Source organism: Enterococcus cecorum, from assembly GCF_052119425.1.
GTDB lineage: Bacteria > Bacillota > Bacilli > Lactobacillales > Enterococcaceae > Enterococcus_E > Enterococcus_E cecorum_C.
The window spans coordinates 1-52,274 of the sequence record NZ_JBQKFH010000014.1 but is presented as its reverse complement, the minus strand read 5'-3'; the positions used below and the strand labels follow the sequence as shown (position 1 = coordinate 52,274).

The following is a 52,274-nucleotide window of genomic DNA, read 5'->3' as shown; positions in this document are numbered from 1 at the left end:
TTAGATGAATACGGCGGGGCGATGGTGTTCTTGAATGGCTTTAGAGAAATTTTATCGAAATACAACCTAACGCCCGAATTAATTGCCAATATTTTAGAAAGGGGTGCAGATTATGAACATATTCAGCCAAGAAGCAACGCAGGAATTGCAAACAATGATAACTGAAATAATTAGAAAAGAATTGCCTCTAGTGGTTGCTGAGGTAGTCAGGGAGCAAATACAGCCACAAGGATATATCAAGGCGGAAACGGTACGAAAAAAGATTCTAGACAATATAGCACCGCAGACGCTGGAAGAATTTAAAGCGCTGGGTTTAAAGTCTTACAAGATGACTAGCCCACGCATGACATTTTACAAGAAGGCAGACATAGACAAGTTTATGATGCAATTTGAACAAAAATAATAGACATATCGAGCGTACACAAGAAAAGAGAGGAAGGCTAAACATGAATAAATCAGATTTAGAATACTATCACAAACAACTAACACAAGCCATTGATAAACTGGCCACGCTTGCAGACTTTGACGAGTCTACAAAGTGCATTGAATGGAAAGACGGCAAAGAAATTCATTTGAATAAGTATGAAGTGATCAGGGAAATAGTAAAAGAAGTAATTAACGAATTGGAAGTAATCGAAATAGCTTGCTTTACAGAATTAGAAAGATAGGAGCATCGAGTAAATGAGTTTCAGGGCAATAAAAAAAGGCAACCACCCGACCAAAGGAAGAAGCCTTACAAGCTATAAAATGCTTTTATTGCCCTAATTTTACCAAATACAAGGGGGCATTTCAATGTATAAACGAAATATTTTACTAGGGCTATTAATAGGGCTAGGCATCGCGACCATCGCAACACCTAAAATTATTCTATTCATCGCTATTGTTGCGATGCTTTTATTGATACTAGATTTTGATGAATATCAATTGAACGATATTTTGAAGGGAGCTGATCAGCATGGAAAAAACCATTCAAACATTAAAGCTAGATAATAGAGAATTGATTGAGGAGTTAAACGAAATTAATTGCAGAAATGCAAATATTCTCAGAGAACTTCTTGAAAAAGCAAGAGATAGAGAAACAGGGCAAGTGCTAAAAGCACTATGTGACAACAACAGGAAATTAATCAAAGTAATTACAATTTTAGAATACTTAGAGGAGTTAGAGAAATGAATATTAAAGAACTTAGAAAAATCACTAGTACAGATAAATTCACAGAAATGCCACTATCAACACAAGCGTATTATTTTCATTTATTCATCAACGCCGACAAAGATAATTTTGTGCAAAATCCTAAAGCAATTCAAAGATTTTTAGATGCTGATGATGACGAGATAGAAATATTAGAACATGAAAATTATATTGTAAAGTATAAAAGTTATGGCGTAAGTTTGAATGATTTGAGGGAGATTTATAATGGCTAGTGTTAAAAGATTTTTTTGGTTGAAATTAAAAGAGGATTTTTTTAAACAAAAAGAAATTAAGCTATTGAGAAAAATAGCTGGAGGAGATACGCATACAATAATATATTTAAAGATTTTATTGTTGAGTTTAAAAAACAATGGAAAGGTATATTTTGAAGGTGTTACAGATAACTTTTTTGAAGAAATCGCCCTTGAAATTGATGAAGATATTGAAAATGTTGCTATTTGCATGAAGTTTCTAGAACAAAAAGGCTTGTTGATTTACGACACAGAAGACAGTGCAAGCCTTACAGCAATTCCAGAAATGATTGGTAGTGAATCCGAGTCAGCGAGACGAGTTAGAAAACACCGTCAGAATAAGGTTTTGCAAGAAAAAACGTCACAATGTAACGCTGGACCGTTACAAAGTAACAAAAATGTAACGACAGAGAAAGAACTAGAGAAAGAACTAGAGATAGAGAAAGAGAAAGAACTACAACAAGAGACAGATAAAAATCAAAAAGGGTTGTCGTTGTCGTTGTCGTTGTCGTTGTTGTTTGAATTTTGGGAGAGCAACGGTTTCGGAATGCTTGCACCAAAGACAAGGCAAGACCTTGCTTACTGGGTTAAAGATTTTCAAGAGATAGGAGCAACCGAACAAGAAGCGCTGGAACTCATTCAAGAAGCTTTGAACCTTGCTATTAACGCAAATGCACGACGCTATAACTATGTGAATGGCATTCTTAAAAATTGGGAGGCAAAACGCTATACAAACGTTAAGCAAGTCAATGCAGATCGTAAAGCAAGTGCAGGAATGCGAAAAGATATGACAGACAGACAGCGCGAAGATTATGAAAAAGTCGAGCGTGAAGCGATGGAGAACCCGAACAGTATATACAACGCGTTTTAGCGTTTAAAATCGTTTCTAAGGTGTTTTGAGTTTAACGAGTGTAATTATACTAGTTTAGATTTAAAACGCCTTAGAGAAGAAACTAGATAGCAAAATGCGCTAATTTCTCTAGAACATAATCACGGAATAAAGAAAAACGAGTTGAAATATCTTCCTAAGGGTATTACACCCCCTAAGCTAACAAATTGATTTTAAAACCTAACTACAGGGAAAAGACGATCAAAAAGGAGCGTGGGTATTTTGGAAATAGCAGAACCATTCAAGAATATGTACGGGGGCATTGTTGAAGCAGGTATTTGCCCCGTATGTGGTAACACTATGTACAAGTGGGCGAAACCTACCAAGACAGCGAAAAGAGATGGCGCGGTTTGTCCGAGATGCAAATATATTCAGCAAGCAACCGAACAGCAGAAGCGCGATGAAGAAATTTATATTCAAAAGCAAAAAGAAAAACAATTAAATTACATGAAACGCAATTCTATTGTGAATGATAATATAACATTGAACTATACTTTAGAAACTTACAAAAATGACAACAGAGAGAGCGAACAAGCGAAAATCAATGCTAAGTTTTGGCTAGAGGCATTAGAGAAAAGCCCCGTGCATATTGTGCTTACTGGGGGCACAGGAGTAGGTAAAACACATTTAGCGGTAGCCATCGCCAACGAGTACCTCAAACGGTCAGACTATACAAAGAAAGTTATAGTAATCAACTATAGGGAGCTTCTAGAACAATTGAAGATAGGTTTTAACGATCCTAAAGTATACAAGGAATTACAAGGCTATCTCATGCAGGAAGTGAAGAAAGCTGATTTTGTGGTTATAGATGATTTAGGCGCAGAACTTGGAGCAATAGAAAACCGAGCAACACCTACACAATACAATTTAGACACATTACAAAGCATTGTAGAAGCACGTTTGAACAAGGCAACACTATTCACAAGCAACTTTAATTCTAAGGAGTTGCGTTTAGCATACGGCGAGCGCATCTTTTCAAGAATTGTGAATAACTCAAGCTATAAAGGGCAACTACTAGCATTTAGATTTGTTAGAACACAAGATAGACGGGTTAAGAGTGATTTTTAAACAAGGAGGTAACGCGATGAAGCAATTAAACGATATTGAAACAAAAGTACTTGAATTAATTTCATATAGCGCAGACCGTCCGACATCATGCGAGCATATAGCAAATACAGCAGGCATTACAGAAAGGATAACAAAGAAAGTTATCAATAGCCTAATTTTGAAGGGCGTTCCTATTCTAGGCGGCAGGGGCGTAGATGGTAGAAAGTCAGGCTATTATATCCCACGAACAGAGGAAGAGCGACAAGACGGCTTGCGTTCATTTACTAACCAAATTAAAGAGATGATCAAGCGACAAAAGGCACTTGAAGCCATCGACCTTACAACATGGAGGAATGCAGAAGATGAATGATGAAAAACTAATTGAAAAGCTAAAAGAAAAACTTGAAGTATATGAATTTGAGGAAGCAGGAAGCAAAAAGCGATGCCGATTTGTGCAGACATAAAGTTACAACTACAAGAAATATGCTTAGATTGCTAGGAGTGAAAATATGAGTAAGAAAAAGTTTAGTTGTAGTGAAAGGGGTGTGTTGAATTTAATTCAGAATTTTAACATGCCTATTAATGATATGGCCCGAAAAGTAGGCACACACGAAAAGCTAGATAAGATAATAGGGCAACTGATTAGAAAAAAGGTTCGAGTGACTGTTAAAGGTAATAAGTATTTCATTAACGAAAATAGCAATGAATTAGCAACCAACAAACTCACAAAGGCGCTTGAGTTTGCAGAACAATTGAAGCGAGCCACATTATACGATGAACAAAGAGCGAACAAAGAAGAATTGCTATATATTGCAGATAATCAAATAACGTTACTCATGCAGGTTTTGCAATTGATAGAAGAGTAACCTAATAAAACCTAATATTTGAAAGGGGTGTTGCCTATGATTGTTTGTTAAAGTCCCAAAATAGGACATCAGGCAAAGAATACTACAAAATACTACTTTTAAAAATTAATAGCATTAAGGAGATAAGATAATTATGAAAAAAACAATTCTTGATCAATTTAAAAATATTAGAACATTGAACGAATATTATAGACAAGAAACAAAGAAAATCAATGATAATGTCAACTTGTCACAAGTAGGGAAAGATAATAAGATTGCTGAGTTGAAACAAGCTTACAATGAACAACTATTCAAATTTAAAAATGAAGTCAATAATATTTTAGGGCAATCATTGGAAAAATTGAACGCCCCTTCAGCGTCGGTTGCATCAAGTGACATCGCCTATCAAGTGAAATTGAACAACGCTTTACTAATGTTTAAAGATAATTTACTAACTGAAGAAATGGCGATGAATTACATTGAAGCGTTCAAAGATGACAAAGTAGCATTAAATGCTTTTAGCGCTTATACATCAAAAAGAAATGACGAATTAAGTATGAAATTATCTAATGCAATTTTTAGTATTGATGATAAGGCAGGAGCTATTCAGAAAGTGAAAAACTTAATGAATAGCATTGAAAAACTTGATGCAGACTATTTATTTAATTTAGATGCAGAGAATAACATTGTTGATAGTGATTTATATTTAAGTGGTTATGAAGATACAATAAACGCATTCAGCGATGATATGCAGACGGTTATAGACTAGGGGGCGATGCTACCCCCTACCCCTATTCTTTTGACCTTCACGCCGTCACTGCACATTTTTTCTCACGCGACTTTTTGAGCATAAAAATAGCCCTAGAAAACTAGGACTAAAGAAAAAAACTTGATTTCTAAGCTAAACAGCACTTGAATAAATTATATCATAAGGGGCGGTAATATGGCAAAGTTTGATTTGAACAAATACAAGAAAGACAATGAAAATGAAGTTGATTATCATAAAACTAAAGATAATTTAAAAGTATTTTTGAGCGCTTATTTAAAAGCAAGGGAGCGCGTAGGAATGCCAAGAGAGCCGAAAATAACCGCTACATTGTCAGAGATACCCGTTTCAAGCGGTAGAGTATCAAAAGAAGCAGAGGACATTCTTATTTACAACGAGCAGGCAAAAGAAGAATTTTTAGAATTACATGACTTATACATCAAAGGCTATTCAGCTATTCAAGTACCAAATTCAGAGGAACGGACGAAACGCAGGAAGAAGATTTTTTGTGATAATATGATAAGAGGATATGCTCAATTTGTAGTTGCGCAAAAGTATTATATTTCTGAATATACAGCGAACAGAGAACTAAGAGAGTCTGTTATTCAATTTTGCCAAGAACTGGACATAGTGGAATATAAAAAGGGTTAGCCAATTGACAGGCTAGCCCTTTAGTTGTAAATGTGTTTATTTGCTCCAAATTCCTTTGTATATATTTATCTGAGAGCATTCAAATAGCTAGGAAATATATTTATACCCCTAAGCACTCAACAGCCTAGAAACGTGTTTATTTAGGTTATCTGAGAGCATAAAAAAAGAGGTGACCGTCAGCACAGGGAGTACAAGCCCCCGGGGTGCCAGGATTACCTCTTTTCACTTATTATATCAGAATATGCATCTATTTCAAGCGATGGAGCTTCTTTTTGATTAGTTAGGGCAATTATACCATCGCCAAACAGAACGCTTTTAAGATGGCAACAAATAAAAAATACGGTCAACCGCTGAACAGTTGACCGCAACACACGAAGTACAATACACTTGATTGACAAATCTATTGTATCATTCAACTTCTTTCTTGTATACGCCCGACAGTTATTTTTTTGAACCACTTTTTGAACATCATTTTGAACCAAAAGACTATTATATTATATTTGTGTTTATTTATTTAAAAACCATAGAAATGCGCTTGTATCATGGGTTTGCTTGTGTTTGTTTATTTATGCTGAATAGAATGTTTAATACTTAGAATTATAATACTTTCAAAATTTTCTGCACGCTAAAAAGCCCGGTATGTAAAGTTTATCCTTTACATACTGGGCAAAAAAATAAACGATTGAAAACCAACCGTCTCATACAAATATCTTATGATGAGTGCTTACCCTCTGATGACAACTCACCAGAGGGTAGCGACGAGCTAGACTCGGAAAGTAGTAGCACTTCCAACATCATAACACTCAAAATTACAATAGTGTCAACTTATTAAACAAGTTCTAAGATAACCATTGGTGCAGCATCTCCACGTCTTGGCTCTGTCTTCAAGATGCGAGTATATCCACCATTACGGTCAGCATAACGAGGAGCGATATCGTTGAATAATTTTTGTAATGCAGATTCAACTACGATTTCTTCGCCTTCTTCACGCACGCTAGCGATTTCGTTACGTACGAATGCAGCAGCTTGACGACGAGCATGTAAATCTCCGCGTTTTCCTAAAGTAATCATTTTTTCAGCAGTAGAACGTACTTCTTTCGCACGAGCTTCAGTAGTAACAATACGTTCGTTAATGAATAAATCAGTTGTTAAGTCACGTAACATCGCTTTACGTTGAGAAGATGTACGTCCTAATTTACGGTAACTCATTTAGTTTTCCCTCCCTCAATGAAAGATTAATCGTCTTTACGTAAACCTAAACCTAAATCATGTAATTTATTCTTCACTTCTTCTAAAGATTTGCGTCCTAAATTACGTACTTTAATCATTTCAGGTTCAGACTTGTTAGTTAATTCTTGTACAGTATTGATACCTGCACGTTTCAAACAGTTATAAGAACGAACAGATAAATCTAATTCTTCAATCGTCATTTCTAACATTTTTTCTTTTTGTGTTTCTTCTTTTTCAACCATGATTTCAGCATGACGCGCTTCATCAGTAAGGTTCACAAAAATATCTAAATGTTCAGTTAAGATTTTAGCTGCTAAACTCATTGCGTCTAGCGGTTCGATTGATCCATCAGTCCAAATTTCCATTGTTAACTTGTCGAAATCATCACGACGACCTACACGTGTGTTTTCAACTTGATAGTTTACACGACGAACAGGTGTGTAGATTGAATCAACAGGAAGAACACCGATTGGCATATCTTCAGTTTTGTTTTCGTCAGCTTGAACGTAACCACGACCTGCTTTCACTTTTAGGCGAGCACGGAATGTAGCACCTTCACTGACTGTACAAATGTACATATCTTTGTTTAAGATTTCAACATCAGAATCAACGATAATGTCACCTGCAGTCACAACTGCTGGACCAGTAATATCGATTTCTAAAGTTTTTTCTTCAGATCCGTACAATTTTAAGGCTAAACCTTTAATATTCAAGATAATTTGAGACACATCTTCACGAACACCTACAATTGTAGAAAATTCATGTTGAACTGTATCAATTTGAATACTAGTAATAGCAGCCCCTGGTAATGAAGATAAAAGGATACGACGTAGAGAGTTCCCTAAAGTAGTACCATAACCTCTTTCTAAAGGTTCGACAATAAACTTGCCATAATCTCTTTCTTCATCAATTTTTGAAATTCTTGGTTTTTCGAATTCAATCATTCTTATCACTTACCCCTTTCAAAACGAAAAGTGTCTTGTTCAATGACTAATAGTTAACTCAAAATGAGCAGCACTCATTAAACACGACGGCGTTTTGGAGGGCGGCATCCATTATGAGGAACTGGAGTTACATCACGAATTGCAGTTACTTCTAAACCTGCAGCTTGTAATGAACGGATAGCAGCTTCACGTCCTGAACCTGGGCCTTTAACAGTAACCTCTACAGTTCTTAATCCGTGTTCCATTGCTGATTTAGCTGCTGTTTCAGCTGCCATTTGCGCTGCGAATGGAGTTGATTTTCTGCTTCCTTTAAATCCTAATGCACCCGCTGAAGACCAAGCTAATGCATTACCATGAACGTCAGTAATCATGACGATAGTATTGTTAAATGTTGAATGAATATGAGCAACACCAGATTCAATATTCTTTTTGACACGGCGTTTACGACTCACTTTTTTTCCTGCCATGAAGTGTTAACCTCCTTCACTAATTATTAATTATTTTTTCTTACCTGCAACTGTCTTAGTAGGACCTTTACGAGTACGTGCATTGTTCTTAGTGTTTTGACCACGAACTGGTAAACCACGACGATGACGCATTCCACGGTATGAACCGATTTCCATTAGACGTTTGATGTTAAGGTTAACTTCACGACGAAGATCACCTTCAACTTTTAATTTATCCACTTCAGCACGGATAGCATCTGTTTGTTCGTTAGTTAAGTCACGTACGCGAACATCTTCAGATACACCAGCGTTAGCTAAAATTTGTTTAGCAGTTGTTGTACCAATACCGTAAATGTATGTTAATGAAACAACAACACGTTTTTCACGAGGAATGTCTACTCCTGCAATACGAGCCATATTATGTTACACCTCCAATTATCCTTGACGTTGTTTGTGTTTTGGATTTGCTGGGCAAATCACCATAACGCGTCCTTTACGACGAATTACTTTACAATGTTCACACATTGGTTTTACTGATGGTCTTACTTTCATTGATAATACCTCCTAATGATTTACGGAGTACAATTACTTAAAGCGGTAAGTAATACGACCGCGAGTTAAGTCATATGGTGATAACTCAACTGTTACCTTGTCACCAGGTAAAATACGAATGTAGTGCATTCTAATCTTACCAGAAACGGTAGCAAGCACTTGATGGCCGTTTTCTAACTCGACTTTAAACATTGCATTCGGCAAAGTTTCGACGACTGTACCTTCAACTTCAATCATATCTTCTTTTGCCACGCACAGTACCTCCTTGTACATTTTCGTACCTTACATACGATAAAATGGCGGAATTAGCTTCCACCTGAGATTCTCAAAACAATGCTTCTAGTAAAAAATAATACTAGAAGTCGGACTCAAATATTATACCACATATCCTACCAATATATCAAGAGAAAGTTCTAATTCAAGTTGGCATGTACGCGACTTTGATTAATCGATAATTGCTTGTACATCTTTAAATACAGCATCAATATCGCGATTACCATCAATTGATTTTAATAAACCTTGCTCTTTATAATAAGCAAGAATTGGTTCGCTGTTTTTAATGTTTACAGCCAAACGATTTTTCACAGTTTCTGGCTTGTCATCATCACGTTGATAAAATTCATGACCACCGCAACGATCACATGTACCTTCAACCTTTGTTGGCTTAAATACTTTGTGGAAACTTGCACCACAACTACGACACATATAACGACCAGTCAAACGTTCAACTAAAACTTCTTCAGGAACGTTGATATCAATTACTGCATCAATTTTCTTACCTAGATCAGCTAACATTTCATCTAATGCTTTTGCTTGATCAAGTGTACGTGGGAAGCCATCTAATAAGAAACCATTTTTAGTATCATCTTGGGCTAATCGCTCTTTGACAATACCATTGGTTACTTCGTCAGGTACTAAATCCCCACGATCCATATATTCTTTTGCTTTCAAACCAAGTGCTGTTTGATTGGCAATTGCTGCTCTAAACATATCACCTGTTGAAATTTGTGGAATTTGGTACTCAGCAATGATTTTCTCAGCTTGGGTTCCTTTTCCAGCTCCTGGTAATCCCATTAAAATGAGGTTCATGCCTAATTCCTCCTATAAGTTTATGAATAGTGTTGAGGAAAAACCCCAACACTTCATGAACTTTAATTGATAAAACCAGTATATTTACGTTTCAGCATTAAGCCTTCAAGTTGTTTTGCAGACTCTAAAGCAACACCGATAACGATTAATAGACTTGTTCCTCCCAAGCCAATTGAACCTGGTAATTGCCAAACCATTTGCGCGATAATTGGTAGTAAAGCAACAACCCCTAAGAATAGTGAGCCGACTGTACTTAAACGCATTAATAATCCAGAAACATATTCTTCAGTACCACGACCTGGACGGATACTTGGAATATAGCTTCCTTGCTTTTGAAGATTCTCGGCAAGTTTTTCTGGATTCACTTGCACAAAGGCATAGAAGAATGTGAAACCAACGATTAATACTGTATATAAAGCTGCACCTGGCACAGTATTATAACTGAATAATGTTGTCACCACTTGATACCATTGTTCATCACTATGAGAGCTTGCCAAGGCCTGGATAATTGCACTTGGCGTTGTTAAAAACGAACTTGCGAAAATTACTGGGATAACCCCTGCGGCATTCACTTTTAATGGTAGATAACTACTTGTTGGTGCCCCAGTCATCCGTTTAGTATATTGAATCGGAATTTTTCGTTCAGCTTGTTGTACATAGGTTACAAAAGTCACAACGATTAATACAATCAAGATTAATGCCAAGGCAAATAATGCTGATTTCCATAATTGGCTTGATTCAATATTGATGAAATAATCTTCTACAATTTCTTTAATACTACCTGGCATTTGAGCAATGATACCTGCGAAGATAATCATTGAAACCCCATTACCAATCCCTTTTTCAGTAATTTGTTCCCCTAACCAAGTCACAAACATTGTTCCAGTAGTTAAGATAAAACCAATTAAAATGAAAGTAGTTACTGTTGGATTTTTAACGAAACCTAATTGTGTAAAGTAGTTAAAACCAGCAGTAATCGTTACTGATTGGGCAAAGGCTAATACCAAAGTAATATAGCGAGTAGCTTGGTTCAATTTTCGTCGACCAACTTCCCCTTGTTTAGACCATTCTACAAATTTAGGCACAATGTCCATTTGTAGTAATTGCACAATGATGGAAGCTGTGATATAAGGAGATACCCCCATGGCAAAAATTGAAAAGCGTTGGATTGAACTACCACTTACTAAATTAAGCATATTTAGAAATGGTAGATCAGCAATGCTCTGTAAAGATGCCGCATTTACTCCCGGAATAGTAATATGAGTACCTACACGGAAAATAAATAAGATAAACACTGTAAACAGAATTCTGGATCGGATGTCTTTTACTTTAAAAGCGTCCTTCAGCAATTTAAGCATGCGTTAAATCACCTCGATTGATCCACCAGCAGCAACAATTGCTTCTTCTGCGGCTTTTGAGAACTTAGCAGCTTTAACTGTTAATTTCTTAGATAATGTTCCGTTTCCTAAAACTTTGATTCCAGCTTTTGCATCTTTAACGATTCCAGCTTCCACTAAAGCTACAGGAGTTACTTCAGCACCATCTTCAAAACGGTTTAAAACGTCTAAGTTAACAACAGCGTATTCTTTGCGGTTGATATTAGTAAATCCACGTTTTGGTAAACGACGGAACAATGGCGTTTGTCCCCCTTCAAAACCTAAACGTACACCACCACCTGAACGAGCTTTTTGCCCTTTTTGTCCACGTCCTGCTGTTTTACCGTTACCTGATGAAGTTCCACGACCAACACGATTACGTACTTGACGAGAACCTTCTGCAGGTTTTAATTCATGAAGTTTCATGTATTTGGCACCTCCTTAATGAATAAGTATAAATTTGTTTATAATTAAATTTCTTTAACGTCCACTAAGTGAGAAACAGCTTTGATCATACCTTTAACTGCATCGTTAGCAGGTTTTACTACTGAGCTGTTTACTTTTGTTAGACCTAACGCTTGAACAGTTTTGCGTTGGCTTTGAGGACGTCCGATAACACTGCGTTTTAAAGTAATTTTTAATTCAGCCATTATTTAGTCCTCCTTAACCGATTAATTCTTCAACTGATTTACCACGTAATGCAGCAACTTCTTCAGCGCGTTTTAATTGTTTCAAACCTTCAATTGTTGCACGTACAACATTGATTGGTGTGTTTGAACGTAAAGATTTAGATGCGATATCAGCGATACCAGCTAATTCTAAGACAGCACGAGTTGGACCCCCGGCTACAACCCCAGAACCTTCTACAGCTGGTTTCATTAAGATGCGTCCACCACCAAAAGTTCCGATAACTTCATGAGGGATAGTAGTCCCAACCATTGGTACTTCGATAAGGTTTTTCTTAGCATCTTCAACAGCTTTACGGATTGCTTCTGGAACTTCTTGAGCTTTACCAGTACCAAAACCTACATGTCCGTTTTTGTCACCGACAACAACTAAAGCTGCAAAACGTAAACGACGTCCACCTTTAACAACTTTTGTTACACGGTTAATCGCTACAACGCGGTCTTCTAATTCCAAATGTTTTGGATCAATATAAACCATGAATGGTGTTCCTCCTTCTATTAAAATTCAAGTCCATTTTCGCGAGCTGCTTGAGCTAAAGCTGCTACACGGCCATGGTAAAGGTATCCACCACGGTCAAAGACTACATTTTTAATACCTTTTGCTGCAGCACGTTCTGCTACTAATTTACCAACAGCTTGTGCTTGTTCAGTTTTTGTTCCACCTGAAATTTCTTTATCTAAGGCAGAGGCACTTGCTAGCGTCACACCCGCTACGTCATCAATAATTTGAGCGTAGATGTTTTTATTAGAACGAAAAACGTTCAAGCGTGGGCACTCAGCAGTACCAGAGATTTTGTTACGTACACGACGATGTCTCTTTTGACGTGTTTTATTTTTGTCTGGTTTTGTAATCACAATTGTCACCTCTTTTATTATGCTGGCCTAAGCCGCGAATCGTAAACAATGTTGTTTACGATTATTTACCAGTTTTACCTTCTTTACGGCGTACATATTCACCAACATAGCGAATACCTTTACCTTTATAAGGTTCTGGCGGACGAACACCACGAATGTTCGCTGCAATTTCACCTACAGCTTCTTTGCTGATTCCTTTAACAACAACTTGTGTGTTAGATGGAACTTCAAATGTTACACCTGCAGGAGCAGTAATTTCAACAGGATGAGAGTAACCTACGTTTAATACAAGTTTTGAACCTTGTAATTGTGCACGGTACCCAACCCCGATTAATTCTAATGCTTTTTGGAAACCTTCGCTTACACCAACAACCATGTTATGGAAGATTGCGCGAGTAGTTCCGTGAATTGTTTTCATTTCTTTTGAGTCATTTGGACGAGTGAAAGTCACTTCGTTACCTTCGATATTCATTTTGATATCTTCTGAGAAAGTACGAGTTAATTCACCTTTAGGACCTTTGACTGTAATTTCGTTTCCGTTTTGTTTGACTTCCACACCTTGAGGAAGAACAACAACTTTATTACCGATACGGCTCACTATCAGACACCTCCTCGTTGATTAATTCTTACCATACGTAAGCGACAACTTCGCCACCGATGTTTTTAGCTCTAGCTTCTTTATCAGTGATTACACCTTCAGAAGTTGAGATAATTGCGATCCCTAAACCATTTAATACTTTAGGTACTTCGTCAGCTTTTACGTAAGCACGTAAACCTGGTTTTGAGATACGTTTTAAGTTAGTGATAACACGTTCGCCGTTTTTACCGTATTTTAAGAACACACGGATTACGCCTTGTTTGTCATCTTCGATATATTCTACATCACGTACGAAACCTTCACGTTTTAAGATTTCAGCGATGTCACGTTTGATTTTTGATGCAGGTACTTCTAAAACTTCATGTTTAACCATGTTTGCATTACGAATGCGAGTTAGAAAATCTGCAATTGGATCTGTCATGACCATTAGATGATTTACCTCCTTTATGCGAATTTAACTTTTTTACCAGCTAGCTTTCTTCACGCCGGGAATTTGACCTTTATAGGCAAGTTCGCGGAAGCAAATACGGCAAAGTTTAAATTTACGATAAACTGAATGTGGACGTCCGCAACGTTCGCAACGAGTATATTCTTGAGTTGAGAATTTTGCGGGGCGTTTGTTTTTAGCAATCATTGATTTTTTAGCCACGTAGTTCGCCTCCTTTTATTATTTTGCAAATGGCATGCCTAATTGTGTTAACAACTCACGAGATTCTTCATCTGTTTGAGCTGTAGTTACAATTACGATATCCATACCACGTACTTTATCTACTAAATCGTAGTCCACTTCAGGGAAGATTAATTGTTCTTTCACACCTAAAGTGTAGTTTCCACGTCCGTCAAAGGCTTTTTTGCTTACACCGTGGAAGTCACGCACACGTGGAAGTGAAACAGTAACTAATTTATCTAAAAATTCGTACATTCTTTCACCACGTAAAGTAACTTTCGCACCGATTGGCATTCCTTCACGTAAACGGAAACCAGCGATTGATTTCTTAGCTTTAGTAATTAAAGGTTTTTGACCTGAAATTAATTGTAATTCTTCAACAGCTTTATCTAAGTTTTTAGCGTTTGATACAGCATCACCAACACCCATGTTGATAACAATCTTTTCAACTTTAGGCACTTGCATCACTGAGCTATATTCAAATTTTTCCATTAAAGATGGAACAACTTCTTTTGTATATTTTTCTTTAAGGCGGTTCATTCAGTAAGCCCCTCCTTCCTTATTTTTCTTATTTATCTAAAACTTCACCGGTTTTCTTAGAAACGCGGACTTTTTTGCCATCAACTTCTTTGTAAGCAACTTTTGTAGGTTGTCCGTTTGAAGGATCGATTACCATTACGTTAGATACGTGAATTGGCGCTTCAACTTCAACGATTCCACCTTGAGGAGCAGCTTGAGAAGGTTTTTGGTGTTTTTTCACAATGTTTACACCTTCAACGATGACTTTATCTTTTTTAGGTAGGGCAGCTAAAACTACGCCTTCCTTATTTTTGTCTTTTCCAGTGATAACTTTAACTTTATCGCCTTTTTTAACAAACATCTATCTTAGCACCTCCTTATGTTTTATTGACCTATTATAATACTTCTGGTGCTAGTGAAACAATCTTCATGAAGTTGTTTTCGCGTAATTCACGAGCAACTGGTCCGAAGATACGAGTTCCACGTGGGCTCTTATCATCACGGATAATTACCGCAGCATTTTCATCAAATTTAATATATGAACCGTCTGCACGACGAGCTCCTGATTTTGTACGAACGATAACGGCTTTAACAACGTCACCTTTTTTGACAACACCACCTGGCGTTGCTTGTTTAACCGTAGCAACAATCACGTCACCGATATTGGCAGTTTTACGGCCAGATCCGCCTAAAACTTTAATCGTTAGGATTTCACGAGCGCCTGAGTTATCAGCAACTTTTAAACGACTTTCTGCTTGGATCACGATGTGTATCCTCCTTTCAGATTTGACAATATTTGAAATCTATATAGGAAAATCTCGTTGATTAAATAATCACTGCTTTTTCAACAATCTCTACTAGACGGAAACGTTTTGTAGCTGATAATGGACGAGTTTCCATAATTTTCACGATATCTCCAACTTTTGCTTCATTGTTTTCATCGTGAGCTTTGTATTTCTTAGAATAGTTCATACGTTTACCATAGATTGGGTGGTTACGTTTTGTTTCAACGACAACAGTAATGGTTTTATCCATTTTGTCAGAAACCACACGTCCTTGATAAACTTTGCGTTGATTTCTTTCTTCAGTCATACGATGAATGGCCTCCTTCCACGATTACTTAGCTTGTTCACGCAACACAGTTTTGATGCGTGCAATCGATTTACGTACTTCTTTGATTCGTGCAGTGTTTTCTAATTGGCCTGTAGCTAATTGGAATCTAAGATTGAACAATTCTTCTTTTAATTGTTTTTCTTGATCTAGCATTTCGGCAGTGGTTAATTCTCTGATTTCTTTAACCTTCATTCGATTCACCACCCATTTCCTCACGTTTTACGATTTTAGTTTTTACTGGTAATTTGTGAGAAGCAAGACGTAAAGCTTCACGAGCTACTTCTTCAGGAACGCCAGCTACTTCAAACATGATTTTGCCGCGTTTAACTGGTGCAACCCAACCTTCAGGTGCCCCTTTACCAGATCCCATACGTACCCCAATCGCTTTGGCAGTATAAGATTTGTGAGGGAAGATTTTAATCCATACTTTCCCACCACGTTTCATGTAACGAGTCATAGCAATACGGGCTGCTTCGATTTGGCGGTTGGTAATCCAATGTGATTCAACTGCTTGCAAACCGTATTCACCAAAAGTAACTTCTTTACCGCCTTTAGCTTCACCACGCATTTTACCGCGGAATTCACGACGGTGTTTTACACGTTTTGGTACTAACATGTCTTATTTCCCTCCTTTTTCAGTATTCTTTTTAGTTGGAAGAACTTCTCCGCGATAGATCCATACTTTAACACCAAGTTTACCGTATGTTGTATCTGCTTCTTCCCATGCGTAGTCAATATCTGCACGCAATGTATGAAGTGGAACTGTTCCTTCTGAGTATCCTTCGCTACGAGCAATATCTGCACCGTTTAAACGACCTGATACTTGTGTTTTAATTCCTTTAGCTCCTGAACGCATTGTACGTTGGATAGCTTGTTTTTGTGCACGACGGAAAGCAACACGGTTTTCTAATTGACGTGCAATACCTTCGCCGACTAATTTAGCATCTAAATCTGGTTTTTTGATTTCAACAATGTTAATGTGAACTCGTTTACCAGTTAATTTATTTAATTCTTTACGTAGGTTTTCGACTTCAGCACCGCCTTTACCGATAACCATACCTGGTTTAGCTGTGTGGATTGAAACGTTCACGCGATTTGCAGCACGTTCGATTTCTACTGTTGACACAGCGGCATCAGCAAGTTTAGATGCGATAAATTTACGAATTCTTAAATCTTCGTGTAGATATTCAGCATACTCTTTTTCAGCATACCATTTTGCATCCCAGTCACGGATGACGCCTACACGCATTCCAATTGGATGTACTTTTTGACCCACTGATTGTCCCTCCTTATTTTTCTGATACGACTACCGTAATATGACTTGTACGTTTGTTAATTGGTGAAGCTGATCCTTTCGCACGTGGACGGAAACGTTTCATAGTTGGTCCTTCGTTAACAAAAGCTTCAGATACATATAAGTTTTCAACATCTAAGTCAAAATTATTTTCAGCATTCGCAATAGCTGACATTAAAACTTTTTCAATGATTGATGCAGCTTTATTTGGTGTGAATTTTAGAATTGCAATTGCTTCAGCAACGCTTTTTCCTCGGATTAAATCGATAACTAAACGCGCTTTACGAGGAGATGTACGTACTGTTTTAGCAGTTGCTTTAGCTGATGTAATTTGTTCTGCCATTTTTATATCCTCCCCTCAGACTAGCGTTTTGTCTTCTTATCGTCTGCAGCGTGGCCACGATAAGTTCTAGTTGGTGCAAATTCACCTAATTTATGTCCTACCATGTCTTCTTGAATGTAAACTGGCACGTGTTTACGTCCATCATACACAGCGATTGTGAATCCAACAAAACTTGGGAAGATTGTAGAACGACGAGACCAAGTTTTGATTACTTTTTTCTTTTCAACACCTTGTTGTGCTTCGACCTTTTTCATCAAATGGTCATCGACAAAAGGTCCTTTCTTTAAGCTACGACCCATGGTGAACCTCCTCTCAAAATGTGCGACACATGGTCATAAAAATTATTTAGTCTTACGACGACGAACAATAAGTTTGTTTGATTTAGCTTTCTTGTTACGTGTTTTGAAGCCAAGAGCTGGTTGACCCCAAGGTGAAACTGGTGCTTTACGTCCGATTGGTGCACGACCTTCACCACCACCGTGTGGGTGATCATTAGGGTTCATTACGCTACCACGAACAGTTGGACGTTTACGTAACCAACGAGAGCGACCTGCTTTACCAATGTTAATTAATTCGTGTTGTTCGTTACCAACAGCACCGATTGTTGCACGGCATGTTGCTAAAATCATACGAACTTCACCTGAGTTTAGGCGGATAAGAACGTATTTACCTTCTTTACCTAAAACTTGAGCACTTGTACCAGCAGAGCGGATTAATTGTCCACCTTTACCTGGTTTTAATTCGATATTGTGGATAACAGTACCAACTGGGATATTTTCTAATGGTAATGCGTTACCCACTTTGATATCAGCTTCAGGACCAGATACAACTGTCATGCCTACTTCTAATCCTTTAGGTGCTAAGATATAAGTTTTTACTCCATCTTCGTAGTGCAATAAAGCAATGTTTGCAGAACGGTTTGGATCGTATTCGATTGTCGCAACTTTAGCTACAACATTATCTTTGTTACGTTTGAAATCAATCAAACGGTATTGACGTTTATGACCGCCACCTTGGTGACGTACAGTGATGCGTCCGTTGTTGTTACGGCCGGCATTGTTTTTCAATGGTGCCAATAATGATTTTTCTGGTTTTGATGTAGTAATTTCAGCAAAGTCAGAAGAAGTCATATTACGACGACCATTTGAGGTAGGTTTGTACTTTTTAATCGCCACGTCTTTTTCCCTCCTATTAATAATCTATCTAGTTTTATTATTCAGCTGAGAATAATTCGATTGCTTTTGAATCGCTTGTTAATGTCACAATAGCTTTGCGACGTTTCTTTGTATAACCTGCATATTTACCCATACGTTTGAATTTAGGACGTACGTTTACGATGTTCACGTCTTTAACTTTCACATCGAAAGCAGCTTCTACAGCTTGTTTTACTAATGTTTTGTTTGCACGAGTATCCACTTCAAAAGTGTATTTGTTTTCTTCCATTGCGTTCATAGACTTTTCAGTGATTACTGGGCGTTTAATGACATCTAGTAAGTTCATTATGCAAGCACCTCCTCAATTTGAGTAAGAGCAGTTTGAGTTACTAATAATTTGTCATTTGATACAACATCTAACACACTTACGTTGTCTGAAGCAACAACACTTACGTTTGGTAAGTTACGTGCTGATAAAGCAGCAAAGTCATTACCTGGTTCTAATACTACTAATACTTTTGTATCAATTGATAAGTTAGCAAGAACTTGTTTGAATTCTTTAGTTTTTGGTGCTTCGAAGCTTAATGCATCAACTGCAACCAAGTTATTTGCAGCAACTTTTTCTGATAATACAGATTTCATTGCTAAACGACGAACTTTTCTAGGAAGTTTGTAGCTATATGAACGTGGTGTTGGTCCGAATACAACGCCACCTCCACGCCATTGTGGTGAACGGATTGAACCTTGACGAGCACGACCTGTTCCTTTTTGACGCCATGGTTTGCGTCCACCGCCACGTACTGCGCTACGGTTTCTAACAGCGTGTGTTCCTTGTCTTAATGAAGCACGTTGCATGATAACTGCATCGAAAACAACACTTTCATTAGGTTCAATTCCAAAAATTTCTTCATTTAAAGTAATTTCGCCAATTTGGCTTCCATCTTGTTTAAATAATGCTACGTTTGGCATTCCTTAGTTCCTCCTTTCTTCCTATCGATTATTTAGCCTTCACAGCTGATTTGATTGTAATCAATGATTTTTTAGCGCCTGGAACGTTACCTTTGATTAAGATTACGTTACGTTCAGCGTCTACACGTACGATTTCAAGGTTTTGAATTGTTACGCGGTTGCCACCCATACGGCCAGCAAGATGTTTATTTTTAAATACACGGTTAGGTGCAACTGGACCCATTGATCCAGGACGACGATGGTAACGAGAACCGTGAGCCATTGGTCCGCGGCTTTGTCCATGACGTTTGATTACGCCTTGGAATCCTTTACCTTTAGTTGTTCCTGTAACATCAACGATGTCTCCTGCTTGGAAGACGTCCACTTTAATTTCTGATCCTACTTCTAAGCCCTCAAGCTCAACATCCTTGAATTCACGAATGAAGCGCTTAGGAGCCGTGTTTGCTTTTGCAACATGACCTTTCGCAGGTTTGTTAGACAAAACTTCACGCATATCTTGGAAACCAACTTGAATTGCTTCATAGCCGTCAGTTTCAACAGTTTTCACTTGTAATACTACGTTTGGAGTAGCTTCAACAACTGTAACTGGGATTAATTCTCCTGATTCAGTGAAGATTTGAGTCATTCCCACTTTTTTCCCTAAGATTCCTTTGGTCATGATTACACCTCCATCTCAATTATAATTATAGTTTGATTTCAATATTAACACCTGATGGTAAGTCAAGCTTCATTAAAGCATCAACAGTTTTTGGTGTTGGGTTCACAATGTCGATTAGACGTTTGTGTGTACGCATTTCGAATTGTTCGCGTGAATCTTTGTATTTGTGAGTCGCACGAATGATTGTGTAAAGACTACGTTCTGTTGGTAATGGAATTGGACCAGATACGTCAGCTCCAGTTCTCTTTGCAGTTTCTACAATCTTATCCGCAGACTGATCTAAAATACGATGTTCATACGCTTTTAAACGGATACGAATTTTTTGTTTTGCCATTTTGTTCCCTCCTTCGCCTATTTTGACAAGTAGACATAGCTCCACGAAAATTATCCGTCACGCTCGACCATGGCAAAGCGTCCGGGCGTGTCGCAACCTCTCGTTTCTTAGCCGCAGAATTTTATCTGCAGTGCATACCCTTAATGAGCAGCACCTTTTTGATTATAGTATATGTCCTGGCAATTAGCAAGCTTTTTTCTTGAAAAACTGAAAATTTTTTTGCCTTTTCACTCAATTTTCATTTTACTATATTTTTACTTCACTACATTATAGTAGAAAAATGATTCAACTTGACTTTTTTACTTGAATCTTCTAACTTTAGGCTAAGAAAACTTACGGAGGGATGTTGATGTATCAATTAAATTCTGAATCAGACCTACCCTATTATCAACAAATTATCCACGAATTAATCGAAGCTATTCAATCTGGTGAGTTACTACCAGAAGAACGTTTACCTGCCGAACGCAAACTTGCACAGCTTTATGGTGTCAATCGTTCTACTGTTGGACGTGCGCTCGATGAATTAGTTAGTTTAGGTTGGCTTGAACGACAACAAGGAAGTGGTACCTATATCAGTGCAACTCGTATCGCCAATCGTAAGTCACCCCAACTGCCTTGGAAAAATTTGCTAGCTCGCCCAATTTTTGTAGAAGATCCTTATCTTGCTGAATTGAAAACAAAACGCAATGAGAAAGATTGTATTGATTTATCTAGCGGTGATTTACCCCTATCTTTCATTCAAAACTTTAATATTCCAAGTCTTTCGTGGGAACAGGTGCTTAAAATGCAAGCTGATTTACCTGAGTCAGGAGAAATTCATTTACGCCACGCTTTGGTCAATCATTTAAAAAATCAGTATCAGTTATCCCTTAGTGCTGAAGAACTACTAATTACATCTGGTTCTACGCAAGGAATGTCACTGATTTTCGATACCTTACTCAAACCAGGTGATGTGGTTGCTACAGAAAACCCCTCTTTTCTTTTTTCGTTGCCTTGGATTGCTTCTAACCAAATTGAATTATTAGGTATTGATATGGATAACGAAGGAATCATAGCTGAAAAATTAGAACAACAGATTTTGCAACGTCGTATTAAACTTGTTTATCTTAATCCTGACTTTCAAAACCCGACCGGAAGATTAATGTCGCTTGAACGTCGCCAGCAAATTCTCGCTATTTGTAAAAAATATCAGATTCCAATTGTAGAAGATGATGCTTATGGTGAACTGAACTTCAATCGCCCCTTTCCTCGACTAAAAAGTTTAGCCGACGAACAAGTCATCTATCTTGGTTCTTTGTCAAAAATATTCAGCCCGCATATCAAAATTGGTTGGGTAGCGGCTCCTAAATCACTATTATCTTCTATTATAGATACAAAAATCCAAAGCGAGCGTACGACTGATTTATTTTCGCAAATCATTGCTCAAAATGCTTTAAGTGCCAGTGATTATCTTGTCAAGCAGACACATTTATTACATTTTTTAGCGCAGAGACAAGCTGAGATTTTACATGTTTTTTCTGAATTTAGTGAAGATTGGCAAGTACAACAAACTTCAGGGGGACTATATTTATATTGTACGTGGAAACATCAAAAACTCCACCGCAAAGACTGGCAAATTTTCCTGAAACAAAATTTATTAGTGGCGCCTAGCTTTTTATATTGTAATCAATGTCAATCTATGCGCTTAAATTATGCCCATCTAGCCACTTATCCTTTAGAAGAATTTAAACAGCGACTCGCACATTGTACATCAATATTATCAGCTAAACGTTAAAAGATCTATCTCATGCAGATAGGTCTTTTTAAATTGGTTGGGTATATTTTGAGCCAATTGGTTGTTTTACGATACCATCTGTTGCGTTATACTATCAAAAAAGGAGGGAAACTATGGTTAAACAAGTACTTACTATTGCAGGCTCTGATTCTACTGGAGGTGCAGGGTTAGAGGCTGATTTAAAAACCTTTCAAGAATTTGGATTATATGGATATGCGGTCATTACCTCAATCGTAACAATGGATGCTTCAAAAGGCTGGCAACATGAAGTCCATGAGTTAGATAGCGAGTTGATTCAAAAACAATTTGCGAGTGCCACATGTGGGGGCCAAATCTCAGCCTTGAAAACTGGCATGTTAGGCAACGAAGAAAACGCAGCAACGATAAGCAAGTTACTCAAAACAAGTAATATTGAAAAAATCGTCATCGATCCAGTTATCGCTTGCAAAGGAACGGCTAATATTTTACAACCTCAAGTCGTTGAAATGCTAAAAAACAAACTTGTTCCACAAGCTTTTATCACAACACCTAATTTAGTAGAAGCCGGTATACTTTCTGGAATGGGCGATTTACACACCATTGAGCAGATGAAACAAGCAGCTAAAATCATTCATGAAATGGGTGCAAAAAATGTTGTCATCAAAGGTGGTGCCCGTTTAAATCATGAGCTGGCCATTGATATCTTCTATGATGGTCAAGATTTTCAAACTTTGGCATTACCAATCATTTCAACTGCAACCAACCACGGTGCAGGCTGTACTTTTGCCGCTACGATTACCAGCTTATTAGCCCATGATTATCCGGTTCTTCAAGCTGTCCAATTAGCCAAAACTTTTGTCAATCAAGCCATCCAGAAAGGTTTCTTTGTTAATCCTTATGTTGGACATGTTTGGCACGGCGCCTATTTCCATGCCGAAACACGATTGGAGGAATCAAAATGAAACAAACAAAATCCATTCAAGCTATCACACTGACTGCACTATTTGCAGCCTTAACATTTATCGGAACAACAATTAAAATTCCTTTACCTACCGGAGCCTTTGTCCATCTCGGTAATGCGATGTTACTTTTAGCCATTTTATTACTTGGTTACTTTAAAGGTGCTCTTGCTGGAGGTTTAGGTTTTGCTATTTTCGATTTATTAAATGGGTATGCTACCGAAGCACCTTACTTCATTTTAGAAAGTTTTATTGTTGGTCTGTTTGCTATTTTTGCTATTCGTTTATTCAAGAATAATCCAACAAAAATTTGGCAAATTATTGTCATTGGCCTATTTACTGGTATTGGAAAAATTATTATGACGCAAGCAAAAAATACTGTGGTCTTACTTATTGCCGGTAGTAATTTGAGTAATGCTTTTACTGCTGCGAGCATTAAATTACCAGCTACACTGATTAATGTTGTTTCAACTATCATCATTGTCAGCATTTTATATTTCCCAATCAAGCAATTACTAGATAAACAAAATTTCGTTACATTTTCACACAAATAAGATCAAAAGAGATAGCCAAAGCCCTTGACTATCTCTTCTTTATTATTAGTTATCTAAATTTTACGCATTGACGATATTAAACTGTTGTTCGTTAATTAATGGATAGCAAGCTAACTTTTGACCATCTAAATCTTCTTTATGCATATCCACGCCAGTAATTTGACTATTGTGATAGCTTCGATAGTAAAAAATCCCTTTATCCATATTGCAACAAGACGAATAAATGGTATGTTCGTACTTTTCATCCCCTACATCACATAAGCCCATTTGTTGTTCAACAGACCCTAAAATATGGAAAAATTGACCAACACTTTCTGCCTCTGACTCACCAGAAACAGAATTCCATTTTGTAAAAGTTGCTTTGATGAAACGTGAACTAGAAGATAAATCACCAGGCAAGCCTAAGCCACCCATCCCACGACTATATACATCGAGATTCAATCCCTTAGCAAAGGTATCTTCAGGGGTTTTGGTAGATAACGTACGATAATTATTCAACTGAAAAACCTGTTGTTTAAACTCTGGATTATTTGTCAGTACACCAATTGGATTATCATATATTTTCAGTCCTTCTTTCACACATTCAATAACAATCGATTCATTTTGATCAGATAACATCCAATGCAAATCAGCTAAAGGTAATTCTGGACTAAAGTTGATCTTTACTAAATTCATCCGATCAAGCAATTCACGCGCTTGACTCACGTTGGCACAACGACCTAGTAGCCACGGAATCAATTCAAAAGGAGTGATATTATCTTTTCCTTCAACATAAGGTTTATAATCAGCTAAGCCTGCAAAGTTTAAACCAGCAATACTTAACCCTTTCTCGTTTGTTGCATCGTAATAAAGAGGATAGTCATTGACCACTGTTGCGATACCAATTATTGCATAATGATTCTTTAATGGTGCTTCTTTGCGAAATTCAAAGACATAATTTCTAGGTGTCACCACTACCTGTTCACCATAGGAAAGCTCGTAATCAAAATTACGGCCAAAATAATGATCTTTTGTAGTATAAGTAATTGATGTACACATATAAATTCCTCCAATTTAGCTTTATTTATTACTACACCTCTATAGTAGTAGGATAGGTCAATTTTTGCAAAAATTTATCGGTTGAATTTAATAAAATCTTTTTATCTTTACTTTTTTTCATTCTAATTATTTATAAAATGAAATGCTGCCAAAAAATCAGGTAAAGCACCTTTACCCGATTTTGCGTATTTTATGAAAGGGTAAATTTGCTTGCTGAGCGTTGTAATTGAGCAGCAATCTGACGTAAATCACTCACATGTTGCGTAAATTCCTCAGAAGTAGCCAAGACCTCCTCAGCATTTGCTGAAACTCCTTGTGTTCCGGCAGCATTTTCTTCTGTTGAAGCTGAGATATTTTCTAAATTCTCCAATACAGTAGCTTGAACATTGGTAATACTATTAGCTACTGCTTCCAAGCTCTCAATACTGTTCAATAAAGTCTGATTCTTATCAAAAACTTCTTGTACAGTCTGAATCGCTTGATGAATTAAAGTGGTTTGTTTTTCCCCACCAGCTAATGAGCGCGAGGTTTGTTCGACCATTTCTGTCGAACGATGCTGAACTTTCTCAATAATTGCGGCAATTTCTTTGGTAGATTCCTTGCTTTGTTCAGCTAGATTGCGAATTTCAGAAGCGACCACCGCAAACCCTTTGCCTGATTCACCAGCGCGAGCAGCTTCAATAGAAGCATTTAAAGCTAGTAAATTGGTTTGATAAGAAATGTCATTGATTACCTGAATGATCTGCGTAATATTTTGAATCATATCATTCATTTCATCCATACTACGCATCAATTCTTCCATTTGTTGCATTTCATCTTGCCAGCTACCATTGACTTTCCCCATCAACTGCATACTTGATTGATTAATACTTGAAGATTCAGCTGATTGCAAACTCATCACTTCAACACTATTCATCAACTCATTCACATGCGTTGATAATTCATTCATTTGACTGACACTGCGCTCAGTTTCGTTGGCTTGTGAGCCAGTGACTTGTGCAATACCAGTGATGGTCTCAGCCACTTCTTCAGTCGCCATATTGGTTTGCTTGGGAAAGCTCTAATAGAGAAGCTGAACGTTGAGAAACTTCATTACTTTCAGCTTGAACCTCTTGAATTAATTGGGCCACCGAATCAATCATTAGGTTGTATTGTGCACTCATTTGTTGCAGTTCATTGCCTTTTTCATCAGGATGGACTGCCCGATACAATAAGCGTGGCATTGATTGATCGGTTTTCGTTGTCTGCTCAGATTTCGGTTCAATCTTACTAAGATGTCCAGAGCCTACTCGTTTGAAATAGGTCGTAAATAAAGCGACTACCCCTTTAATCAACCGGGTAATGAACAGTGCGTTAATCAAAATAATAACTAGCATGATTAAGATTAAAACCACTGTAATTAGCACTTGGAACCATAGCGTTTTTTGCATCACCACTTTATCCATCGTAGCAAGGACAATTAGTGGATGTGCCGCAGTGCCACGATTGAAATAAACAGAAGCAAATTCCTTTTGTTTAAGCTTTAAAATATCGGCCTCTTTATTGGCTTGTACAACCGACTTAAATAATGCCGCAAAAGGATAGTTTTTATTCACTAGCGCTTTATCAGAAGAGGCTACCACAATCCCTGATTTAGCAATCAACGAAACTTGCGCACCTTCACTAGTATTTAACGCCTTGATTAAATCACTAACCGATTTAAATGACACATCTGCGGTCAATACCCCAAGCTGTCCTTGCGTATTTTTAAAGGCATAAGAAACTGTCGAAACAAAATCACCACTATCAATATCTTGATAAGGCTCAGACCAAACCAAAGTATTCATTTTGGCTACAGCATCTTTAAACCACGGACGGGTAGTTGCATCATAATCTGCCGGTAGCGGTAAAGCTGACACACATTCCGCCGCATTTTCGGTCGCAAAGGTCATACTTAAAATATTATGATCCCCTTTACTAGCAGTAATCAACGCCTGCTCAATTTGACTTAAATCAAAAGTATTTTGCAAAACATCAAATTGGGCAATTTCTTGCATTTGATTATTGGTATTGGCAAATAATTCTTGCTGTGCTACCACCACTGCCGACACTGTACCTTTTTGCGTATTGGCAACATTTGTTTTTAATGAATTGATTGTGCTAAAAAAATTAATGATAGATAATAGCAAAACAGGTAATAACGCCATACTAATCAAAACTAGCACAATAAACCAGCCGATACTCTTTTGTTTTTCCTTCATTACTCCACCCCATTTAATCAATATGTATTGATTATCGACTTTTTCCATTTTTATTTAATGAAAATGAGCGGAAACTTTCAGAAAACACGTTTTTTAATAACGCTAACAATATATATTTATTGATAAACATTGAAAAATCAACTTGCAAACATTAAAAAATAATGTATTTTTTGATGTGTAATTTCTTATTTGTTTTTATATAAAAAAAGACAAGAAGCAAAATGCTTCTTGTCTTTGAAATCAAATATTAAGCTTAAAATTAAGCTAAGATACCAGTAACAACGCCTGAACCAACAGTACGTCCGCCTTCACGAATTGAGAAACGAGTTCCGTCTTCGATAGCGATTGGGTGGATTAATTCAACTTCCATAGTTACGTTATCACCAGGCATAACCATTTCAGTACCTTCTGGTAAGTTAACTACACCTGTAACGTCAGTTGTACGGAAGTAGAATTGTGGACGGTAGTTAGTGAAGAATGGAGTATGACGTCCACCTTCTTCTTTAGTTAAAACGTACACTTCAGCAGTGAATTTTGTATGTGGAGTGATTGAACCTGGTTTAGCTAATACTTGACCACGTTGGATGTCTTCACGAGCCACACCACGTAATAATGCACCGATGTTGTCTCCAGCTTCAGCGTAATCTAATAATTTACGGAACATTTCAACACCAGTAACTGTTGTTTTAGAAATTTCATCATGGATACCAACGATTTCAACTTCATCACCAACACGAACTTGTCCACGTTCAACACGACCTGTAGCAACAGTACCACGACCAGTGATTGAGAATACGTCTTCGACTGGCATCATGAATGGTTTGTCGTTGTCACGTTCTGGAGTTGGGATATATTCGTCAACTGCAGCCATTAATTCTAAGATTTTTTCTTCGTAAGCTGGGTCGCCTTCTAAAGCTTTTAATGCAGAACCAGCGATTACAGGAACATCGTCTCCTGGGAAGTCGTATTCAGTTAATAAGTCACGTACTTCCATTTCAACTAATTCTAATAATTCTTCGTCGTCAACCATATCAACTTTGTTTAAGAATACAACGATGTATGGAACACCAACGTTACGTGATAATAGAATGTGTTCACGAGTTTGTGGCATAGGACCATCAGCAGCAGATACTACTAAGATAGCACCGTCCATTTGAGCAGCACCAGTAATCATGTTTTTAACGTAGTCAGCGTGTCCTGGGCAGTCAACGTGTGCATAGTGACGAGTAGCTGTTTCGTACTCAACGTGAGCAGTTGAGATTGTGATACCACGTTCACGTTCTTCTGGAGCACCATCGATTTGGTCATAAGCCATAGCTTGTGCCCCACCTTGTTTAGCTAATACAGTTGTAATAGCAGCTGTTAATGTAGTTTTACCATGGTCAACGTGTCCGATTGTACCAACGTTAACGTGGGATTTAGAACGGTCAAATTTTTCTTTTGCCATTTTAAAATGTGCCTCCTAAAAGTAAATTTTTTATATATCTGATAGGTAGGAAGGAAGGCTCCTTCCTGCCCATATCATCGCTTCTATTTTACCCAAAATTCTTCAAAAAAGATAGTTTTTTGCAGAAATTCCTAAAAAATATCAAATATTATTCAGCTTTTCCGCCATTTTTCTTAATAATTTCTTCTTGAACAGATTTTGGAACATCTTCGTAGTGGTCAAATGTCATTGTGAACACACCACGACCTTGAGTTGCTGAACGTAATGTAGTTGCATAACCAAACATTTCAGCAAGAGGAACCATCGCACGAACTACTTGAGAGTTATTACGAGCTTCCATACCTTCAACACGACCACGACGTGCAGTAACGTGTCCCATAACATCTCCTAGATATTCTTCAGGAACAACGACTTCAACGGCCATGATTGGTTCAAGGATAACTGGGTTAGCTTTCTTAGCAGCAGCACGTAATGCCATAGATGCAGCTACACGGAAGGCTGTTTCACTTGAGTCGACATCATGGTAAGAACCATCATATAGTTTAGCCTTGATATCAACCATTGGGTAACCAGCTAATACCCCATTTTCCATAGCGTCTTTCAAACCAACTTCAACTGCTGGGATGTATTCACGAGGAACCACACCACCGACAATTGCGTTTTCGAATTCGAAACCAGCGCCTTCTTCGTTTGGTGTAAATTCAATCCATACGTGACCGTATTGACCTTTACCACCAGACTGACGTACAAACTTACCTTCAGCTTGAGTAGCTGAGCGGAATGTTTCACGATATGATACTTGAGGCGCACCAACGTTAGCTTCTACTTTAAATTCACGACGCATACGGTCAACGATAATATCTAAGTGAAGCTCACCCATACCAGCGATGATTGTTTCACCAGTTTCTTGGTTTGTTTCAGCGCGGAAGGTTGGATCTTCTTCAGATAATTTTTGTAAAGCGATAGACATTTTGTCTTGGTCAGCTTTTGATTTAGGTTCGATAGCAACTTGGATAACTGGTTCTGGGAATTCCATAGATTCTAAGATAACTAGGTTCTTTTCATCACATAGTGTGTCCCCAGTAGTTGTGTCTTTCAAACCAACAGCTGCAGCGATATCCCCTGCGTATACTTCAGAAATTTCTGAACGAGAGTTCGCGTGCATTTGTAGGATACGTCCAACACGTTCACGTTTACCTTTAGTTGCGTTTTGTACGTATGAACCTGATTCTAAGACACCAGAGTACACACGGAAGAAAGTTAAACGACCTACGAATGGGTCAGTCATAACTTTGAAGGCTAAAGCTGAGAATGGAGCTGAATCGTCAGCTGGACGAGTCACTTCTTCGTCAGTCTTAGGATCGATACCCTTGATTGCAGGGATATCTAATGGAGAAGGTAAGTAGTCAATAACGGCATCCAATAATAATTGAACCCCTTTATTCTTGAACGCAGAACCACAAAGAACTGGGTAGAATTCTACAGCAGTAGTTGCACGACGAATTCCTTCTTTAAGTTCTTGTTCAGTGATTTCTTCACCTTCTAAGTATTTCATTGTTAATTCTTCATCAGTTTCAGCAACAGCTTCAACTAATTTTTCACGCCATTCTTCAGCTAACTCACGGTATTCTTCTGGAATATCAGTTTCTTCAATTTCAGTACCTAAGTCGTTAGTATAGATTTCGGCTTTCATTTTCACTAGGTCAATGATACCTGTGAAGCTATCTTCAGCACCGATTGGTAATTGAATTGGATGTGCATTTGCTTGTAAGCGATCATGCAATGTTCTTACAGAATATAAGAAGTCCGCACCAATTTTATCCATCTTGTTAGCAAATACGATACGAGGAACTCCGTAAGTAGTTGCTTGGCGCCATACAGTTTCAGTTTGAGGTTCTACCCCAGATTGTGCATCTAGGACGGTAACCGCACCATCTAATACACGTAATGAACGTTCAACTTCCACAGTGAAGTCTACGTGCCCTGGTGTGTCGATGATGTTGATACGATGACCTTTCCATTGAGCAGTTGTAGCGGCAGATGTGATAGTAATCCCACGTTCTTGTTCTTGTTCCATCCAGTCCATTTGAGAAGCACCTTCGTGAGTTTCTCCAATTTTGTGGATTTTACCAGTGTAGTACAAGATACGTTCTGTCGCAGTTGTTTTACCGGCATCGATGTGGGCCATGATACCGATGTTACGAGTGTTTTCTAAAGAAAATGCTCTTGCCATTGTAGGTTTTTCTCCTCTCTTATTAAATCGGTTGTTTCATGCTATACCTTCTGTCAACAAATAAATGTTGCAAGAGGATCTTACCAACGATAGTGCGCAAATGCACGGTTGGCTTCGGCCATTTTGTGAGTGTCTTCGCGTTTTTTCACAGAAGCACCAGTGTTGTTAGCTGCATCCATGATTTCTTTTGCAAGACGTTCTTCCATTGTATGTTCACCACGTAGGCGTGCATAGCTAACAATCCAACGTAAACCTAAAGTTGTACGACGTTCTGGACGAACTTCAACTGGTACTTGGTAGTTAGAACCACCCACACGACGAGCTTTAACTTCTAATACAGGCATGATATTTTTCATAGCTTGTTCGAAAACTTCTAATGGATCATTCCCTGTAGATTCTTTAATAATATCAAATGCATTATAGATGATGCTTGCAGCAATCCCGCGTTTACCGTCGATCATGACACGGTTGATTAAGCGAGTTACTAATTTTGAGTTATAAATAGGATCTGGTAAAACATCACGTTTTGCAACAGGACCTTTACGAGGCATCCGTAACTCCTCCTTTTCGTAATATGATTATTTTATATTTTTTCGTTTCAAATCTAAAAATTAAGCTTTAGGACGTTTAGTACCGTATTTAGAACGACTTTGTTTACGATCGTTCACACCAGCTGTATCTAACGCACCACGAACGATATGGTAACGTACCCCTGGTAAGTCTTTTACACGTCCACCACGTAGTAACACAACGCTGTGTTCTTGTAAGTTATGTCCGATACCTGGGATATAAGCTGTAACTTCGATTAAGTTTGACAAACGAACACGGGCATATTTACGTAAAGCTGAGTTCGGTTTTTTAGGTGTCATAGTACCCACACGAGTTGCTACCCCACGTTTTTGAGGTGAGCTCACATTCGTTTGAGTCTTTTTGAAACTGTTATATCCTTTGTTTAATGCAGGTGAATTTGATTTTTCAACCTTTGATTTACGAGGCTTACGTACTAATTGGTTAATTGTAGGCATTCCTTGTTTTCCTCCTTCCTTGATTCGCTGTATAGTCCCACACATCCAGGTGGTTCTTTTTTTGCGATAAAAAATAATGCAGATTTTCTGCACCTTTATCAAAGCTTTTCACAGTCAGCACGTCTACTAGAGACCTGTTTAAAGCACCTTTGTAATAATAGCATGATATTTCATGACTGTCAACTACTTGGGATACAATTTTTTGATTTTTTTCTAAGTTTTCATAGGTTTTTTGAAAGCGAAATAGTATAATGTTAGTTGTAAATTATCGTTGGAGAGTGATTGTTGATGAACTTGAAACAAATGGTTGGGATTAAAGCTAGTGAATATGTCAAAGATGGCATGATTGTCGGTTTAGGTACTGGTTCGACTGCTTACTATATGATAGAAGAATTAGGTCGTCGTGTCAAAGAGGAAAACTTGCAAATTGTTGGCGTACCTACTTCTATCGCATCAAAAAAACAAGCAGAAGGTTTAGGGATTACGGTTAAAACCATTGATGAAGTCGATCATGTTGATTTAACCATTGATGGTGCAGATGAAATCGATGAAAACTTTGGTGGTATTAAAGGTGGCGGGGCAGCCCTTTTATTCGAAAAAATTGTCGCTACTTATTCTAAAAAAATTATTTGGATTGTTGATGAATCAAAAATGGTTAAAAATCTAGGCGCCTTTCCTTTACCTGTTGAAGTGATTCCTTATGGCTGCATGCAAGTATTCAAAAAATTTGAAGCGCTAGGATATCAACCAACACTACGTAAAAAAGAAGATGGAAGTACTTTAATTACCGACTGTGGACACCATATCATTGATCTCCACCTTGAAAAAATTGAGCAACCTGAACAGTTAGCTCGCCAGTTAGACCACACAGTTGGCGTTGTTGAACATGGACTTTTCCTTAATATGGTAGATACTGTCATTATCGGGCATGAAAATGGTGTGGAAGTGCTAGAAAGTCAAAAATAGCCGTATCCCTATCATTGCGCATTTGTATTAAATTTTTTATGGAAATTATTTGTAAAAAAGTGTACAATATGGAAGGAATGAAAAAATTTCAGAAAACCAATTTAAAGGAGAGTTTTTTATGCCAAAATTAGTTTTTTCACGTCACGGATTAAGTGAATGGAACAAATTAAACCAATTTACAGGTTGGGCTGATGTTGATTTAGCTCCAGAAGGTGTTGAAGAAGCCAAAGAAGGCGGACGTAAAATTAAAGAAGCAGGCATCGAATTTGATATTGCCTTCACTTCAGTTTTAACTCGCGCAATCAAAACATGTAACTTAATCTTAGAATACTCAGATCAATTATGGGTACCTCAAGTGAAATCATGGCGCTTAAACGAACGTCATTATGGTAAATTACAAGGCTTAAACAAAAAAGAAACAGCTGAAAAATATGGTGACGAACAAGTTCATATCTGGCGTCGTTCATATGATGTATTACCTCCATTACAAGATGCAAACGATGAAGGTTCAATCGCTGGCGACCGTCGCTATGCAATGTTAGACCCTCGTGACGTACCAGGAGGAGAAAACTTAAAAGTAACGCTAGAACGTGCTTTACCTTTCTGGCAAGATCAAATCGCACCAGCTTTATTAGATGGTAAAACTGTTTTAGTAGCTGCCCACGGTAACTCATTACGTGCTTTAGCTAAACACATCGAAGGTATTTCTGATGAAGATATCATGGACCTTGAAATCCCAACAGGTCAACCATTAGTTTATGAATTAAACGACGACTTATCAGTAGCTAAAAAATACTACTTATAATCTAAAAAAAGACAAACGCGTGAAGGCCGAAACTTTCACGCGTTTTTTTGTTAGATAAATTTTGATTTAGTTAAGCAAGCTTGATAAATCGCTACAACATCTTTGACTCCAAGTACTTCAAAAGCATCCGTCAACAAACTGCTATGATCAATTGCTTGTTGGGCCATCGCTGCAAAATCACGGTCATCTGGAATTCCGACTTCTGGCAAGGTCATTGGCACACCATTTTCTTCAAAGAAATCATACAAGGCTTGAATCCCCATCTTCGCCGCTTTCATGCTATCTGGTTCTTGAATTTGCCAAACATTGCGAGCAAAACGTTCAATCTTCGGCAAAGTTCGTTCGTTTAAGATATAGTCTAACCAACGAGGCGTCAAGATTGCTAAGCCGATACCATGCGTAATATCATAAAAAGCACTTAATTCGTGTTCCATCGCATGACAAGACCAGGCACCTTTGCGACCACTGCCTACCAAACCGTTTAAAGCTAAAGTCGAAGCCCACATTAAATTCGCCCGTGCATCATAATGCGTAGGTTCATGTAGAGCAACTGGCATGCATTGAATGACGGTTTTCATCAAGCCTTCTGCAATCGAATCTTGTACTTCGGTTCCTGGTGTTAAATTGAAGTATTGCTCCATCAAGTGACTCAAGATATCCGCCGAACCAGCTAATGTTTGATACTTACTTACTGAAAAAGTCAAACTAGGATCTAGGAATGAAACTTTCGGTAAGAAGTTTGTACCGTGAATGCCAAGTTTTTGTTTCGCATTTAAATCTGAAATGACAGCCCCTCGATTCATTTCCGTACCAGTCGCTGCTAAAGTCAAAATCGTCACCAAAGGAATTGTAGGGCCTTCATAACGACGGGATAACACCATTTCCCATGGATCTCCTTCATAAAAGACGGCACCACTAATCACCTTGGAACAATCAATAACCGATCCGCCACCTACTGCTAAAATGACATCGATTTTATGGTGTTTACAGAGCATCACACCTTCACGGACACTTTCAATTTTCGGATTTGGATCAACCCCACCTAATTCAAACATCTTTAAACCATTCTCTTTTAGCAAGGTCTTGATTTTTTCGTATAAGCCACTGCGCTTGATACTACCGCCACCGTACACCAATAAAACATTTTTGCCAAATTGATTCAATACACTAGGCAATTCGGCTAGGCGGTCTTTCCCAAAGCGAATATCGGTAGAGACATTAAAATTAAAATTTTCCATCAAGCTTCCCTCCTCCACTTATTACCTTTATTTTACCAAAACCCATGAAAAAAAGCTCTAGAAATCAATCTAGAACTTTTTTTACATTTATGCACGAATCGCTGTTTCCAAGCCGACTTTAATCATATCGTTGAAAGTTAATTGACGTTCTTCAGCCGTTGTTTCTTCGCCGGTAATAATGTGATCACTGACCGTACAAATCGCCAATGTTTTCACGTTGAATTTGGCACCTAAGTAATAAAGGGCCGCAGCTTCCATTTCTACCCCCATAACCCCTAAATCGGCAAGGGCTAAGGTTTCAGTCATATCATCTTTATAAAAACTATCTTCTGACAAGAGATTGCCGACATGGGTAGTAGTTCCCATTTCTTGCGCCACTTCATAAGCTGTTTTTAGCAAATCAAAGTTCGCGATTGGCGCAAAGTGGAAAGATTGGAAATTTTTAGCAATCATTGAAGAACTTGTCACTGCACCTTGACCTAAAACTAAGTCACGCACATGCACATCTTTAGAAATCGCACCACAAGTCCCCACACGAATCAAGGTTTTCACACCATAGGAATTGATTAACTCATGGGCATAAATCGTCGCAGAAGGCATCCCCATTCCAGTACCTTGAACTGAGATTCTTTCGCCTTTATAAGTACCCGTAAAACCTAACATTCCACGAACATTGTTATAACAAACCGGGTTCTCTAAAAAAGTTTCAGCGATATATTTGGCACGTAATGGATCGCCTGGTAATAAAATTTTATCAGCAATTTCGCCTGCTTTGGCTTCAATATGAACACTCATGAAAATTCTCCTTTAATTTTTCTAAGGTTTATCAATCAAATTGGGCTGGTCACCGTACAATTATAGTTTGGCTAATGTTTCTTTGACTAAAGATTTAAATTCTGCTTTGACACGTTCAGTGGTTTCAACGACTTCTTCATGGTTTAAATTCGCTTGCATTCCCGCAGCAAGATTCGTAATACACGAAATACCTAAAACACGTAAACCACTATGAACAGCAACAATGACTTCTGGAACTGTAGACATCCCTACTGCATCAGCGCCAGCAATTCGAGCAAAGCGCACTTCTGCAGGTGTTTCATAGGTTGGACCTGAAAATCCCATATAAACGCCTTCTTTAAGATGTAATCCCTTGCTTGCAGCCACTTCTTTAGCGACATTGCGGTAAGATTCATCATAAGCTTTAGACATATCTGGGAAGCGTGGACCCATTTCATCTTCATTTTTACCAATTAATGGATTCGCACCCATAAAATTGATATGGTCCGTAATCAACATTAAATCGCCTGGTGTAAAGCTTTCATTCACTCCACCACAGGCATTGGTCACTACTAAGGAATGAGCCTTCAAACCAGCCATCACACGTACTGGATAAGTCACAACTTGCATATTGTGTCCTTCATAATAATGGAATCGACCTTGCATCGCCAATACTTTTTTCCCTGCTAAAGTACCATAAACCAATTGTCCAGCATGTCCCACAACGGTAGAAACTGGAAAATGGGGAATATTTGCATAAGGAATGACCACTTTATCTTCAATTTCTTCGGCTAATTCGCCTAAACCAGAACCTAGAATCAAGCCAAATTCGACTTCTTGCACCCCTTGATTATGGATATATTGAATCGTTTCTGTTAATTTTTCTTGTAAAGTCATTTTTTCACCTCGAATAAGCGTTAATTATTTTAATAAACTTAAGAAGCTCTTGCCGTTTTCAGTAGCAGGTACGCCAAAGTTTTCGGCAATTGTTGCAGCAATATCTGAATAGAAACCTTGAGGAAGGGCGCCTTGTTCTTTCATGCTCTTACTAAATGCAAGTAATGGCACATATTCACGGGTATGGTCTGTTCCGCTAAAGGTTGGATCATTTCCGTGGTCAGCAGTAATTAATAATAAATCATCTTCACGCATCGCATCAACTAATTCTGGAATACGCGCATCAAATTCTTCAATGGCATTGGCATAACCTTGTACATCACGACGATGACCGAATAATGCATCAAAATCAACTAAGTTTGTAAAGCTTAAACCGTCGAAATCTTTGGCCATCACTTTCAATAATTGATCGACACCATCCATATTGCTCTTAGTACGAATCGCTTCAGTAATCCCTTGACCATTGAAAATATCATTAATCTTACCAACAGCAATCACATCTTTACCGGCATCTTTTAATGAATTTAAGACCGTATGACCAAAAGGATTTAACGCATAATCATGACGATTGCTAGTACGTGTGAAGTTACCAGGTGTACCCACATATGGACGCGCAATAATACGACCAATCATATAAGGTTCGTCACGTGTAATTTCACGAACGTACTCACAAATACGATATAATTCTTCTAATGGAATGACTTCTTCGTGAGCGGCAATTTGTAAAACTGGATCAGCTGAAGTATAAACGATTAAATCACCCGTTTCCATTTGATGTTTGCCATAATCATCAATGACTTTGGTACCTGAATATGGTAAATTGCAGACTACTTTACGTCCAGAAAAGGCTTCAATTTTATCTAATAATTCTTGTGGAAAACCATTTGGGAAGACACGGAAAGGCTTTTTGATGTTTAAGCCCATAATTTCCCAGTGACCAGTCATTGTATCTTTACCCACTGAAATTTCTTCAAGTTTTGTGGCATAACCTTGATGATTTTCAACCGCTTTGACTCCTTTTAATGGCGCGATGGTACCTAGTCCTAGATTTTCTAGATGAGGAATCGTAAGGCCAGCTACTTCAGCAATATGCCCTAAAGTATCCGCACCGACATCATTAAATTTGTCCGCATCTGGTGCTTGACCTATCCCTACAGAATCTAAAACAATTAAGTGTACACGTTTAAACATGTTATCCCTGCTTTCTATTCATTTTAAAGCCGCTTTTCGACTCTATTTACTTAATAAAATAAGGAGAACCATCAGCACATATCCGATTGTCCTCCTTAAGTTTATTCAATCTTGGTTGTGCTTACATTGTGATTATAGCAAGCTTTGAACCTCGACAAAAGGACAAATGTCTTCTTGTCATCAGATTATTTAGATTTAATATAGTTGGTACCATTGGCTTTCGGACCAGCCGCTTGACCAAAGAACGCAACCAATACGATAATCGTCAATACATAAGGCGCGATTAATAAGTAAACATCTGGAATTGAAGCAATAAACGGAATCGCCTTACCAGCAATACTTAAGTTTTGTGAGAAGCCAAAGAATAGAGCCGCTCCCATCGCACCGATTGGATTCCATTTACCGAAAATCATGGCTGCCATCGAAATGAAACCTTGACCGGCAATGGTTGTTACCGCAAAACGTCCAGCAATTGATTGGGCGAATAAAGCACCACCCATACCGCCTAAGAAACCAGAGATTAATACTCCAGCATAACGCATCGCATAAACATTAATCCCTAAAGTATCCGCTGCTTGTGGATGTTCCCCTACAGAACGTAGACGCAAACCAAATTTTGTTTTAAATACAACAAACCAAGCAACAAAAGAAATTAAAATCGCAATATAAGCAGTTAATGAGGTTTTGGCAAAGAATAATTTACCAAGTACTGGAATATCCCCTAAAACTGGAAAATGGAAATAACCAAAGAATTCTTGGATACTATCTGTTTGACCTTTATCATATAAATCTTTTACTAAAAAGACTGCTAAAGCTGGAGCCATTAAATTCATTACCGTACCACTAATGATATGATCGGCACGGAAGTTAATCGTTGCCACCGCATGTAGTAGTGAAAATAGACAACCTACTAACCCACCGACTAACAAACCAAGCCAAGGGGTTAAGTTACCAAATTTAGAAGCATAAGTTAAGTTAAAGACCACTGAACTAAAGGCCCCCATAACCATGATACCTTCCAAACCAACGTTAACAATCCCACTTCGTTCAGAGAAAACGCCACCTAGCGCAGTCAAAATTAACGGAGCTGCATAAATCAATGTTTGCGTGATAATTGTAGCAATTGCATCTAGATTCATTAGATGGTCCCTCCTTCTTGACTTTCTTCATTTGGTTTTGAATCTTTTTCAACTTTAACGGTTGCGGCCTTTTTACCAGTAAATTTAGCCAAAATATAACGAATGACAAAGCTAATACCAACAAAGAAGATGATAATTGCAATATCAATATTCACTAACTCAGATGGAATACCGACAACTTGCATCCCTTGACCACCTAGTTGTAAGACACTAAATAGTAAAGCAGCAGCAAAGATACCAATAGAGCTACCATTGCCAAGAAGTGAGACCGCCATCCCATCAAAACCAATGGCTAGTGAAGCACTTTGAGAAGTAAAGTTTTCAAAGGTACCTAAACCTAAGACAACACCACCCATACCTGCTAAAGCACCGGAAATGACCATTGAAACGATGATTGTACGTTTACTTGACATACCAGCATATTCAGAAGCATATGGGTTCAAACCAACGGCGCGGATTTCATAACCTAGAGTGGTTTTCTTCATGACAAACCAAACTACAATCAAAGCAATGATACCGAAGAAAATACCTAAGTTTAATCGAGAATTATTCGTTAAATCAGCTAACCAAGGTGTTTGTAAAGAAGCACTCTTGCTAATGGATACCGTCATCCCTTTACTTTGAATAATCTTTGGACTCATCACATTATTGACAATATGATTTCCGATATGAAGTAAAATATAATTCATCATAATAGTTACAATAACTTCACTCGTACCAAAGAAAGCTCGTAAAAATCCAGGAATCGCCCCGGCAATCGCACCCGCCAATACCCCAGCGATAATTGCAATAGATAACACCACCAAACGCGGCGCATCAGGCATGGATAAAGCAATCCAAATACTGGTCACCCAACCACATAAGGCTTGTCCAGACAAACCGATATTGAAGAAACCAGCTGTATTAGCAATCGCAAAACCTAGAGCTGTAAAAATTAGCGGTGCTGCCGATACAAAGATTTCACCGATATTACGCGGATTAATTTCGCCCGTTAATGGATTTAAGAAGGCTGTTTTAAACATTTGTCCGTAACCTTCAATCGGATTAAACCCAAATCCTACCATAATCAAACCACCTAGAATAAAACCTAGGATAACAGCGATAATCGGCACAATGATATTTTGAATTCTTTCTGATTTATTATGCATTTGCCTCACCTACCCCGCTATTTGCTAATTCTTTTCTGGCCTCTTCTAATGAATAACCTGCCATCAATAGACCTAATTCTTGTTCATTGGTTTCTTTTGGATCCACTATTCCAACAATTTTACCACCATGAATAACAGCGATTCGGTCAGATACATTTAAGATTTCATCTAATTCAAAACTGATTAATAAGACAGCTTTCATCTTATCGCGTTGATCAATCAAACGTTTGTGGATAAACTCAATTGCCCCAACGTCCAAACCACGCGTAGGATTTGCAACAATCAACAAATCAGGATCACGGCTAACTTCACGGGCGATAATCGCTTTTTGTTGGTTCCCACCTGATAAAGCTTTAGCCGGAACGATTTCACTTGCAGCTCGCACGTCAAATTCTTGCATTAAATCACGCGCATGCTCATTGATTTCATTGTAATTTAAAATACCGTTTTTACTTAATGGATCCGTAAAGTAAGTTTGTAGGGCGATATTTTCTGCCAAAGTCATATCCAATACTAAACCATATTTATGACGGTCTTCAGGGACATGTCCTACACCTTCTAAAGTAATTTTACGTGGGCGTTGGTTGGTAATATCATCCCCATTTAATGTCACTTTACCACTTTCGACTTTACGCAAACCAGTTAAAGCCTGAACTAATTCGGATTGTCCATTCCCATCAATTCCGGCAATCCCTAACACTTCACCGGCACGAACTTCAAGCGATAGACCTTTCACTGCTTCTAAGCCACGGTTTTCTTTAACCACCAAATCTTGCACAGACAAGACCACTTCTTGTGGATTTGCATCCTTTTTAGGGGTTTTGAAAGATACCGCACGTCCTACCATCATGTCCGCTAATTGTTGACTGGTTACATCTTTGACATCCACTGTACCGATATATTTACCGCGACGAATAACGGTACAACGATCGGCAACTGCTTTAATTTCATCTAATTTATGGGTAATTAAGATGATTGACTTTCCTTCTTTAATTAATTCTTTCATAATCATAATAAGTTCTTCAATTTCTTGAGGAGTCAATACTGCAGTTGGTTCGTCAAAAATTAAGACATCGGCACCACGATAAAGTGTTTTTAAAATTTCAACACGTTGTTGCATCCCAACTGAAATATCACGAACATAAGCATCTGGATCGACTTGTAACCCATATTGTTCAGAGATTTTGACAATTTCTTCTTTCGCTTTTTTACGATCTAAGACACCCAAATGACTAATTTCGCTACCTAACATAATATTTTCAGTTACGGTAAACGCATCTACTAACATGAAATGCTGGTGAACCATTCCAATTCCTAATTTATTAGCAGTTGTAGGGCTTGTAATCTGTACCACTTCTCCATTTAAGAGAATATCTCCAGAAGTTGGTTGCAAAAGTCCGGCCAACATATTCATCATAGTTGACTTACCCGCACCATTTTCTCCAAGCAAGGCATGAATTTCTCCACGACGTACTTGTAGATTTACTTGATCATTTGCTACAAAGCTACCAAAAATTTTGGTTACATTTCGCATCTCAACGACATTTTCAAATCCTTGAGTCAACTTCCTTCACTTCCTTACTTATAAACATGATGCATCAACATTTTTTGTGAAAAATCAATTCCCACAATTAAAGAGATTAACTTAGTCTCCTTAATTGTAACCTTGATAGAAACTGTGACCTTATCGCAATGGATAAGATCACAGAATACTTACTTTTGATTATTTGCTAGGTTTTTCTGGTACTTCTACTTTATTGTCTAAGATATCTTTCTTCGCTGATTCAACTTGTTTCTTAGCTTCATCACTTAAGAAACCATCTGTTAAATCAACACCACCATCTTTAAGACCGTATACTAAGTGTTTACCACCAGGGAATTTACCATCAGCAGCTTTTTGAGAAATATCGGCAACCGCAGCACCTACACCTTTAAGTGTTGAGCAAAGAGTTAAGTTAGCATCTTTACCATCTTTAGTCTTGAAGGCACCTTCTGCTTGTTGGTCGCTATCTACACCAATAACCCAAACTTGTTTGTCTTTTAATTCTGCTTCAGTTAATTGTTCATCAATTGCTTTAGCTTCTTGGAATACCCCTTGACCAGTACCACCTGAAGCATGGAAGATGATGTCTGCGCCACCTTCAAAGATTTGAGCAGCAACAGCTCTACCTTTTGCAGGATCACCAAATGAACCAGCATATTGTACATCAACTGTAATTGTCTTACCTAATTTCTTAGCAGTTTCTTCTACACCCTTCACGAAACCAGCTTCAAAGCGGTCAATAACAACCCCTTCTTCACCACCGATGAAACCTACTTTATTTGTCTTAGTCGTAGCAGCCGCAGCAGCACCAGCTAAGTAAGAAGCTTCATTATCTTTGAATGTAGCAGATACTACATTCTTTTTACCTTCGATGACTGAGTCAATGATACCAAAGTTGTAATCTTTGTTTTGATCTGCAGCTTTTTCTATTTCAGGTTGTAGTTTGAAACCAATACCGAAGATTGTCTTGAAGCCATTTTGTACAGCAGAGTTAAGGTTAGTAGCATAAGCTGATTCTTTGTCAGATTGGAAATAGTTATAGCCACCTACACCTTTTTTCATGCCGTTTTCTTTACCCCAAGCTTGTAATCCTTCCCAAGCTGATTGGTTAAATGAACGGTCATCAACCCCACCGACGTCAGTAACAATTGCTACACTCTTGTTGTCTTTGGCAGCGTCTTTTTTCGCGCCGTCATTTGATTTGTTTGAGCCACATGCAGCTAACACTAATGTACTAGTTAAAGCAACTGTAGCTAAACTGAATAATTTTGCTTTTTTCATTTCTGTAAAGCCCCCTAAATTAGATAAGTCTTATATGTTATCAGCCATATGCTGGATAACCGTAATCAATGTACATGTAAATCTTGGTTGGAAAAAGAGTAAGGTAATAATTCTTCCACCGTTGTTTCTTTGATGACACCTTCATCGCCTATTAATGTGACCGGCATATCCGGTGTACAAAATTCTGCCATCACTTGACGACAAGCCCCACAAGGAGAGATTGGTTCAGGTGTATGGCCAGCAATCACCAAATGGCTAAAGTTGCGTTTTCCTTCTGAGACTGCCTTAAAGAATGCAGTTCTTTCGGCACAGTTTGTTAAGCCGTAAGAAGCATTTTCGATATTAATTCCTTGATAAAGTGTGCCATCTTCACAGACAAGACACGCCCCTACTGGAAAGTGAGAATAAGGGACATAGGCTTTATCAAGGGCTTGCGTTGCTAAATCAATCCATTCTTGTTTAGCTTTCATAGATACACCTTCTTAATAGCCAGTTCCTTTTTCACCAGCAATAATTGCCATACTTGCACTTACACCAAGACGTGTTGCCCCAGCATCAAGCATACTTTGTGCTTCTTGTGCTGTATGGATACCGCCAGAAGCTTTGACACCCATATCTGAACCAACTGTTTGGCGCATTAATGCAACGTCTTTTGCTTTTGCTCCGCTTGTTGAAAAACCTGTTGAAGTTTTTACGAAATCAGCCCCAGCTTTTTGGGCTAATTGACAAGCTTTGACGATTTCTTCATCGGTAAGTAAAGCTGTTTCGATAATCACTTTGACTAAAGCTTTATCTTTGGCTGCATCCACGACTGCTTGAATATCGTTTAAGACAAGTTCTTCATTGCCATCGCGCAAAGCCCCAATATTAATAACCATATCCACTTCATCTGCCCCATTATTGATGGCATCTGTTGTTTCAAAGGCTTTCACTGCCGTAGTATTGGCACCTAAAGGGAAACCAATGACTGTGCAGACTTTTACATCACTATCAGCTAGTTCTTTAGCTGCTAAACTCACCCAAGTTGGGTTAATACATACAGAGCAAAAATGATTTTCTTTTGCTTCTTTAATGATGCGTAATACATCTTCTTTTTTTGTTTCTGCTTTTAAAATTGTATGATCGATATATTGATTAAATGACATGATAGACTCCTATTCTGTAATAATTCCATGGATTAATGGTGGTTCTTGCCCTGATGGACCAATTTCAATGTTTTGATACAACAACGCCACCACATCTTGAATTTCTTCTGCTGGTTGATTTGCATAAATCGTTAGGACACTTTCACCTTCTTGAATGGTCTCACCGACTTTTTTACGTAATTTCAATCCAACCGCAAAGTCGATTGTATCTTCTTTCGTTTTGCGACCAGCACCTAACATCATGGCTGCAATGCCTAACTCGTTGGCTACTAATTTCGTAATCACACCACTTTGTTTGGCTGGCAGTTCAATTTCATATTTAGCTGTTAATAGTTTTTCTGGGTGATCAATGACACTCACATCGCCACCTTGATTGGCAACCATTTCTTTAAACTTAGCAAAAGCTTTACCTGAATGTAGCGCTTCTTCCAACATTTCCCGTGCTTGTTCCAAAGTATCAGCTTTTTTCGCTAATACAACCATTTGGCTTCCTAAAACATAGCACATTTCTTCTAAGTCTTTCGGTCCTTTACCCTGGAGCGTTTCAATTGCTTCGACTACTTCTAAGCTATTACCGATTGCTTCTCCCAGAGGTTGTGACATATCAGAAATCACCGCCATCGTTTGACGATTTGCTAGTTTACCGATTTGAACCATGGTAGAAGCTAGGCGTTTGGCATCTTCTATATTTTTCATAAAAGCGCCGTCTCCAGTCGTGACATCTAAAACAATCGCATCGGCTCCAGCAGCAATCTTCTTACTCATAATCGAGCTAGCAATCAATGGAATAGAATCAACTGTTGCTGTCACATCACGTAAAGCATATAACTTTTTATCGGCTGGGGCTAAATTCCCAGACTGACCGATAACTGCTACTTTACTCTCATTGACTAGTTCCACAAACTTATCTTCACTTAATTCGATTTGAAAACCTGGAATGGCCTCTAATTTATCAAGCGTGCCTCCAGTATAGCCCAAACCACGACCAGACATCTTAGCGACAGGCACACCGACACTGGCTACTAAAGGCGCCAATACTAAAGTTGTGGTATCACCCACCCCTCCTGTAGAATGCTTGTCCACTTTTATTCCTTCGATATTTTCTAGATTCACGACATCTCCAGAATTTGCCATCGCCAGGGTTAAATCTGTAATCTCTTGGTCCGTCATATCCTGGTAAAAAATTGCCATCGTCAACGCACTCATTTGATAATCCGGAATTTCACCGTTCGTATAACCAGTGACAATCCACTCAATCTCTTCTTTTGATAAAGACTGGCCATCACGCTTTTTGGCAATTAAATCAACCATTCGCATAAATTCTCCGCCCTTTCACAATACTTTATTATACATCAAAAAGAACAAGGCTTCATCCACCTGAGTAAAACAGTTTACGTATTTTAACAAAAACATGAAAGCCTTTGCAAACTTAATATAGCTCACTTTTATTCTTTTGTCAACGGACGGACGCTCTCACGAATTATTAATTTAGTATTAAAAACTTTATTAGGGATTTCTCGCTCAGGATATTCAATCGCATCGACTAAAAATTTCGCAGCAGTATATCCAATTTCAAAAATAGGTTGGGCGATTGTTGTTAACGGCGGTACCATCGATTCAGTCAGGCTCATACCATCAAATCCAACCACGGAAATATCTTCTGGAACTTTCTTGCCCAACTCGTACAAAGCTTGGTAACAGCCCATCGCCATTGCATCATTCGCACAAAAGATTGCAGTTAATTCATTATCTTGAGCCATCAATTGTTTTGTTGCTAAATAGCCCCCACGAACTGTTAACTCACCAGCAACGGTACGATTTTTATGAAACGGAATATTCAAATCTTTCAAAGCATCCTTATAACCATTCAAACGTTCTTCTAATTGATAATACCCCGTTTGTTCTTGTAACATGCCGATTTTTTGATGCCCTTGTTGTGATAAATATACAATCGTCTGATAACAAGCCTCATATTCTTTAATAATTATACGACCATGGTCACGTTGATTAATCCCTCTATCAATCAAAATCAGCGGCATTTGATCACGATAACGATTATTTTTTCGAAGTTCTTCAGGAATTAAATTTGGCGTTGCTAATAACACACCATCTACTGAACGATGCGCTAACTCATCTAAAAATTTAATTTCTTTGTCCGGATCTTGCTGACTGTGACACAACACCAACATATATCCTAAAGGGTCTAAATAACTTTCCGCTCCTTCAACAATCTTGGTAAAAAAGAGGTCAGTCACTTCAGGAACAATCATCCCAATTGTTTTTGAATGACGATTGATTAAATTGGAAGCAAAAAAATCTGGCTTGTATTGATATTCATTAACAATATCTAAAACGCGCTTCCTTGTTTCCTCACTAAAACGACTACCTTTATTATTTAATATTTGCGAAACAGTTGTAATTGATACTCCTGCCATTTCAGCAATTTGTCGAATGGTCAGCTTCATCCCCATTCCTCCTATCAATAAAATTGTAGCAAAAAGAACAAAAATTTCCCATAAATCTTTTATAGTATTTTTAACTAAAATGAGAAATATTCGGTTTTTCTCTGAGAATGTTCGTGTTTTTATGTGCTTTTTATGAGAAAACGTTCTATTTCTCACTAAAATTTTAAACGCTTACAATTGTAACTGCTAACAATGACCCTTTTTGTATCATTATTAGCTCGAAAAAAAAAACATTTATCTTATTTCATGCTTTGGATAATGTAATAACCCTTATCCTTCTTTAAAATTTCTGCATTTCCAAAAACTTCTTGCATTTTCTTTTGGGCACTCGGCGCTCCTTGCTTTTTCTGAATAACGACGGTCAAAGTTCCTCCAGGCAATAGCAAGTCATAACTATCCGTCAAAATTGCATGTACCACTTTTTTTCCTGCTCGAATAGGTGGATTACTAATGATTGCTGCATACTGCTTTTGATGGATATCTTCATAGATATTTGACAAATGAATATCTACATTATCAATTTGGTTTTGAATTGCATTTTTTCGTGCTAATTCTAAAGCTCGTTCATTAACATCAACCATTTCTACTTCTCGATTTGATGCGTATGCTAAAGATAAACCAATTGGACCATAACCACAGCCCACATCTAATAACGGTCCTGATGGTAAATTTTCGGCACTAAATGTATCGATTAATACCCGTGAACCATAGTCAATCGTGGCTTTTGAAAAAACACCACTATCCGTCGTAAACTTAAATTGCTTTCCTTTTAATGTAAAAGTAAAGTTTTGAAATTCGTGTCCTAAATTTGTATTGTTACTATAATAATGATTCATTCATCTATTCCTATCTGTTTGATTTATTCGTAAGCTGTGAATCTTCCCATCATCCGCTCGTCGCTACCCGAGCCGCTTCACAACCTTTTCCTCGGTGTTCGAAGGGTAGCTACATCGCATCTAAGCCGGCCTGCCTAGGAAAATCTTAATACGCGATGGATTTTCCTGTCATTCCGGACAACCTTAGCTGCTTGTAGCTAATCAACCCTTCTCACAACCTTTTCCTCTTTTATCATACTAGACTTTTGTGTAAAATACAAAATTTTCAAAAGACCATGTAAAGTTATTTTCTTTCATATATTGGTAAGTAATTTTCATATCATCTTGGCTTATTTTATGGTAAACTGAAGTCTGTAATCTTATTTGAATCGAGGGTGTTCAATGGAAAATTTATCCAACTATTATCAAGTTCCTCGTGAACAATGGCAAGGATTTTACACAAATGGCAAAATGTCCTTGACCCAAAGCGAATTAGATAATATCAAAAGTTTAAACGATCGAATTTCAATGCAGGATGTAGAAGATGTCTATATCCCACTTTGTCATTTAATTCAATTATATATGCAAGCTGCTGAGTCCATTGCGTTAACCAAGGGCTTATTTTTACATCGCTATGTGAAAACGCCACCTTTTATTATCGGAATTGCCGGAAGTGTGGCTGTCGGTAAAAGCACCACCGCAAGATTACTTCAGCATTTATTAAGCAAACTATTTCCGAGAAAAAGCGTCCAATTGATTACGACTGATGGCTTCTTACATCCAAATAAAGTCTTAATCGAAAAAGGGATTCTTAATCGTAAAGGCTTCCCTGAAAGCTATGATATGGTCCGTTTACTTGACTTTTTAAATCGCGTAAAATCCGGTGAGAAAAATATCAAAATTCCAACCTATTCCCATGAAGTATATGATGTATTGGAAAATGAATATCAAACCATTCACCAACCAGATATCCTAATTGTTGAAGGTATTAACACACTACAATTGCCAGCTAATCAACAAATTTATGTGAGCGATTTCTTTGATTTTTCGATTTATGTCGATGCGCATCCAAAATTAATCGAAAAATGGTATCTCGAACGCTTTGAGTCCTTATTAGATTCAGCTTTCCAAAAACCAAATAACTACTATTATAAGTTTGCTATCGGGGATCGTAAGGAAGCTTTAGATACCGCCCATCATATTTGGGAAACGATTAATTTAAAAAACCTCAAAGAATATATTCTACCAACCAAAAATCGTGCTGATATCATTTTGCACAAAACAGATAATCACGAAATCGATCAACTCTATTTGAAGAAATACTAACAGACCGACATTTCTTACTATTTGAAGTAAATTTTTGATGAGAATTCTAGGAAATTTTCAGAAATACTTGTAAAATCTAGTCAAAGCGATTAATATTAGTACTTAATAGAAAGCTTTTGAACAAAAAGGCCGGATATTAAATCAATAGAATAAGGGGTATATGATTTTGAAGAATGTTGACAATTTGCCAAACGTTGAAAAAATTATTGTACTAGACTATGGTAGCCAGTACAATCAATTAATTACACGTCGTATTCGTGAATTTGGCGTCTTTTCTGAATTGCTAAGCCACAAAATCACTGCTGAAGAAGTCAAAGCCATCAATCCTAAAGGTATTATTCTTTCAGGTGGACCAAACAGTGTGTACGATGACTCTGCTTTTGGTATCGATGAAGAGATTTTCAACTTAGGAATTCCAGTCTTAGGGATTTGCTACGGGATGCAACTAATCACACATAAATTAGGTGGTAAAGTTGAACCCGCTGTAAACAAAGAGTACGGAAAAGCTGAATTAGAAGTCACTACAAAAGAAGCACAACTATTTGCTAGCACACCAGAAAAACAAGTTGTCTGGATGAGTCATGGAGATTTAGTGACCCAAGCACCTGAGGGATTTGAAGTCGTCGCTACAAGTAAAGATTGCCCAATTGCATCTATTCAAAATGCACAACGTAAAATGTATGGTGTACAATTCCACCCAGAAGTTCGTCACTCAGAATACGGTAATGATTTACTAAAACACTTTGCTTTAGAAATCTGTGGATGTAAAGGCGATTGGAGCATGGAAAACTTCATTGATATGCAAATTGCCAATATTAGAAAACAAGTCGGCGATAAAAAAGTCCTACTAGGTTTATCTGGTGGTGTGGACTCAAGTGTCGTTGGGGTGTTACTACAAAAAGCAATTGGCGATCAGTTAACCTGTATCTTTGTTGATCATGGCCTATTACGTAAAAATGAAGCGGACCAAGTCATGGAAAGTCTTGGCGGCAAATTTGGCTTGAACATCATTAAAGTAGATGCCAAAGACCGCTTCTTAGATAAATTAGCTGGCGTGAGTGATCCTGAGCAAAAACGTAAAATTATCGGGAATGAATTTGTTTATGTGTTTGATGATGAAGCCGCAAAACTTGCTGGTGAACAAGGAATTTCTTTCTTAGCACAAGGCACACTTTATACCGACGTCATCGAATCAGGAACCGAAACTGCCCAAACAATCAAGTCACACCACAATGTAGGTGGACTACCTGAAGATATGCAATTTGAATTAATCGAACCATTAAACACTTTGTTCAAAGATGAAGTGCGCGCATTAGGTACACAGCTTGGTATGCCAGATAGTATCGTTTGGCGTCAACCATTCCCAGGCCCTGGTCTAGGAATCCGTGTCCTTGGCGAAATCACAGAAGAAAAATTAGAAATCGTCCGCGAATCTGATGCTATCTTACGTGAAGAAATTGCTGCAGCTGGTCTTGACCGCGATATTTGGCAATACTTCACAGTTTTACCGGGCATCCGTTCAGTCGGTGTGATGGGTGATGGCCGTACTTACGATTACACAGTGGGTATCCGCGCGGTGACTTCAATCGATGGCATGACTGCTGACTTTGCCCGTATTCCATGGGATGTTTTACAAAAAATCTCTGTACGAATCGTTAATGAAGTCGCTCATGTCAACCGCATCGTGTATGATATCACTTCTAAACCACCTGCAACTGTTGAGTGGGAATAAGAGAAAAGAGTCTAGAATCCTTTATTTATAAGGAGTCTAGGCTCTTTTTGTATTATGCAACCAATATGAATTAACTTAATACCATCTATTATCTCTGTATTCAGGAGTAATAAACGAATCTTGCTAAAATGCATATCATTCGTTATTCTCATTTCTTATTTCTACTACATTAGGGTACTTCTCTATTTGATTAATTACGCCTGTATGTGTATTGCGTACAAATATGACGTCACTAACAATGGGTATTAAATCAATTCTCAATCGTCCCATATATTTTCCAAACAATTTGGACACTGATAATGAATGTCTGATTTTATTACATAATTTTCCACTTGAAATAATTTGATAATTTTTTTCAAAACTTTCTCATCTGAAAGATAGCACTTATCTATATAGATAATACTTTGATTGTTTCGTTCATCAAAAATAACTCTTCCTCGGGGTACATTAATATAATCATCTGTATCAAACTTAAAAATAAGCGAGTCGAACAGCTCCCAATGATCGCTATTACTATCATATAGCCCATTTAAAAACCTTCCTTTTTTATACGGTATATGATTTGCGATAATTTCACCATTACTACAAATAAAAAAAATTCCTATTCTATTCATTGCGCCATGTCCTCCTGTATGACTAATTATATCACTCATTTTTATTTGCAACCAATACTAGCAAATTTTATTATTGTTTATACTAGTCAAAACCGCTTAATTACATCAAATCAAGCCTTATGAATTGTTAATTACATAGAGTGGAAATAATACAAAAGAGCTTAGAATTCTTTATTTATAAGGGGGCTAGGCTCTTTTTTAGTTTCTCCTATTTTTCTACTCTTTAAGATCGTACTTTGAAAGAAAGAAAATACATTCACGCAATTAGTCTGTTGATGAATCTAAGAATATCGGGAAGGATGAATGTTGATGAGAAGAGTAATTGCCCTAGCCGCGAACTATGGCTATTTAGACAAGGTTGAGACGACTTTGAAATCCATTTTTTAACATACACCAAATGCTGAAGTCTACCTCGCTAATATGGATATCCCACAAGAATGGTTTATCGCTATTAATGAAAAGTTGGCAACCATCGACAGTAAACTTTATGATTTGAAATAGACTTAAACGAACTTGAAATTGGTAAGGTGAACTTTGACCATATCAATGATTACTCCTATGTTCGACTTTACTTACCGCGCTTGATTGAAGCAGATCGAATTTTATACCTAGATAGCGATATTATCGTCAATGGTAATTTAACTCCTTTTTTAGATTTAGCACTTGAAGACGGTGCGACTTTAGATATCAAACATATGAAGGCCTACAATTCTGAGGTGATATTAATCGATTGCGCGCAGTGGCAACAATATCATTTAGAGGAAGCTTGCTACCAAATTATACGCCAAGAAAGCCAAATTACCAACGGCGACCAAAACGTGATTAACTTAGCTTGTCGCGATTATGTCCAAGAATTACCGACTTACTATAATTATCAAGTCGGCTATGATATGACTGCTAGTTACGGCCGAATGAAACCGCTATTTGAAGAATTATTAGACGACCAAGCTCTTATCATCCACTTTTTAACACCAGATAAGTCCTGGAATCATTTGGCCGACAGCGAGAATTATGGTGGACCTATCGCAACTTAGAATGGAGCGAAGTCGTTAGCAAATCCGAAGTTAATATCAAACAAAGTACCCTTGATTTTCACTCGGTCCGATCAACTTGACCCACTCGAACAACTGATTACCACTCTGCCAGAAGCTCAGTTTATCATCGCTGCCTTTACTGAAGTTAGCAGTAAAATCAAACAGCTGCCGCAATACCCTAATGTTTGGGTGCAATATGCCACAACGATGGATCGCCTGTTAGCCACGGCACAGAACGCACAACTCTTTTTAGACCTGAGTGATCCGATTGACGAAGATGTCCAATCTCAACTACAAGCGTTAGGTAAACCTTTTTTAGCCATCAGACGTCCTGACGTAAGCGTCCAATAACAAGGTGTATCGCATCTATCTAGTCCTCCAGTTATACTGTATTCAAACAGAAGATTGGAGGTTTTTTATGATGAAACAACCCATTGTCCCTCTAGC

At 37.9% G+C, this 52,274-nt stretch carries 70 protein-coding genes; 20 read left to right on the top strand and 50 right to left on the bottom strand.

Features of this window, described 5'->3' with window-relative positions:
• The first annotated feature begins 154 nt into the window (after positions 1-154).
• The 11 genes from ACTQZM_RS05315 to ACTQZM_RS05265 all read left to right on the top strand — a co-directional run bounded on the left by ACTQZM_RS05315 (position 155) and on the right by ACTQZM_RS05265 (position 5,638).
• Positions 155-403, top strand: a complete 249-nt coding sequence (locus ACTQZM_RS05315) for a hypothetical protein (protein ID WP_441653111.1) — start codon at positions 155-157, stop codon at positions 401-403.
• 43 nt (positions 404-446) lie between these two features.
• Positions 447-668 carry a hypothetical protein gene (locus ACTQZM_RS05310; RefSeq protein WP_441653110.1) on the top strand — a complete coding sequence of 74 codons (222 nt, stop codon included), beginning with the start codon at positions 447-449 and terminating at the stop codon, positions 666-668.
• A gap of 124 nt (positions 669-792) precedes the next feature.
• On the top strand, positions 793-990 hold the full coding sequence (locus ACTQZM_RS05305) for a hypothetical protein (protein WP_248626428.1): 198 nt from the start codon (positions 793-795) through the stop codon (positions 988-990).
• Complete coding sequence (locus tag ACTQZM_RS05300; RefSeq protein ID WP_441653109.1) at positions 956-1,171, top strand: hypothetical protein; 216 nt, start codon at positions 956-958, stop codon at positions 1,169-1,171. The genes ACTQZM_RS05305 and ACTQZM_RS05300 overlap by 35 nt, the downstream gene beginning before the upstream one ends.
• Positions 1,168-1,422, top strand: coding sequence for a hypothetical protein (locus tag ACTQZM_RS05295; RefSeq protein WP_441653108.1), 255 nt, complete (start codon positions 1,168-1,170; stop codon positions 1,420-1,422). Before ACTQZM_RS05300 ends, ACTQZM_RS05295 begins: the two co-directional genes overlap by 4 nt.
• Positions 1,415-2,311, top strand: a complete 897-nt coding sequence (locus ACTQZM_RS05290) for a phage replisome organizer N-terminal domain-containing protein (protein WP_441653107.1) — start codon at positions 1,415-1,417, stop codon at positions 2,309-2,311. Before ACTQZM_RS05295 ends, ACTQZM_RS05290 begins: the two co-directional genes overlap by 8 nt.
• Before the next feature lie 240 nt (positions 2,312-2,551).
• Positions 2,552-3,397, top strand: a complete 846-nt coding sequence (locus tag ACTQZM_RS05285) for an ATP-binding protein (protein ID WP_441653106.1) — start codon at positions 2,552-2,554, stop codon at positions 3,395-3,397.
• A 16-nt stretch (positions 3,398-3,413) separates the two neighbouring features.
• The gene (locus ACTQZM_RS05280; RefSeq protein WP_441653105.1) at positions 3,414-3,746 is read left to right on the top strand and encodes a hypothetical protein; all 333 of its coding nucleotides are present in this window, start codon (positions 3,414-3,416) and stop codon (positions 3,744-3,746) included.
• A 139-nt stretch (positions 3,747-3,885) separates the two neighbouring features.
• Positions 3,886-4,242: a hypothetical protein gene (locus ACTQZM_RS05275; RefSeq protein ID WP_441653104.1), complete on the top strand. Its 357-nt coding sequence runs from the start codon at positions 3,886-3,888 to the stop codon at positions 4,240-4,242.
• A 133-nt stretch (positions 4,243-4,375) separates the two neighbouring features.
• Positions 4,376-4,990 carry a hypothetical protein gene (locus ACTQZM_RS05270; protein ID WP_441653103.1) on the top strand — a complete coding sequence of 205 codons (615 nt, stop codon included), beginning with the start codon at positions 4,376-4,378 and terminating at the stop codon, positions 4,988-4,990.
• A 174-nt stretch (positions 4,991-5,164) separates the two neighbouring features.
• Positions 5,165-5,638, top strand: coding sequence for an ArpU family transcriptional regulator (locus ACTQZM_RS05265; RefSeq protein WP_441653102.1), 474 nt, complete (start codon positions 5,165-5,167; stop codon positions 5,636-5,638).
• 828 nt (positions 5,639-6,466) lie between these two features.
• Here ACTQZM_RS05265 and rplQ read toward each other — a convergent pair.
• The 29 genes from rplQ to rpsJ form a co-directional block, all read right to left on the bottom strand.
• Positions 6,467-6,847: a 50S ribosomal protein L17 gene (gene rplQ, locus ACTQZM_RS05260; RefSeq protein WP_047242119.1), complete on the bottom strand. Its 381-nt coding sequence runs from the start codon at positions 6,845-6,847 to the stop codon at positions 6,467-6,469.
• A gap of 26 nt (positions 6,848-6,873) precedes the next feature.
• Positions 6,874-7,812, bottom strand: a complete 939-nt coding sequence (locus tag ACTQZM_RS05255; RefSeq protein WP_016250309.1) for a DNA-directed RNA polymerase subunit alpha — start codon at positions 7,810-7,812, stop codon at positions 6,874-6,876.
• Positions 7,813-7,889: 77 nt separating this feature from the next.
• The gene (gene rpsK, locus ACTQZM_RS05250) at positions 7,890-8,279 is read right to left on the bottom strand and encodes a 30S ribosomal protein S11 (RefSeq protein WP_016250308.1); all 390 of its coding nucleotides are present in this window, start codon (positions 8,277-8,279) and stop codon (positions 7,890-7,892) included.
• A 30-nt stretch (positions 8,280-8,309) separates the two neighbouring features.
• Complete coding sequence (gene rpsM / locus ACTQZM_RS05245) at positions 8,310-8,675, bottom strand: 30S ribosomal protein S13 (RefSeq protein WP_016250307.1); 366 nt, start codon at positions 8,673-8,675, stop codon at positions 8,310-8,312.
• An 18-nt stretch (positions 8,676-8,693) separates the two neighbouring features.
• A complete protein-coding gene (gene rpmJ / locus ACTQZM_RS05240; protein WP_002288710.1) occupies positions 8,694-8,810 on the bottom strand; it encodes a 50S ribosomal protein L36 in 117 nt (38 codons plus the stop codon).
• Between the two features lie 33 nt (positions 8,811-8,843).
• On the bottom strand, positions 8,844-9,062 hold the full coding sequence (gene infA / locus ACTQZM_RS05235) for a translation initiation factor IF-1 (protein ID WP_002356224.1): 219 nt from the start codon (positions 9,060-9,062) through the stop codon (positions 8,844-8,846).
• A 192-nt stretch (positions 9,063-9,254) separates the two neighbouring features.
• Positions 9,255-9,899, bottom strand: coding sequence for an adenylate kinase (locus tag ACTQZM_RS05230; protein ID WP_016250306.1), 645 nt, complete (start codon positions 9,897-9,899; stop codon positions 9,255-9,257).
• Positions 9,900-9,961: 62 nt separating this feature from the next.
• A complete protein-coding gene (gene secY / locus ACTQZM_RS05225; protein ID WP_047242121.1) occupies positions 9,962-11,257 on the bottom strand; it encodes a preprotein translocase subunit SecY in 1,296 nt (431 codons plus the stop codon).
• 3 nt (positions 11,258-11,260) lie between these two features.
• Positions 11,261-11,701: a 50S ribosomal protein L15 gene (rplO, locus tag ACTQZM_RS05220; protein ID WP_016250304.1), complete on the bottom strand. Its 441-nt coding sequence runs from the start codon at positions 11,699-11,701 to the stop codon at positions 11,261-11,263.
• A 44-nt stretch (positions 11,702-11,745) separates the two neighbouring features.
• The gene (gene rpmD / locus ACTQZM_RS05215) at positions 11,746-11,925 is read right to left on the bottom strand and encodes a 50S ribosomal protein L30 (RefSeq protein WP_016250303.1); all 180 of its coding nucleotides are present in this window, start codon (positions 11,923-11,925) and stop codon (positions 11,746-11,748) included.
• Positions 11,926-11,938: 13 nt separating this feature from the next.
• Positions 11,939-12,439, bottom strand: a complete 501-nt coding sequence (rpsE, locus tag ACTQZM_RS05210) for a 30S ribosomal protein S5 (protein WP_016184188.1) — start codon at positions 12,437-12,439, stop codon at positions 11,939-11,941.
• A gap of 20 nt (positions 12,440-12,459) precedes the next feature.
• Positions 12,460-12,816: a 50S ribosomal protein L18 gene (rplR, locus tag ACTQZM_RS05205; protein ID WP_016250301.1), complete on the bottom strand. Its 357-nt coding sequence runs from the start codon at positions 12,814-12,816 to the stop codon at positions 12,460-12,462.
• A 61-nt stretch (positions 12,817-12,877) separates the two neighbouring features.
• Positions 12,878-13,414, bottom strand: a complete 537-nt coding sequence (gene rplF, locus ACTQZM_RS05200; protein WP_248626162.1) for a 50S ribosomal protein L6 — start codon at positions 13,412-13,414, stop codon at positions 12,878-12,880.
• 28 nt (positions 13,415-13,442) lie between these two features.
• Positions 13,443-13,841 carry a 30S ribosomal protein S8 gene (rpsH, locus tag ACTQZM_RS05195; RefSeq protein ID WP_016184191.1) on the bottom strand — a complete coding sequence of 133 codons (399 nt, stop codon included), beginning with the start codon at positions 13,839-13,841 and terminating at the stop codon, positions 13,443-13,445.
• A gap of 36 nt (positions 13,842-13,877) precedes the next feature.
• Entirely contained in the window at positions 13,878-14,063 is a 186-nt protein-coding gene (locus ACTQZM_RS05190; RefSeq protein ID WP_016184192.1) for a type Z 30S ribosomal protein S14, read from the bottom strand.
• 18 nt (positions 14,064-14,081) lie between these two features.
• Complete coding sequence (gene rplE, locus ACTQZM_RS05185; RefSeq protein ID WP_016250299.1) at positions 14,082-14,621, bottom strand: 50S ribosomal protein L5; 540 nt, start codon at positions 14,619-14,621, stop codon at positions 14,082-14,084.
• A gap of 28 nt (positions 14,622-14,649) precedes the next feature.
• On the bottom strand, positions 14,650-14,961 hold the full coding sequence (rplX, locus tag ACTQZM_RS05180; RefSeq protein ID WP_016250298.1) for a 50S ribosomal protein L24: 312 nt from the start codon (positions 14,959-14,961) through the stop codon (positions 14,650-14,652).
• 34 nt (positions 14,962-14,995) lie between these two features.
• Positions 14,996-15,364: a 50S ribosomal protein L14 gene (rplN, locus tag ACTQZM_RS05175; RefSeq protein ID WP_016250297.1), complete on the bottom strand. Its 369-nt coding sequence runs from the start codon at positions 15,362-15,364 to the stop codon at positions 14,996-14,998.
• 61 nt (positions 15,365-15,425) lie between these two features.
• Entirely contained in the window at positions 15,426-15,692 is a 267-nt protein-coding gene (rpsQ, locus tag ACTQZM_RS05170) for a 30S ribosomal protein S17 (protein ID WP_016250296.1), read from the bottom strand.
• Positions 15,693-15,716: 24 nt separating this feature from the next.
• Positions 15,717-15,905 carry a 50S ribosomal protein L29 gene (rpmC, locus tag ACTQZM_RS05165; protein ID WP_002288664.1) on the bottom strand — a complete coding sequence of 63 codons (189 nt, stop codon included), beginning with the start codon at positions 15,903-15,905 and terminating at the stop codon, positions 15,717-15,719.
• Positions 15,895-16,329 carry a 50S ribosomal protein L16 gene (rplP, locus tag ACTQZM_RS05160; protein WP_016250295.1) on the bottom strand — a complete coding sequence of 145 codons (435 nt, stop codon included), beginning with the start codon at positions 16,327-16,329 and terminating at the stop codon, positions 15,895-15,897. The genes rpmC and rplP overlap by 11 nt, the downstream gene beginning before the upstream one ends.
• Positions 16,330-16,332: 3 nt before the next feature.
• Positions 16,333-16,989, bottom strand: a complete 657-nt coding sequence (gene rpsC / locus ACTQZM_RS05155) for a 30S ribosomal protein S3 (RefSeq protein ID WP_016250294.1) — start codon at positions 16,987-16,989, stop codon at positions 16,333-16,335.
• Positions 16,990-17,002: 13 nt separating this feature from the next.
• Positions 17,003-17,350, bottom strand: coding sequence for a 50S ribosomal protein L22 (gene rplV / locus ACTQZM_RS05150; protein WP_016250293.1), 348 nt, complete (start codon positions 17,348-17,350; stop codon positions 17,003-17,005).
• Between the two features lie 20 nt (positions 17,351-17,370).
• Positions 17,371-17,649, bottom strand: coding sequence for a 30S ribosomal protein S19 (gene rpsS, locus ACTQZM_RS05145; RefSeq protein ID WP_016184200.1), 279 nt, complete (start codon positions 17,647-17,649; stop codon positions 17,371-17,373).
• Positions 17,650-17,691: 42 nt separating this feature from the next.
• The gene (rplB, locus tag ACTQZM_RS05140) at positions 17,692-18,525 is read right to left on the bottom strand and encodes a 50S ribosomal protein L2 (protein WP_016250292.1); all 834 of its coding nucleotides are present in this window, start codon (positions 18,523-18,525) and stop codon (positions 17,692-17,694) included.
• A 37-nt stretch (positions 18,526-18,562) separates the two neighbouring features.
• Complete coding sequence (locus ACTQZM_RS05135) at positions 18,563-18,850, bottom strand: 50S ribosomal protein L23 (protein ID WP_016250291.1); 288 nt, start codon at positions 18,848-18,850, stop codon at positions 18,563-18,565.
• Positions 18,850-19,473 carry a 50S ribosomal protein L4 gene (rplD, locus tag ACTQZM_RS05130; RefSeq protein WP_047242122.1) on the bottom strand — a complete coding sequence of 208 codons (624 nt, stop codon included), beginning with the start codon at positions 19,471-19,473 and terminating at the stop codon, positions 18,850-18,852. Before rplD ends, ACTQZM_RS05135 begins: the two co-directional genes overlap by 1 nt.
• 28 nt (positions 19,474-19,501) lie before the next feature.
• Positions 19,502-20,131, bottom strand: a complete 630-nt coding sequence (rplC, locus tag ACTQZM_RS05125) for a 50S ribosomal protein L3 (protein WP_243197907.1) — start codon at positions 20,129-20,131, stop codon at positions 19,502-19,504.
• A 25-nt stretch (positions 20,132-20,156) separates the two neighbouring features.
• Positions 20,157-20,465, bottom strand: a complete 309-nt coding sequence (gene rpsJ, locus ACTQZM_RS05120) for a 30S ribosomal protein S10 (protein WP_016184205.1) — start codon at positions 20,463-20,465, stop codon at positions 20,157-20,159.
• 349 nt (positions 20,466-20,814) lie between these two features.
• Between rpsJ and ACTQZM_RS05115 the strand changes: the two genes are divergently transcribed.
• The 3 genes from ACTQZM_RS05115 to ACTQZM_RS05105 all read left to right on the top strand — a co-directional run bounded on the left by ACTQZM_RS05115 (position 20,815) and on the right by ACTQZM_RS05105 (position 23,731).
• On the top strand, positions 20,815-22,239 hold the full coding sequence (locus tag ACTQZM_RS05115; protein ID WP_441653101.1) for an aminotransferase-like domain-containing protein: 1,425 nt from the start codon (positions 20,815-20,817) through the stop codon (positions 22,237-22,239).
• Between the two features lie 113 nt (positions 22,240-22,352).
• A complete protein-coding gene (gene thiD / locus ACTQZM_RS05110; protein WP_441653100.1) occupies positions 22,353-23,180 on the top strand; it encodes a bifunctional hydroxymethylpyrimidine kinase/phosphomethylpyrimidine kinase in 828 nt (275 codons plus the stop codon).
• The gene (locus ACTQZM_RS05105) at positions 23,177-23,731 is read left to right on the top strand and encodes an ECF transporter S component (protein WP_441653099.1); all 555 of its coding nucleotides are present in this window, start codon (positions 23,177-23,179) and stop codon (positions 23,729-23,731) included. The genes thiD and ACTQZM_RS05105 overlap by 4 nt, the downstream gene beginning before the upstream one ends.
• 60 nt (positions 23,732-23,791) lie before the next feature.
• Here the strand turns inward: ACTQZM_RS05105 and bsh are convergent, their stop codons facing one another.
• The 7 genes from bsh to rpsL form a co-directional block, all read right to left on the bottom strand.
• The gene (gene bsh, locus ACTQZM_RS05100; RefSeq protein ID WP_281958340.1) at positions 23,792-24,769 is read right to left on the bottom strand and encodes a choloylglycine hydrolase; all 978 of its coding nucleotides are present in this window, start codon (positions 24,767-24,769) and stop codon (positions 23,792-23,794) included.
• 190 nt (positions 24,770-24,959) lie between these two features.
• Positions 24,960-25,808: a methyl-accepting chemotaxis protein gene (locus tag ACTQZM_RS05095; RefSeq protein ID WP_441653098.1), complete on the bottom strand. Its 849-nt coding sequence runs from the start codon at positions 25,806-25,808 to the stop codon at positions 24,960-24,962.
• Positions 25,798-27,009: a cache domain-containing protein gene (locus ACTQZM_RS05090; protein ID WP_441653097.1), complete on the bottom strand. Its 1,212-nt coding sequence runs from the start codon at positions 27,007-27,009 to the stop codon at positions 25,798-25,800. The genes ACTQZM_RS05095 and ACTQZM_RS05090 overlap by 11 nt, the downstream gene beginning before the upstream one ends.
• A gap of 259 nt (positions 27,010-27,268) precedes the next feature.
• Positions 27,269-28,456 (bottom strand): elongation factor Tu, encoded by a 1,188-nt coding sequence (tuf, locus tag ACTQZM_RS05085; RefSeq protein ID WP_441653096.1) that lies wholly within the window; start codon positions 28,454-28,456, stop codon positions 27,269-27,271.
• 148 nt (positions 28,457-28,604) lie between these two features.
• Complete coding sequence (gene fusA / locus ACTQZM_RS05080; RefSeq protein WP_248626214.1) at positions 28,605-30,689, bottom strand: elongation factor G; 2,085 nt, start codon at positions 30,687-30,689, stop codon at positions 28,605-28,607.
• A gap of 80 nt (positions 30,690-30,769) precedes the next feature.
• Positions 30,770-31,240 (bottom strand): 30S ribosomal protein S7, encoded by a 471-nt coding sequence (gene rpsG / locus ACTQZM_RS05075; RefSeq protein ID WP_016184213.1) that lies wholly within the window; start codon positions 31,238-31,240, stop codon positions 30,770-30,772.
• A 60-nt stretch (positions 31,241-31,300) separates the two neighbouring features.
• Complete coding sequence (gene rpsL / locus ACTQZM_RS05070) at positions 31,301-31,714, bottom strand: 30S ribosomal protein S12 (RefSeq protein ID WP_007207637.1); 414 nt, start codon at positions 31,712-31,714, stop codon at positions 31,301-31,303.
• Positions 31,715-32,002: 288 nt separating this feature from the next.
• On the opposite strand from rpsL, the gene rpiA reads away from it, so the two are divergent.
• Both rpiA and gpmA read left to right on the top strand, forming a co-directional pair.
• Positions 32,003-32,680, top strand: coding sequence for a ribose-5-phosphate isomerase RpiA (rpiA, locus tag ACTQZM_RS05065; RefSeq protein WP_047334674.1), 678 nt, complete (start codon positions 32,003-32,005; stop codon positions 32,678-32,680).
• A 118-nt stretch (positions 32,681-32,798) separates the two neighbouring features.
• The gene (gpmA, locus tag ACTQZM_RS05060) at positions 32,799-33,485 is read left to right on the top strand and encodes a 2,3-diphosphoglycerate-dependent phosphoglycerate mutase (RefSeq protein WP_047334675.1); all 687 of its coding nucleotides are present in this window, start codon (positions 32,799-32,801) and stop codon (positions 33,483-33,485) included.
• 50 nt (positions 33,486-33,535) lie between these two features.
• On the opposite strand, the gene ACTQZM_RS05055 is transcribed toward gpmA, so the two are convergent.
• The 13 genes from ACTQZM_RS05055 to ACTQZM_RS04995 form a co-directional block, all read right to left on the bottom strand.
• Positions 33,536-34,723, bottom strand: coding sequence for an iron-containing alcohol dehydrogenase (locus ACTQZM_RS05055; RefSeq protein WP_171336734.1), 1,188 nt, complete (start codon positions 34,721-34,723; stop codon positions 33,536-33,538).
• Positions 34,724-34,810: 87 nt separating this feature from the next.
• The gene (gene deoD / locus ACTQZM_RS05050) at positions 34,811-35,518 is read right to left on the bottom strand and encodes a purine-nucleoside phosphorylase (RefSeq protein WP_047334677.1); all 708 of its coding nucleotides are present in this window, start codon (positions 35,516-35,518) and stop codon (positions 34,811-34,813) included.
• Between the two features lie 60 nt (positions 35,519-35,578).
• A complete protein-coding gene (locus tag ACTQZM_RS05045) occupies positions 35,579-36,394 on the bottom strand; it encodes a purine-nucleoside phosphorylase (protein ID WP_168931413.1) in 816 nt (271 codons plus the stop codon).
• Between the two features lie 24 nt (positions 36,395-36,418).
• Positions 36,419-37,585, bottom strand: coding sequence for a phosphopentomutase (gene deoB, locus ACTQZM_RS05040; protein WP_441653095.1), 1,167 nt, complete (start codon positions 37,583-37,585; stop codon positions 36,419-36,421).
• A 185-nt stretch (positions 37,586-37,770) separates the two neighbouring features.
• Positions 37,771-38,724, bottom strand: a complete 954-nt coding sequence (locus ACTQZM_RS05035; protein WP_248626224.1) for an ABC transporter permease — start codon at positions 38,722-38,724, stop codon at positions 37,771-37,773.
• A complete protein-coding gene (locus ACTQZM_RS05030; RefSeq protein ID WP_441653094.1) occupies positions 38,724-39,872 on the bottom strand; it encodes an ABC transporter permease in 1,149 nt (382 codons plus the stop codon). Before ACTQZM_RS05030 ends, ACTQZM_RS05035 begins: the two co-directional genes overlap by 1 nt.
• Positions 39,865-41,406 carry an ABC transporter ATP-binding protein gene (locus ACTQZM_RS05025; RefSeq protein ID WP_205247517.1) on the bottom strand — a complete coding sequence of 514 codons (1,542 nt, stop codon included), beginning with the start codon at positions 41,404-41,406 and terminating at the stop codon, positions 39,865-39,867. Before ACTQZM_RS05025 ends, ACTQZM_RS05030 begins: the two co-directional genes overlap by 8 nt.
• Before the next feature lie 189 nt (positions 41,407-41,595).
• A complete protein-coding gene (locus tag ACTQZM_RS05020; RefSeq protein ID WP_441653093.1) occupies positions 41,596-42,696 on the bottom strand; it encodes a BMP family lipoprotein in 1,101 nt (366 codons plus the stop codon).
• A 65-nt stretch (positions 42,697-42,761) separates the two neighbouring features.
• A complete protein-coding gene (locus ACTQZM_RS05015; protein WP_016250273.1) occupies positions 42,762-43,166 on the bottom strand; it encodes a cytidine deaminase in 405 nt (134 codons plus the stop codon).
• A 12-nt stretch (positions 43,167-43,178) separates the two neighbouring features.
• Positions 43,179-43,841, bottom strand: a complete 663-nt coding sequence (gene deoC, locus ACTQZM_RS05010; protein ID WP_016250272.1) for a deoxyribose-phosphate aldolase — start codon at positions 43,839-43,841, stop codon at positions 43,179-43,181.
• Positions 43,842-43,850: 9 nt separating this feature from the next.
• Positions 43,851-45,158, bottom strand: a complete 1,308-nt coding sequence (locus tag ACTQZM_RS05005; protein WP_441653092.1) for a pyrimidine-nucleoside phosphorylase — start codon at positions 45,156-45,158, stop codon at positions 43,851-43,853.
• A gap of 128 nt (positions 45,159-45,286) precedes the next feature.
• Complete coding sequence (locus tag ACTQZM_RS05000; RefSeq protein ID WP_441653091.1) at positions 45,287-46,306, bottom strand: LacI family DNA-binding transcriptional regulator; 1,020 nt, start codon at positions 46,304-46,306, stop codon at positions 45,287-45,289.
• Positions 46,307-46,545: 239 nt separating this feature from the next.
• A complete protein-coding gene (locus tag ACTQZM_RS04995) occupies positions 46,546-47,142 on the bottom strand; it encodes a class I SAM-dependent methyltransferase (protein ID WP_441653090.1) in 597 nt (198 codons plus the stop codon).
• Between the two features lie 381 nt (positions 47,143-47,523).
• Here ACTQZM_RS04995 and coaA point away from each other — a divergent pair, with 381 nt between their 5' ends.
• Positions 47,524-48,447 carry a type I pantothenate kinase gene (coaA, locus tag ACTQZM_RS04990; RefSeq protein ID WP_441653089.1) on the top strand — a complete coding sequence of 308 codons (924 nt, stop codon included), beginning with the start codon at positions 47,524-47,526 and terminating at the stop codon, positions 48,445-48,447.
• 160 nt (positions 48,448-48,607) lie between these two features.
• On the top strand, positions 48,608-50,179 hold the full coding sequence (guaA, locus tag ACTQZM_RS04985; RefSeq protein WP_412133164.1) for a glutamine-hydrolyzing GMP synthase: 1,572 nt from the start codon (positions 48,608-48,610) through the stop codon (positions 50,177-50,179).
• Between the two features lie 257 nt (positions 50,180-50,436).
• Here the strand turns inward: guaA and ACTQZM_RS04980 are convergent, their stop codons facing one another.
• A complete protein-coding gene (locus tag ACTQZM_RS04980; protein WP_300121270.1) occupies positions 50,437-50,793 on the bottom strand; it encodes a hypothetical protein in 357 nt (118 codons plus the stop codon).
• A 527-nt stretch (positions 50,794-51,320) separates the two neighbouring features.
• Between ACTQZM_RS04980 and ACTQZM_RS04975 the strand changes: the two genes are divergently transcribed.
• Together ACTQZM_RS04975 and ACTQZM_RS04970 are read left to right on the top strand one after the other, a co-directional pair.
• On the top strand, positions 51,321-51,827 hold the full coding sequence (locus ACTQZM_RS04975; protein ID WP_441653088.1) for a glycosyltransferase: 507 nt from the start codon (positions 51,321-51,323) through the stop codon (positions 51,825-51,827).
• A gap of 207 nt (positions 51,828-52,034) precedes the next feature.
• Positions 52,035-52,178, top strand: coding sequence for a hypothetical protein (locus tag ACTQZM_RS04970; protein WP_441653087.1), 144 nt, complete (start codon positions 52,035-52,037; stop codon positions 52,176-52,178).
• The last annotated feature ends 96 nt before the right edge of the window (positions 52,179-52,274 follow it).

Coding starts and splice junctions, on each gene's coding strand:
- rpsH (WP_016184191.1), bottom strand. CDS start 13,841: ATGGTCATGACAGATCCAATTGCAGATTTTCTAACTCGCATTCGTAAT.
- rpsM (WP_016250307.1), bottom strand. CDS start 8,675: ATGGCTCGTATTGCAGGAGTAGACATTCCTCGTGAAAAACGTGTTGTT.
- rpsG (WP_016184213.1), bottom strand. CDS start 31,240: ATGCCTCGTAAAGGTCCTGTTGCAAAACGTGATGTTTTACCAGATCCT.
- rplE (WP_016250299.1), bottom strand. CDS start 14,621: ATGAACCGCCTTAAAGAAAAATATACAAAAGAAGTTGTTCCATCTTTA.
- rplO (WP_016250304.1), bottom strand. CDS start 11,701: ATGAAACTTCATGAATTAAAACCTGCAGAAGGTTCTCGTCAAGTACGT.
- ACTQZM_RS05090 (WP_441653097.1), bottom strand. CDS start 27,009: ATGAAGGAAAAACAAAAGAGTATCGGCTGGTTTATTGTGCTAGTTTTG.
- ACTQZM_RS05310 (WP_441653110.1), top strand. CDS start 447: ATGAATAAATCAGATTTAGAATACTATCACAAACAACTAACACAAGCC.
- deoC (WP_016250272.1), bottom strand. CDS start 43,841: ATGTCATTTAATCAATATATCGATCATACAATTTTAAAAGCAGAAACA.
- thiD (WP_441653100.1), top strand. CDS start 22,353: ATGGTTAAACAAGTACTTACTATTGCAGGCTCTGATTCTACTGGAGGT.
- ACTQZM_RS05015 (WP_016250273.1), bottom strand. CDS start 43,166: ATGAAAGCTAAACAAGAATGGATTGATTTAGCAACGCAAGCCCTTGAT.
- ACTQZM_RS04980 (WP_300121270.1), bottom strand. CDS start 50,793: ATGAATAGAATAGGAATTTTTTTTATTTGTAGTAATGGTGAAATTATC.
- bsh (WP_281958340.1), bottom strand. CDS start 24,769: ATGTGTACATCAATTACTTATACTACAAAAGATCATTATTTTGGCCGT.
- rplV (WP_016250293.1), bottom strand. CDS start 17,350: ATGGCAGAACAAATTACATCAGCTAAAGCAACTGCTAAAACAGTACGT.
- ACTQZM_RS05230 (WP_016250306.1), bottom strand. CDS start 9,899: ATGAACCTCATTTTAATGGGATTACCAGGAGCTGGAAAAGGAACCCAA.
- ACTQZM_RS05290 (WP_441653107.1), top strand. CDS start 1,415: ATGGCTAGTGTTAAAAGATTTTTTTGGTTGAAATTAAAAGAGGATTTT.
- ACTQZM_RS05255 (WP_016250309.1), bottom strand. CDS start 7,812: ATGATTGAATTCGAAAAACCAAGAATTTCAAAAATTGATGAAGAAAGA.
- ACTQZM_RS05305 (WP_248626428.1), top strand. CDS start 793: ATGTATAAACGAAATATTTTACTAGGGCTATTAATAGGGCTAGGCATC.
- ACTQZM_RS05000 (WP_441653091.1), bottom strand. CDS start 46,306: ATGAAGCTGACCATTCGACAAATTGCTGAAATGGCAGGAGTATCAATT.
- ACTQZM_RS05315 (WP_441653111.1), top strand. CDS start 155: ATGATAACTGAAATAATTAGAAAAGAATTGCCTCTAGTGGTTGCTGAG.
- ACTQZM_RS04995 (WP_441653090.1), bottom strand. CDS start 47,142: ATGAATCATTATTATAGTAACAATACAAATTTAGGACACGAATTTCAA.
- rplD (WP_047242122.1), bottom strand. CDS start 19,473: ATGCCAAACGTAGCATTATTTAAACAAGATGGAAGCCAAATTGGCGAA.
- rpmD (WP_016250303.1), bottom strand. CDS start 11,925: ATGGCTGAATTAAAAATTACTTTAAAACGCAGTGTTATCGGACGTCCT.
- deoB (WP_441653095.1), bottom strand. CDS start 37,585: ATGTTTAAACGTGTACACTTAATTGTTTTAGATTCTGTAGGGATAGGT.
- ACTQZM_RS05105 (WP_441653099.1), top strand. CDS start 23,177: ATGAAACAAACAAAATCCATTCAAGCTATCACACTGACTGCACTATTT.
- rplP (WP_016250295.1), bottom strand. CDS start 16,329: ATGTTAGTACCAAAACGTGTAAAACACCGTCGTGAATTCCGCGGTAAA.
- ACTQZM_RS05270 (WP_441653103.1), top strand. CDS start 4,376: ATGAAAAAAACAATTCTTGATCAATTTAAAAATATTAGAACATTGAAC.
- rplX (WP_016250298.1), bottom strand. CDS start 14,961: ATGTTTGTTAAAAAAGGCGATAAAGTTAAAGTTATCACTGGAAAAGAC.
- fusA (WP_248626214.1), bottom strand. CDS start 30,689: ATGGCAAGAGCATTTTCTTTAGAAAACACTCGTAACATCGGTATCATG.
- rplQ (WP_047242119.1), bottom strand. CDS start 6,847: ATGAGTTACCGTAAATTAGGACGTACATCTTCTCAACGTAAAGCGATG.
- ACTQZM_RS04970 (WP_441653087.1), top strand. CDS start 52,035: ATGGATCGCCTGTTAGCCACGGCACAGAACGCACAACTCTTTTTAGAC.
- rpsE (WP_016184188.1), bottom strand. CDS start 12,439: ATGGTTTATATTGATCCAAAACATTTGGAATTAGAAGACCGCGTTGTA.
- ACTQZM_RS05020 (WP_441653093.1), bottom strand. CDS start 42,696: ATGAAAAAAGCAAAATTATTCAGTTTAGCTACAGTTGCTTTAACTAGT.
- ACTQZM_RS05115 (WP_441653101.1), top strand. CDS start 20,815: ATGTATCAATTAAATTCTGAATCAGACCTACCCTATTATCAACAAATT.
- ACTQZM_RS05005 (WP_441653092.1), bottom strand. CDS start 45,158: ATGCGAATGGTTGATTTAATTGCCAAAAAGCGTGATGGCCAGTCTTTA.
- tuf (WP_441653096.1), bottom strand. CDS start 28,456: ATGGCAAAAGAAAAATTTGACCGTTCTAAATCCCACGTTAACGTTGGT.
- coaA (WP_441653089.1), top strand. CDS start 47,524: ATGGAAAATTTATCCAACTATTATCAAGTTCCTCGTGAACAATGGCAA.
- rplC (WP_243197907.1), bottom strand. CDS start 20,131: ATGACCAAAGGAATCTTAGGGAAAAAAGTGGGAATGACTCAAATCTTC.
- ACTQZM_RS05300 (WP_441653109.1), top strand. CDS start 956: ATGGAAAAAACCATTCAAACATTAAAGCTAGATAATAGAGAATTGATT.
- gpmA (WP_047334675.1), top strand. CDS start 32,799: ATGCCAAAATTAGTTTTTTCACGTCACGGATTAAGTGAATGGAACAAA.
- rpsL (WP_007207637.1), bottom strand. CDS start 31,714: ATGCCTACAATTAACCAATTAGTACGTAAGCCTCGTAAATCAAAGGTT.
- rpiA (WP_047334674.1), top strand. CDS start 32,003: ATGAACTTGAAACAAATGGTTGGGATTAAAGCTAGTGAATATGTCAAA.
- ACTQZM_RS05095 (WP_441653098.1), bottom strand. CDS start 25,808: ATGGCGACTGAAGAAGTGGCTGAGACCATCACTGGTATTGCACAAGTC.
- secY (WP_047242121.1), bottom strand. CDS start 11,257: ATGCTTAAATTGCTGAAGGACGCTTTTAAAGTAAAAGACATCCGATCC.
- ACTQZM_RS05035 (WP_248626224.1), bottom strand. CDS start 38,724: ATGAATCTAGATGCAATTGCTACAATTATCACGCAAACATTGATTTAT.
- rpsK (WP_016250308.1), bottom strand. CDS start 8,279: ATGGCAGGAAAAAAAGTGAGTCGTAAACGCCGTGTCAAAAAGAATATT.
- ACTQZM_RS05045 (WP_168931413.1), bottom strand. CDS start 36,394: ATGACTTTACAAGAAAAATTAACAGAAACGATTCAATATATCCATAAT.
- rpsQ (WP_016250296.1), bottom strand. CDS start 15,692: ATGACTGAAGAAAGAAATCAACGCAAAGTTTATCAAGGACGTGTGGTT.
- guaA (WP_412133164.1), top strand. CDS start 48,608: ATGATTTTGAAGAATGTTGACAATTTGCCAAACGTTGAAAAAATTATT.
- ACTQZM_RS05280 (WP_441653105.1), top strand. CDS start 3,414: ATGAAGCAATTAAACGATATTGAAACAAAAGTACTTGAATTAATTTCA.
- rpmC (WP_002288664.1), bottom strand. CDS start 15,905: ATGAAGGTTAAAGAAATCAGAGAATTAACCACTGCCGAAATGCTAGAT.
- deoD (WP_047334677.1), bottom strand. CDS start 35,518: ATGAGTGTTCATATTGAAGCCAAAGCAGGCGAAATTGCTGATAAAATT.
- ACTQZM_RS05025 (WP_205247517.1), bottom strand. CDS start 41,406: ATGCGAAATGTAACCAAAATTTTTGGTAGCTTTGTAGCAAATGATCAA.
- rpsJ (WP_016184205.1), bottom strand. CDS start 20,465: ATGGCAAAACAAAAAATTCGTATCCGTTTAAAAGCGTATGAACATCGT.
- rpmJ (WP_002288710.1), bottom strand. CDS start 8,810: ATGAAAGTAAGACCATCAGTAAAACCAATGTGTGAACATTGTAAAGTA.
- rpsS (WP_016184200.1), bottom strand. CDS start 17,649: ATGGGTCGTAGCTTAAAGAAAGGACCTTTTGTCGATGACCATTTGATG.
- ACTQZM_RS05275 (WP_441653104.1), top strand. CDS start 3,886: ATGAGTAAGAAAAAGTTTAGTTGTAGTGAAAGGGGTGTGTTGAATTTA.
- ACTQZM_RS05030 (WP_441653094.1), bottom strand. CDS start 39,872: ATGCATAATAAATCAGAAAGAATTCAAAATATCATTGTGCCGATTATC.
- ACTQZM_RS05295 (WP_441653108.1), top strand. CDS start 1,168: ATGAATATTAAAGAACTTAGAAAAATCACTAGTACAGATAAATTCACA.
- ACTQZM_RS05055 (WP_171336734.1), bottom strand. CDS start 34,723: ATGGAAAATTTTAATTTTAATGTCTCTACCGATATTCGCTTTGGGAAA.
- ACTQZM_RS05265 (WP_441653102.1), top strand. CDS start 5,165: ATGGCAAAGTTTGATTTGAACAAATACAAGAAAGACAATGAAAATGAA.
- ACTQZM_RS05135 (WP_016250291.1), bottom strand. CDS start 18,850: ATGAACTTACTAGATGTCATTAAACGCCCAGTAATCACTGAAAAGTCT.